Raw genomic sequence first — 57671 nt, forward strand, 5'->3', positions numbered from 1 at the left:
GGCGCCGGCCTTGTGGAGTCAATCCCGCGGCACACGGGACGGGTTGAGGGACTTTTCCGGCCTCCGGTCGGCGGCCGCCAGGGGCTACCCGCCGGTAGTAATTGCTGACAAGCTGTCTACGCCGTCCGTCAGCGTGTCCGCGCGTGTCCCAGACGAGGAGCACCCATGTCCGCCACCGTCTCCTTCAAGGTCCCCTCTCCCCACGGCCCGCAGAGTGTGACCGTCGACTACGCGCGCGTGGGGAGCGGCGAGCCGCTGCTCCTGTTGCACGGCATAGGTCACCACCGGCAGGTCTGGAACCCGGTGGTGGACATCCTGGCGGCCGAGCGGGAGGTGGTCTCCGTGGACCTGCCCGGGTTCGGCACGTCTCCGGGCCTGCCGGACGGCCTCGACTACGACCTGGCCACGACCACGGCCGTGTTCGCGGCCTTCTGCGCGGCCATGGAACTCGACCGGCCGCATGTCGTGGGCAACTCGCTGGGCGGGCTCATCGCGCTGGAGCTCGGCCGCGAGAAGCTCGTGCGGTCCGTCACCGCCCTGTCCCCCGCGGGGTTCTGGTCCGAGGCCGAGCGACGCTATGCCTTCGGTGTACTGCTGGCGATGCGGCACATCTCCCGGCGGCTGCCGATGCCCCTGGTGGAGCAGCTGTCCCGGTCGGCGGCCGGTCGTACGGTCCTGACGAGCACGATCTACGCCCGCCCCGGCCGCCGTTCACCCGAGGCCGTGGTGGCCGAGACCCTCGCGCTGGCGCGGGCCACGGGATTCGACCAGACTCTCCGGGCCGGCCGGGCCGTCCGGTTCGCCGACGACATCCCCGGGATCCCGGTCACCGTGGCGTGGGGCACCAGGGACCGGCTGCTCGTGCGCCGGCAAGGGGTGCGCGCCAAGCAGATCATCCCCCGGGCGCGTCTCGTCCGGCTGCCCGGCTGCGGCCACTGCCCGATGAACGACGACCCGGCCCTGGTCGCGCGGGTCATCCTCGACGGCAGCCGCTGACCCGCGCGGGGCGCGCGTCAACGCGCCGGAACCCAGGGCGACTCCGGCGCCGACGAGGGCGCTGCCCAGGGCTTGGGCGGTGCCGTAGGAGCCGGTTCCGACGAGCGGGGCGGTGCAGGCGGCGGCGACCGGGATGAGGCCGGAGAAGAGCGTGGCGCGCTCGGCGCCGATCCGTTGCATGCCCATGTACCAGCACACGAAGCCGACGACGGTCACGACCACCGCCTGCCACAGCAGCGCGACGCTCTCCGTGCCGTCGGGACGCCGCAGCCACGCGGTGCCGTCCAGCAGCAGCCCGGCCACCGCGGACTCGACGGCGGCGACCCCGCACACGGTGGCGGACAGCAGCCGCGGGCCCAGGGGACGCAGCACGGGCACGGCGAGGACCGCGAAGCCGACCTCGCCCACCAGCGCGCACGCGGAGAAGGCGATGCCCGCGCCGTCCGTGCGGCCCCAGCCCTGGACCGCGAACGCGCCCGCGGCGACGGTCAACGCCCCGTACAGGACGGCCCGTTGGGGCCGGCGTCCGTCCAGCAGGGGGACGACGACGGCCACGACCACGGGCGCACAGCCGACGAGGACACCGGGAACCGCGGGTTCGGCGGTGCGCTCGGCGGCGATGACGGCGAGGTTGAAGCCGACCATGCCGACGGCCGCGAGCACCGCGAGGCGGACCCACTGACCGGCGGCCAGTGCCCGCAGCCGGGCCGTGGCGTCCCGGCCGGCCAGCGGGACGAGCAGGAGACAGGCGAGGCCGTAGCGCAGGAACTGGCCGCCCGCGTAGGGGTAGTCGCCCAGGAGGCTGTTGGCGGTGAAGGACCCTCCGACGAGGACACAGGCGAGCGCGGCGAGAAGGGCACCGCGCGTGGTGGTGGCGTTCATGGCAGCGACGCTAGGAACCGCCGCGGTCCGGATTAAGGTCCACTTTCATGACTCCATCGGAGACCAATTCCGCCGGCCGGCCGCCGCGGTCCACCACGACGCCGTGCGCCGCCGAGCCGAGCAGGCCGACGCCCTCGGCGGGCAGCGCGGAGCGTCACGTGCCGTCGCCCGCCTGGGAGTTGCTTCTTCCCGCCGCGTCGGCGCCCGCACGCGCGCGTGGGCGTTCGCTGCAGGCGGCGCTGCGTGAGGCGGTGCGGTCGGGGCGGCTCGCGCCGGGTACACGGCTGCCGTCGAGCAGGGATCTCGCCGCCGACCTCGGAGTGTCGCGCGGGCTGGTCACCGAGGCGTACGAGCAGTTGACGGCGGAGGGCTATCTGCGCAGCGGCCGGGGTGCCGGAACGTGGGTGGGCGACGCGGTACGGGCCGCCGGGCCACGCGCGCGTGACCTCGCGCCGCGCTCCACCGACGCCAGGGCCGACTTCGTGCCCGGGACGCCGGACATGTCGCTGTTCCCCCGTGCCGCGTGGGCGGCGGCCCAGCGCGGGGTGCTGGCCGAGCTGCCGCACCACGAGCTCGGCTATCCCGACCCGCGCGGGCTGCCCCGGCTGCGTACGGCGCTCGCCGAACTCCTCGCTCGCCGCCGGGGCGTGGTCGCGGACCCCGAGCGCATCGTGGTCGTCTCCGGGGTGGCGCAGGCGACGACGCTGCTCGGCTTCGTGCTGCACGCGCGCGGGATGCGCGAAGTCGGCGTCGAGGACCCGGGAAGCCCGCAGCACGACGCCCTGTATGCCGCCGCCGGCGTCACGACCCTGCCGCTGCCGCTGGACGAGGAGGGGCTGGCCATGGGCCCGCTGCGGGAGTCGGGCGTACGGTCCGTCGTCACGACACCGGCCCACCAGTTCCCCACCGGCATCGCCTACTCCGCCCGCCGACGCACCGAGCTGCTCGACTGGGCGCGGTCCGTCGAGGGCGTCGTCCTCGAGGACGACTACGACGGGGACTTCCGGTACGATCGCGCCCCCGTCGGCGCGCTCCAGGGGCTCGACCCCGAGCGCGTCGCCTACACGGGCTCGGTCAGCAAGTCCCTCGCTCCGGGTCTGCGGCTGGGCTGGCTGCTCGTACCGGAGTCGCTGGCCGAGGACGTCGTCGAGCGCAAACGGACCATGGACCTCGGGCATCCGGCCCTGGACCAGGCGCTGTTCGCCCGGTTCCTGGAGCGTGGTGACTACGACCGCCAGCTGCGCCGCTGCCAGCGGGCGTACCGGGAGCGTCGTGACACGCTCGTCGCGGCTCTGGAGGAGCATTTTCCGGGCGCGGAGGTGACCGGGATCGCCGCGGGGCTGCACGTCATCGCGGCCGTGCCGGAACGGTTCGGACCTCAGGAGCGGTTCCTCGCGCGCGTGGCCGCCGCCGGGGTCGCGGTGCGTCCACTGACGGACTACGCACACGCGCGTGCCGGTGACGGGAGCCGGCCGGGCGTGCGGCTCGTCCTGGGATACGCGCACCTGTCGCCCGCGCGGATCCGGGCGGGGGTACGGCTGATGGCCGAGGCGGTCGCCGGCCGCCGGGACACCGCGCCCACCGGCGGGTGACCGGAACCGTACGTCCGCCTGTCTCCCGCGTGACTCCCCGGTTTCCTTGCGGAAGCGGTCAGTTGTTCACTTGTGGTTTCCGTGTGCGCTGCGGCGCACCAGTAGTTGTGGCACTGCACACTGGCCGGATCCCGCCCCTGGAGGCCTCCATGTCACACCGTCCGTTCCCGGGTCGTCGCAGCGTCCTGCGCGGCTCGCTCGCCGCCTCGGCGGCACTCACCCTGCCCACGGCGCTCGGCTCGGCACCGGCGTTCGCCCTGTCGGGACGCCCCAAGGCGGGCTGGGGCGTGCAGACGGGAGACGTGACCTGCGACTCCGGGCTGGTGTGGGTGCGTTCGGACCGTCCGGCTCGGATGGTCGTCGAGACGTCCGCGACGGAGTCGTTCCGCAACCCGCGCAGATGGCAGGGCCCGCTGCTCGGCGCCGACACCGACTTCACCGGCACGACCCGGCTGCGCGGTCTGCCGTCCGGCGAGCAGATCCACTACCGCGTGCTGCTCGCCGACCCGGACGACCCGCGCCGCACCGGGGAGCCGGTCACCGGCACGTTCCGTACGGCCTCCGCGCGGCGGCGTGACGGCGTGCGCTTCGTGTGGTCGGGCGACCTGGCCGGGCAGGGCTGGGGCATCAACCCGGACTTCGGCGGCTACCGGATCTACAACGCGATGGCCGCGCTGGACCCGGACCTCTTCCTCTGCAGCGGCGACAACATCTACGCCGACGGCCCGATCTCGGCCTCGGTCGCCCTGCCCGACGGCAGCACCTGGCGGAACATCACCACCGAGGAGAAGTCCAAGGTCGCCGAGACGCTGGCCGAGTTCCGCGGCAACTTCCGCTACAACCTGCTCGACGAGAACCTCAAGCGGTTCAACGCCCAGGTCCCGTCCATCATCCAGTGGGACGACCACGAGGTGACCAACAACTGGTACCCCGGTGAGATCCTCGGCGACGCCCGCTACACGGAGAAGAACGTCGACGTCCTGGCCGCTCGCGCCCGGCAGGCGTTCTCGGAGTACTTCCCCATCTCGACGCTGCGCCGCCCCGACGGCCGGGTCTACCGGGTGGTCAACCACGGTCCGCTGCTGGACGTGTTCGTGCTGGACATGCGGACCTACCGCAACGCCAACTCGACGGACGACCAGGCCACCGACGCGCAGGGCATCCTCGGCGCCGAGCAGCTGGACTGGCTCAAGCGCGAGCTGTCCCGCTCCCGGGCGGTGTGGAAGGTGATCGCCTCCGACATGCCGCTCGGTCTGGTGGTACCGGACACCGGCGACGGCAAGCCGAACATCGAGGCCGTCGCCCAGGGCGACCCGGGGGCCCCGCTGGGCCGTGAGCTGCAGATCGCCGAGCTGCTGCGGTTCATCAAGCACCGCAGGATCACGGGCACGGTGTGGCTGACCGCGGACGTGCACTACACCTCGGCCCAGCACTACCAGCCCTCGCGGGCGGCCTTCACCGACTTCGAGCCGTTCTGGGAGTTCGTCTCCGGCCCGCTCAACGCGGGCGCGTTCCCGGCGAACACCCTGGACAACACCTTCGGCCCGGAGCGGGTGTTCCTTAAAGCGCCGACGACCGCGAACGTCTCGCCCGCCGGGGGCTACCAGTTCTTCGGCGAGGTCGACATCGACGGCGGCAGCGGCGAGCTGACGGTGCGCCTGCGCGAGTCGGACGGCACCGTGCTGTTCACGCAGGTGCTGCAGCCGGGCCGGGTCGGTCAGTAGATCCCGTAGCCTGAAACCCGTGCCGCGCACCGGTGTCATCCCCCGGGGCGCGGCACGGTCGCACCGGTCGGGCCCGCAACGTAATTGAAAAACCTACAAATTAGACATAAGCGTTCTTTACCGCCCCGTCACAAGGCGTTCGTGATCACGCAACACCGTTCCTTCACAGTGGGTGCATGAGTCGAGACATGTCTGATGTGACGCGTGCGAAGCACGGACGTCCTGTACACCACTGGCGGCGTGACGTCATCGAACTCGCCGCGCTCTTCACCGCGGTGGCGGCGGCCGACGCCGTGGCGAACCTGATCGGGCACGGGCCCGACGGACCGACGCTACTGCTGGTCTCGGCGGCCGTGCTGGTCGCCACGGCGGGGTTCCACACATGGTGGGCACGCCGCCACGGTCACGCACCGCCGACAGGCGATACCGGTGCCCGGCCGCGCTCCGAGAAGCGGGCCGGGCAGTCGGACACCGGACCGTCGGACCAGGCACGGGACACGGCCGAGACGGCGCCCGGGGACAGCGCGCTGTGGCGGATGCGGACGACGGTGAAGGACGAACCGGGATCGCTGGCCGCGCTGTGCACGGCCCTCGCCGAGCTGCGGGTGGACATCCTGAGCCTGCAGACGCATCCGCTGGCCGAGGGCACGGTGGACGAGTTCCTGCTGCGTACGCCCGGCGGGCTCGCGGCGGCCGAGATCACCCGGACGGTCTCGGTGGCCGGCGGCGCCGGGACCTGGATCGAGCGGGCCGACGCCCATGACCTGGTGGACGCGCCGACCCGGGTGCTCGGCCTCGCCACCCGTACCGCCCTGGACGCGGCCGAACTTCCGCTGGCGCTACGGCAGTTGCTGGGCCGGTGCACCATCCGGTCGCTGCCCGCCGGGCCGGCCGGGGGCGGCCGGGGGCCGGAGCCGGTACCGACGGAAGGGGCCCTGGAGGAGACCGTGATGCGGCTGCGGGCGCCGGAAGGCGGAGTGATCACCGTGGAGCGGCCGTATCTGCCGTTCACGCCGACCGAGTTCGCGCGGGCGCGGGCGCTGGTGGAGCTGGACGCGCGGCTCGGCCCGCGCGTGCCGCGCAGCCAGGACGTGCTGACGTTGCCCGAGGGCAACGACATCACCGTGCGCCGGGCGGACACCGGTGATCTCCGGGCCGCCAGGGAGATGCACGAGCGGTGCTCGGCGCGGACGCTCGGGATGCGGTACCACGGGCCGGTCGGTGACGCGGACCGCTATCTCAAGCATCTGCTCAGTCCGCGGTTCGGGCGGACGCTCGCCGTGCAGACCGCGTCGGGACGTGTCGTCGGGCTCGGTCATCTGCTGTGGGACGGTGACGAGACGGAGGTCGCGCTGCTCGTCGAGGACGCGTGGCAGCGGCGGGGCATCGGCAGCGAGTTGCTGCGCAGGCTGGTGGGGATGGCCCTCGACGCGGGCTGCGAGAGTGTGTACGCCGTGACGCAGTCGGCCAACACCGGGATGGTCGCGGCGATGCGGGGGCTGGGGCTCCCCCTCGACTATCAGATCGAGGAGGGGACCCTCGTCATCACGGCGCGGTTGGCTCCGCCGGTTGAGCCGGAGGACGGCGTGGTTGAGGTTGCGGAGCGAGTGTCGAGTGCGGGTGAGTTGGGTAAGGCCTGAGCGCCGTAGGGGTTAGTGAAGGCCGGCGGCTGCGGGTTCGATGTGGCTTGTCGCGCCCCGCGGCGGAGCCGCATGTCGATACGGTCCCGCGCCCCTTTGGGGGCGCGTCCGCGCCCCCAGTGCCTCATCAAGGTCCGCCCACAGATCGTCGGCATCCTCCAGACCCACCGACATCCGCAGCAACCGTTCGCTCACCCCGGCGTCCCGGCGGTCGTCCGCGTCCACGATGCGGTGGCTGATGGACGCCGGGTGCTGGATCAGGGTGTCGACGCTGCCGAGGCTGACGGCGGGGGTGATCAGGCGGACGCCGGCGATGACCTCGTGCGGGTCGCCGTGGACCTCGAAGGCGATCATCGCGCCGCCGATGCTGGGGTAGTGGACGCGGGCAACGCGCGGGTCGGCGGTGAGGCGGCGGGCGAGTTCGGCGGCGGTCGCGGAGGCGGCCCGGACGCGGACCGGCAGGGTGGACAGGCCGCGCAGCAGCAGATAGCCGGCCAGCGGATGCAGGACGCCGCCCGTGGCGAACCGTATCTGCCGCAGCCGTCCGGCGAACTCCTCGTCGCAGGCCACCACGCCCGCCATCACGTCCCCGTGTCCGCCGAGGTACTTGGTGGCGCTGTGCAGCACCAGCCGTGCGCCCTGTTCGGCGGGGCGCTGGAGGACCGGCGTGGCGAAGGTGTTGTCCGCGAGCAGCGGGACCGAGCCGCAGGCATGGGCCACCGCCCGCAGGTCCACCTCGGCGAGGGTCGGATTCGCCGGGGACTCCACCATCACCAGACCGGTGTCCGGGCGCAGCGCCTCCGCGATCCCGGCCGGGTCGGTCCAGGTCACCTCCGAGCCCAGCAGTCCGGCGGTCAGCAGGTGGTCGCTGCAGCCGTACAGCGGACGTACGGCGACGACGTGGCGCAGGCCCATCGAGGCCCGTACGAGAAGAACCGCGCTCAGCGCCGCCATCCCGCTGGCGAAGGCGACCGCCGCCTGCGTGCCCTCGAGGCGGGCCAGGGCGGTCTCGAAGCGGGCGACGGTCGGATTGCCCAGGCGGCCGTAGACGGGCGGGCCGTCCGGCTCCGCGCCGGTCGTGGCGAACGCGTCGATGCGGGCGGCCTCGCCGCGGCTGTCGTAGGACGGGTAGGTGGTCGACAGGTCGATCGGCGGGGCGTGCAGTCCCTGCCGGGCGAGGTCGTCGCGGCCGGCGTGCACGGCCTCGGTGGCGAGTGCTCTGGGGGCGGGGCGGCGTACGCCGTCGTACGCCTGCGTGTCCAGGGGCGTGTCCATGACCGAAGGGTGAACACCGACCGGGCGACAGTGGCGATGCTCCGTGTTACGTTCGGCCAATGGCCGAATCTGTCGTACTGGACCCGGTGGATCTCCAGCTGCTGAGACTTCTGCAGAACGACGCCCGGGCCACCTACCGCGACCTCGCCGCTCAGGTCGGGGTCGCGCCGTCGACGTGCCTGGACCGGGTGACGCGGCTGCGCCGGTCGGGCGTGATCCTCGGGCACCGGCTTCAGCTCGATCCGGCGAAGCTCGGGCGGGGGTTGCAAGCGCTGCTGTCCGTGCAGGTCAGGCCGCACCGACGGGAGTTGGTGGGGCCGTTCGTGGAGCGGATCCGCGCTCTGCCGGAGGCGCTGACCGTCTTCCACCTCACCGGTCCCGACGACTACCTCGTCCATGTCGCGGTGGCGGACATGGCGGATCTGCAGCGCCTGGTCCTGGACGAGTTCACCGCCCGCCGGGAGGTGGCCCGGGTGGAGACCCGGTTGATCTTCCAGCAGTGGGACTGCGGCCCCATGCTGCCGCCTTCGCCCTCAGCTCAATCCGAGTGACGTACCGCGGCCCTCGTATGAGGATGGACCGCATGTCTGAGACCAACAGCCCGCTGCCCCGTGAGGTCGCCGACGCCTACGTCGACGAACTCATCGCCCTCGACCCGGTCACTGGTACGTATCTCGGCGTGAAGGAGAGTTCGAGCAAGCTCCCCGACCTCTCGCCCGCGGGCCAGGAGGCGCTCGCGGACCTCGCGCGGGCCACGCTCGCGCGGCTCGACGAGGCCGAGCGCCGGCCCGGCGCGGACAGTGACATCGAGCGCCGGTGTGCGCGCCTGCTGCGTGAGCGGCTGACCGCCGAACTCGCCGTGCACGAGGCCGAGGAGGGCCTGCGCTCGGTCGGCAACATGGCCACCCCCGCGCACTCGGTGCGCGAGATCTTCACGGTCACACCGAGCCGGACCGACGAGGACTGGGCGGCGATCGCCGAGCGGCTGCGCGCGGTTCCGGCCGCGTACGCGGGGTACCGCGAGTCCCTCGCAATGGGTCTGGAGCGCAAGCTGTACGCGGCCCCGCGCCCGACCGCCACCTTCGTCGAGCAGCTCACCGAGTGGGCGGACACCGGCGAGGGCCGCGGCTGGTTCGAGGACTTCGCATCGGCCGGTCCCGAGTCGCTGCGCGCGGAGCTGGACGAGGCCGCCCGCGGGGCGACGGCCGCCGTGGTGGAGCTGCGCGACTGGATGCGCGATGTGTACGCGCCGGCGGTCGAGGGCGCGCCCAACACGGTGGGGCGCGAGCGGTACGCCCGCTGGGCCCGTTACTTCAACGGCATCGACCTCGACCTGGACGAGGCCTACGCGTACGGCTGGTCCGAGTTCCACCGGCTGCTCGGCGAGATGAGGAAGGAGGCCGAGAGGATCCTCCCGGGTGCCGCGACGCCGTGGGTGGCGCTGGCCCACCTCGACGAGCACGGCAAGCACATCGAGGGCGTCGACGAGGTCCGTGAGTGGCTCCAGGGCCTGATGGACGAGGCGATCGAGAAGCTCGACGGCACGCACTTCGAACTCGCCGAGCCGGTACGCAAGGTGGAGTCGTGCATCGCCCCGCCCGGCGGCGCCGCCGCTCCGTACTACACGGCCCCGTCCGAGGACTTCTCGCGGCCCGGCCGTACCTGGCTGCCGACGATGGGCCAGACCCGGTTCCCGGCCTACGACCTGGTCTCGACCTGGTACCACGAGGGCGTCCCGGGGCATCACCTCCAGCTCGCCCAGTGGGCGTACGTCGCGCAGGACCTCTCCCGCTACCAGGCCACCGTCGGCCACGTCAGCGCCAACTGCGAGGGCTGGGCGCTGTACGCGGAGCGGCTCATGGACGAGCTCGGCTTCCTCACGGACCCGGAGCACCGGCTCGGTTACCTCGACGCGCAGATGATGCGGGCCGCCCGGGTCATCGTCGACATCGGCATGCACCTGGAGCTGGAGATCCCGGCCGACTCGCCGTTCCACCCGGGCGAGCGCTGGACGCCGGAGCTGGCCCAGGAGTTCTTCGGCTCGCACAGCAGCCGTCCGGCGGACTTCGTGGAGAGCGAGCTGACCCGCTATCTGACGATCCCGGGCCAGGCGATCGGCTACAAGCTCGGCGAGCGGGCGTGGCTGCTGGGCCGCGACAAGGCGCGCCAGCGGCTCGGGGACGCCTTCGACCTCAAGGCCTGGCACATGGCGGCGCTGTCGCAGGGTTCCCTGGGCCTGGACGACCTGGTGGACGAGCTGGCCGCGCTCTGACGGTCACCTTGTGATCAGCGCCGGAATCCGCCCTCGGAGTCGATGACCTGACCGGTGATCCAGCCCGCCTCGTCCGTCGCCAGCCAGGCGATGAGGCGGGCCGGGTCGTCGGGGACGCCCCACCGGCCGGCGGGGAAGCGGGCCGCCACGGCTTCGTACGCCTCGCCGGTCAGGTAACCCGTGTCCACGGGGCCGGGGTTGACGGTGTTCACCGTGATCCCCCGCTCGGCGAGCGTGGTCGCCAGGGAGCGGGTGATCGAGGCGAGGGCGCCCTTCTGGAGGGCGTAGGCGATCTCGCCGGGCATTCCGTCCGCGATGTCCTGGCCGGAGGTCATCATCACGACGCGGCCGCCGGGGCCGGCCGGCCTCAGCCGGGCGTGTGCCTGGACGAGCAACAGCACCGAGCGGGTGTCGACCGCCCAGTGCGTGTCGAGCATCGCGGCGTCGATGTCGTCGAGGGTGCCGTCGGAGCCGCTCTGCGCGTGGTTGGCGATCAGGATGTCGAGCCGTCCGCCGAGCGCCGCGGCGGCCGTGGCGACCAGTTCGGCGGGCGCGGCCGGGTCGGAGAGGTCGCCGGGGCCCGCGAGGACCTGGGCATCCGGGTCGCCGAGCGCCTCGCGCACGGAGGCGACGACCTCCTCTGGCCGGTCCGCTCCCCACGGCATGGCGGCGTCATGCGGCACATGGTGGTGCAGATAGACGCTCGCCCCGTACGCCGCGAGCCGCCGGGCCACGGCATGACCGATACCGGCCCGTCTGCTGGCCCCGGTGACCAGGGCGGTCCGTCCCCGCAGGGGCAGAAGGTCGCGGCGCAGGGACTCGGGGGCGGGGTGCGGAAGTCGGGGCATGGCAGTTCATGATGGGGAACGGCCGGGTCCGGCGCACCTGGTTATTCGCGCGGGCCCCGCAGGGTCAGTGCGGCAGCCGTCGGAGCTGGACGAGACCCAGCCAGGTTTGCGGGCCGGGCTGCACCTGGGCGGCGCGGACCGCGTAGGCCCCGGGCTCCAGGGCCACCCTCAGATGCTCGGTCCGTTCCGTATCCGGTCCCGGCCAGGCCGAGTCGAACAGGACCACCGTTCCCGGCACGTTCCAGCGCACCTCGTGCCCCCAGACGGCCGTGGCGAGGGCGGCCGGAACCCGGGCCAGCAGGTCCTCCTCGGAATCGCCCGCGCACCAGCGTACGAAGGCGCCGTGGTCGGGCAGGTAGGAGGTCGAGGCGGGCTCGTCACCGAACACCAGCGCCGCGCTGTCCCCCACGGGCAGGAGTCCGACGGACCCGTCGACCTCGCAGGCCCGGTCGTAGTCCGAGGCCGTCTCGTCGCCGTCGGCGCCCGCCCAGAACGGCAGCACCGTCTCGGGTACGGCTATCAGAGGGCCGCCTCCCGACTCCACCCACTCCACCGCGCCCGGTTCCGCGTATCGCACCATGGCAGCAGAACCTACACGCACCGCGGGCCCGCCCTCTCACCGCGCCCAATCTCCCCCTCAGCAACCGCAGTTGTCGGCGTCCACCGGTGCCGTGAGCGGGTCGGGGGTGCGGCGCTCGCGGCCCTGCCAGGTCTCGAACTCGAACCCCTCGCGCGCCCAGTACTCGAAGCCGCCGAGCATCTCCTTGACCTGGTAGCCGAGTTCGGCGAGGGCGAGTGCCGCCCGGGTCGCGCCGTTGCAGCCGGGGCCCCAGCAGTACGTCACGACGGGCACGGACTTGTCGAGGAGCTGCTCGGCCTGCTCGGGGATGAGGGCGGTGGGCAGGTGGATCGCGCCCGGGATGTGGCCCTGGTCCCAGGACTCGGTGGAACGGGAGTCCAGGACCACGAACCCGGGGTCACCGTCGGCCGCGAGCGCGGCGGCGACGTCGGACACGTCGGCGTGGAAGACGAGGCTCGCCCGGAAGTAGGCGGCGGCCTCGGCCGGCGCGGCGGGCGCCACCCGCAGTACGGGGTTCACGGTGGTGGCGGTCATGATCTGGTTCCCTCCCGGCGGACTCGATCCCTGGCGGATATCGGTGACCAGAAATCTACGGCCGGTGATCCACTTCCTGAAGTGCCGTTCCACGGCGCGGACCTTGATCCGGCGGGGATTCCCCTGCTATTCCTCGGACATGACCGCGTATTCCCCGGACGCCACCGACTGGCGCATCCTCGACGTCCTCCAGCGCGAAGGCCGCGCCAGCTTCGCCGAACTGGCCCGGGCCGTCTCCATGTCCGCGAGCGCGGTCACGGAACGGGTGCGGCGGCTGGAGGAGGCGGGCGTCATCCAGGGGTACGCGGCGGTCGTCGACCCCGAGCGGCTGGGCCTGCCGATCCTGGCCTTCGTTCGCCTGCGCTATCCGAACGGCAACTACAAGCCGTTCCACGACCTGGTCGCCGCGACACCGGAGATCCTGGAGGCGCACCACGTGACGGGCGACGACTGCTTCGTCATCAAGGTCGCCGCGCGGTCGATGCAGCACCTGGAGGAGGTGTCCGGCAAGATCGGCACGCTGGGCTCGGTGACGACGAGCGTCGTCTACTCGTCCCCGCTGCCCCGTCGGCCGCTGGGGCACTGACGTTCCCCCGGCCGCCTCCAGCCCGCAGCCGCCTCCGGCGCCTGTTCAGCACCGGACCCGGCTCAGCACTGACCGAGTCCCCCCGCGGCCGGATCTTCCTGGAGCGCGGTGGCCGTGACCCAGCCGAACTCCCCCGACCTGAGGCTGAGCCGCACCCATAGGTCACTCGCGGAGCCGTGGGCGTCGACGGACTCGCCGTAGCCGTAGCACGTCGCCGGATACTGGCCTCCCGCTGCCACGTGGCTGACCTGGGCGCCGGCGGACGAGGGCGACTCGCGAACCGGTGCGTCCGCGAGGACGATCACCGTGGTCGTGCCGGTGTCCTCGGTGGGCGAGGGGGTCGGGGACGGCGACTCCGTCACCATGGGCGGGTCCGCGTCCGGTGCCACGGTGAGGGTCACGACGGTGCCTTCGGCGACTTGCTCGTCCGCGGCCGGGTCCTGCCCGAGGACGGTACCGGGGGCCGTGGCGGGGGCCGTGCCGGGGGCGGCGCTGCCGGAAGGCCCGTCCTGCGTCTGCACCTGGAGCCCCTGCGCCGAGAGGGTCTGCGTGGCCTCCTGGACGGACATGCCCGTCACCGTCGGAACGACGACTTCGGCGTCCTGGGTGCCGGGGTCGTCCGGAAGCGGTTCGTCCCGCGTGCCGTCGGTTCCGGGCAGACGTACGATTCCCGCGTCCTTCTCGTCGACGTCGACCAGTTGGTAGCGCTTCACCTCCTCCTTCACCTCCGGGCGCTCGACCTTGACGATCTTCTCGGGGTCGTACGACCGCCACTTCCTGCTCTTGCCCTTGAACTTCACGTCGGCGCTGTCGAGATCGTGCTCGAACGCGTCGAGCGGGTTGCCGCAGCTGCACTGCACGACGGGCTGTCCGTACAGGTCGACCAGGACAGCGATGCCCGCTTCGAGCAGGGCGTGGAAGGGTACTGCCTTGCCCTTCTTGTAGTCGTGGTTCTTCACCAGGGTGTCGTTGCGCAGCACCACGGGCGTGAGCTTCTTCACGAAGCCCTCGATCTCGTCGGTGCCTATGCCCTGCAGCCTGGCCCACTCCTCGGCCTTTGCGCGGTGAGCGGGGTCCAGGAGGAAGCGCACGAGTTTCTTCTTGGCGCAGCCCCTGTTGGTCCGCGAGCCGCCGTACAGGCCGGGCTGGTCGCCCTTCTTCGTACCGCCCTCAAGGGCGAGTTCCCCGCCGACCAGGGCGTCTGTCCCCAGACGGAGCGCCTCCTGGAAGAAGGGCGCGGCAGCCGGCGCTCCGCGGGCAACCGCCTTCACGGCCACCTTGGTCAACACCCTTGTGCAGGCGGTGGACGTCAGACCGAGAGAGAGCGTGATGAGGATCGCCGTCAAGGCGACGGACGCACGGGTCCCCCGTACAGGTTTCATGGTCATTCCTCTTCTTGTGAGGCTGTGGCCTCGCGTCAGCGGGTGCCGGCCGAGAGCGTCCAGCCCTGGCGGCACGTCGATCCGAAGGTGCCGTCGTCGCAGCCCTCGACGATGAAGCGGTAACTGCCCGTCGTGTGCTTCTGCACCCGCGCGCGGCCGGAGGTGCCGCCGCGCAGCTCGCGCTGTTCTCCGCGGGGCTCGTAGGAGCTGTAGTAGCGCAGGAGGAAACGGTCGTAGCTGTACGGCGCGGTCGTTCCCCAGTCGGCGAAGGCGTAGCCGCGCCATTCCCAGGCGGCGATGACCATCTGCGTGCCCTGACCCGGTGACCAGGTGATCTGGCCGTTCTCGAAGGTCTGGCGCTTGCCCTTCCACACCCCGCCGACGGTGACGTTCTTCGTGGTGTCGATCGGGCATCCGAGCCAGCCGTTCGTGCCGCCGAGGTCCTGCCAGCGGTCGGCGATGTACTCGTTGCGGCTGATGGGCCTGCACTCGTCCGCCGCCGACGAGTCCGCGGCGGCGGGAACGGTGCCGGTGAGCACGGCGGCGATCGTGACGGCGGCGGCTGCGAGAGAGCGGCGGGCGGTGACAGTGCGCATGGTGGTCTCCCAGGTGTGGTTCGTGGAGTTCCGGGTGGATGCCGGTCCCTGGACTGTCCCGGAGCAGCCGCTGTCACCGCATCGAAGCTGGCACGGGAGCAACTCTGCGTGTCAGCACGGATACTGAGGGCCCCGCTCCGCCTCTACCGTTGGGCCATGCCCTGGCCCCGTCGCCTCTCCCTGGCCATCGCCCTGCTCACCGCGGTGACGATCGTGGCGTGCTGCGTTCTGACGGCAGCCGTCCCGGGCGTCTCGGCCGGCCTCCTGTTCGGGCTGGTCTCGGCCGTGGTCGCGGGCTCGCTCTCCACCGGCCTCGGTGTGTTCGTCTCGCGCCGCCGTCCCACCAACCTGGTGGGAGTCCTGCTCACGCTCATCGGCTCGGTACCGCCGCTGGAAACCCTCCTCGACGTCTACGCCCACGTGAGCCTCACCAGCCCGCTACCGGGCGCCGAGACGGTCCATCAGGTGGCCGCGGGGATGTGGACCCTCTGGTACGTGCCGGTCCTGCTGCTGATGCTGTTCTTTCCCGCCGGCCGACTGCCCGCGGGCCGCTTCCCGCGGCTGGTTCTGTACGGCGTGCTGATCTTCACGCCCGTCTTCATCCTCGTGGCCGCTCTCGACCCGACGCCCTACGACCCGCCGTTCGAGGAGTTCGGCCATCCCCTGCCCACGCTGCCCGAGTCCGTGATCTGGTTCCTGCTGCTGCCGCTGCTCGGCGTGTTCATGGCCCTGCTGGTCTCGTCGGCGCTGGTGATGCGCCACCGCTACCGCGCGGGCGACCGGGTCGAGCGGGCCCAGCTGAAGTGGTTCGGGCTGGGCGTCGTCGCGCTGCCCGGCACGCTTCTGCTGTGCTGGGCCAACTACCTGCTGTTCGGCGAGCTCACCGCACTGATCTGGGTGGGCCTGGCAGCTCTGGCTCTCGGTGTGCCCTCGCTGACCGCGCTCGCGATCCTGCGCCACGACCTTTACGACGTGGACCGTGCCGCGAGCGCCGTCGTGACGTGGAGCCTGGTGACCGCCGGGCTTCTCGCGGTCTACAGCGCCGCGTCCTTCACCGGCGGCCTGGCGCTGGGGCGGGGCAGTGCGGTGGTGACGGCCGGTGTGACGGCGCTGGTCGCCGTCGTCCTGGTGCCGGTGAAGAACCGGGTGCGCCGGTGGGTGGACCGGCGGTTCTACCCCGTACGGCAGCGGGCGCTGGCGGCGGTGGCGGCGCTGGAGCGTGAGGTGCATGCCGGACGGGCACGGCCCGAGCAACTGGAGGAAGTGCTGCGGGACGCCCTGCGCGAGCCCCGGCTGCGGGTCGGTTTTCTGCTGCCGGGCGGCACGCGGTTCCACGACACGGCCGGCACCCTGGTGGCGCGCGGTACCGAGGTACGGCTCGCCGGGCGCCCCATCGGGATCATCGACGGACCCTGCCCACGCGAGGTGGCCACCGCCAGCGCGCTGCTCGTCGAGACCGTACGGTTGCGGCTCGAACTCCGCCAGGCGCTCAGCGAGGTGGAGGCCAGCCGCGGTCGGCTGCTACGGACCGGATACCGCGAACGGCGCCGCTTGGAGCGGGACCTGCACGACGGTGCGCAGTCGCGGCTGGTCAGCCTCGGCATGGCGCTACGGCTCGCGCAGCGCCATCTCGACGACGGCAGCGTCGACGTCGACGGACTCCTCGATCAGGCCGTGGCCGAACTGGGCACGGCGGTCGCGGAGTTGCGTGAACTGGCGCACGGGCTGCGGCCCAGCTCCCTCGACGACGGGCTGGGCCCCGCCCTGGAGTCCCTGGCGATACGCGCCCCGGTGCGGCTCGACTGGCGGCTCGACGGACGCGTGCTGCCCGACGACATCGCCACCACCGCGTACTACGTCGCGAGCGAGGCCGTCACCAACGCCGTCAAGCACGCCGAGGCCACGAGCATCGCGGTCGTCGTCGGCGAGAACGGCGACGGGGCGCTGCGTGTGATCATCCGCGACGACGGGCGCGGCGGGGCCGACGCCCGCGGGGGCTCGGGGCTCTCGGGGCTCAGGGACCGGGTCGCGGCGCTCGGCGGACTGCTGCACGTCAAGAGCAGCCCCGGCGGCGGGACGACCGTGGAGGCGGTGCTGCCATGCGTATCGTGATCGGTGAGGACTCCGCACTGTTCCGGGAGGGCCTGGCACGGCTGCTCGCGGACGCCGGCCACGACATCGTCGCCCGCGCCGCCGACGCGCCCGCGCTCGTCGCCGCCGTCACCGAGAACCGCCCCGACCTGGCCGTGATCGACATTCGTATGCCACCGGACCTCACCGACGACGGCGCCCGCGCCGCCCGGCGGATCCGGGAGGGCTTTCCCGAACTCGGCATCGTGCTGCTCTCGCAGCACATCGAGACGCGCAATGCCGTGGAACTGGTGGCCCAGGGCCGTTTCGGCTACCTCCTCAAGGACCGTGTCTTCGACGTGGACGACTTCCTGGACGCCCTGCTCCGCGTCGCCGGGGGTGGCTCGGCCCTGGACCCGGAAGTCGTCGCCCGCATGATCGGCGCCCACCGCGACCCCCTCGCCGCGCTCACCCCCCGCGAGCTGGAGGTCCTGGCCCTGATGGCCGAAGGCCACACCAACCTGGGCGTCGCACGACGCCTGTGGCTGACCGAGCGGACCGTGGAGACCCATGTCGCCTCGATCATGGCGAAGCTGGGCCTCGGCATCGGTGCGGAACACAACCGCCGCGTCCTGGCGGTCCTCGCCTACCTCACTGCCCGAGGCGGCCGGTAAGGAGCGGAGACCGACCGCAACGGGATCCTGCCGTTCACGAGCCTTCAGCGCCCCCTCGCTCAGTGCCCCCGCTGCCGCAGCACCGACCCCGATCTCCCCTTCACGACCTCCAACTGCGCGTGGATCCGCCGCCGCAGATCGGCGACATGGCTGACGATGCCGACGCTGCGGTCGCGTTCGCGCAGTGAGTCGAGGACGTCGAGGACCTCGTCGAGGGTCTGGTCGTCGAGGCTGCCGAAGCCCTCGTCGATGAAGAGGGTGTCGAGGCGGACTCCGCCGGCCTCGTCGGTGACGACGTCCGCGAGGCCGAGGGCCAGGGCGAGGGAGGCGAAGAACGTCTCGCCGCCCGACAGCGTCGCCGTGTCCCGCTCACGCCCGGTCCAGGCGTCGACGACGTGCAGCCCGAGCCCGCTGCGGCCGCGGCCGGCCCGGTCGTCGGAGTGGACGAGGGTGTAGCGGCCGGACGACATGCGCTGCAGCCGTACGGTCGCGGCGGCGGCGACCTGTTCGAGGCGGGCCGCGAGCACGTACGACTCCAGGCGCATCTTGCGTTCGTTGTCCGCCGAGGTGCCCGCGGTGAGGGAGGCGAGGCGGGCCACGCGGTCGTACTCCTCGCGCAGCGGGGCGAGTTGGCGTGCGGCGGTGGTCGCGCGCGCGGACAGCCGGTCGAGTTCGGTGCAGCGTCGGGCGGCCGCGTCACGCGCGGAGGCGGCGTCGCGGACGCGCTGTGCCGCCGCGGCGGCGGCACGCTCCGCGGTGACCAGGTCGGCGGGCGGTTGCTCGGCGGCGGCCGCGGTGTCGGCCTCGGCGAGGACGGCACGCACGGCGGCCTCCTCGGACTGCCAGGCGTCCAGCCGTCGTTGGAGCTCGCGGTGCGCGGCGTCGTCGAGGAGCGCGGCGGCCGCGGCCTGCGGGGTGTCGAAGCCCGCGCGGAAGGCGGCGTCGGCCAGGCGGGCGTCGGCGTCCTTGAGCCGCTGGGCGGTGTCCTCGGCGGCGCGGGCGGTGTCGGCGGCGTCGGTGAGCAGCGTGACCTGCCGCTCCAGCTGTGCGGCCCGCGCGGCCACGCTGTCGGCGGCGCCACGGGCTTGGGCCAACTCCGCTTCCAGGGCGCCCTTCTCGCGGTCCAGCCGCTCGCGGTGGCCGACCCGGGCGGCGGCGCGGACGGCGGCCTGCTGGTGGGCGGCGGTGCGCCGCTCGTGTTCCGCTTCGGCCCGCCGGAGCTCCTCGTGGACGGAGTGCAGCGCGGAGGCGTCCCTGCGGGCCTGGGTGAACAGCCGCTCCAACTTGTCGGCGGCTTCCGCGAGTTGGCTTGTCGGCAGGTCGCCGGCCTCGGCACTGGCGGCGGCGAGGGCTTCCCGTACGACGCCCAGGCGCCGTTCGTGCTCGGCGTGCCGCTCCTCTGCCTGCTGGTAGGCGGCCAGTGCCCGCTCCTCGGCTTCCCGGTCGACGTGTCCGACGTCCTTGCGGGCGGGTGCGGGGTGGTCGACGGCACCGCAGACGGCGCAGGGTTCGCCGTCTTCGAGCTGCGCGGCGAGTTCGGCGGCGATGCCGTTCAGGCGCTGCTCCTTGACGTCCAACCAGTGCGCCTTTGCCTTCAGCGCCGACTCCTGGGCGTGGGATGCCTGTCGGACGGCTGTTTCCGTGTCGCCGGCCAGCTCGTCACGCATCCGCGCGGCGGCGAGCCGCTGCCGCGCGGGCTCGCGCTGCACGGCCAGTTGTTCGGCGCGGCTCGCGGCCTCCTGCGCGGACTCGATACGGGCGTGCAGTGCGGTCCTGGTCTCCTCCCATCCGGCGAGCCAGGCCTCCGCCTCCACCCGGACGTCGTCGTCCGCCCGCTCCTGGTGGTCCAGATCCGCGCGCTCCGCGACGAGTTCGGCCAGCCGCCGCTCGCCGCGACGGGCCGACTCCAGGCCGCCCAGCTCCTCGGCGACCCGACGCGCGGCGGCGGCGAGCCCGGCGGCACCGGCGGCGGCGAGGGTGTCCGGCGGCCGGGCAGGCGTGTGCGCCTCAAGGGCCCCGCCCCGGCCGCCGGCCGTGACGTCCTCCGGCCGAAGAGCCACCTGCCCGGCTCCGGGATCGCCGCCGGGTCCGGTCCCCGCGCCCCCGTCCGGCCCAGCTCCGGCGTCTGTGTCGCCGAAGGCGCCTCGCAGCAGCGCACGCGCGCGTGCCTCCGCCACGGCCGCCCGCCGGTGTTCGGCTTCGGTGGCCTCCCGCAGCTCCAGCGCCGGTGCCACGGCCTCGGCCTTGCGGGCCCGCTCCATGCGCGCCTGCGCCTCGCGGTGCGCGTCGGCCCGCTCCTGAAGCAACCGGGCGCGCTCGCGCGCTTCGGCGAACCTCCGCTGCAGCCGGGCCACTTCGCGTACGTCGGCCAAGGCATGGTCGGCGGCGGCCTGGGCGGACTCGGCGGCCAGGAGGCGGCAGTGGGCGACGGTCAGCTGCTCACGGGCGGTGCTGCGGGCGACGGCGGCGGCACCGAGGACTGCGTCGGCCAGGCCCGGCTCGCCCGGTGCGAGGTCGGGCAACGGCATGGCCTCGCCCGCGGCCTGCTGCATCCGGTGGGCGTCGGCCAGCAGCGCGGCGTCGCCGTCCCGCACCTGAGCCTCGGCCGCCCGTCGCCGCTCGGCGAGGCGCTTTTCCACCTCGGCGAAGCGGTGGGTGTCGAAGAGGCGGCCCAGCAGCTTGCCGCGGGCCTCGGCATCGGCGCGCAGGAAGCGTGCGAAATCGCCCTGGGGCAACAGCACGACCTGGCAGAACTGCTCGCGGCTCATGCCGAGCAGCTGGGTGACCTCCTCGCCGATCTCCTGGTGCGAGCGGCTGAGGTCCTTCCAGGTCCCGGCCTGCGCGTCGTACTCGCGCAGCCAGCTCTGCGCCTTGTCGAGCGTCGTGCCCGTGCCGCGCTTCTTGGGGCGCTCCCAGGGCGGCTGCCGGGTGATCTCCAACCGGCGTCCGGCGACGGTGAGTTCGAGGCGCACTTCCGTGCGCGTGCCGGCCGCGGCGTGGTCGCTGCGCAGGGTCATGCCCTGGCCGCTCTGGCGTGCGCCCGGGACGGAGCCGTAGAGCGCGTAGCAGACGGCGTCCAGGACGGAGGTCTTGCCGGCGCCGGTGGGTCCGTGCAGCAGGAAGAGCCCGGCCGCCGACAGCGCGTCGAAGTCGACGCTCTGGGAGCCGCCGAAGGGCCCGAAAGCCGTCACATCGAGCCGATGCAGCCTCATCGCGCGACCTCCCGCACGGCCTCGTCGGCCCGCACCGCGTCGAAGGCGTCCCGCAGCACGCCCTGTTCGTCCTCGTCGGGCCCGGCCCCGCGCACATGGGCCACGAAGTCCTCCGCGATCTCCTGCTCGCTGCGGCCCGCGAGCCGCCGCGCATAGGACACCTCGGGGTCGTCCGGCGCCCGCTCGGGGGCGAAGACCAGGCTGAGCGTGTGCGGGAAGCGTTCGGCGAGGCGGGCCATGGGGTCCGCGGGGCGCACCGCGTCCGTGAGCGTCGCCTCGACCCACGCCTCCTCGTGCCGCGCGAGCTCGGGATCGGCGAGCAGTTCCTCCAGTGTGCCGCGGATGCGGGCCAGCGCTCGCGGCACCGGGCAGTCGACGCGCTCGGCGGTGACCGCGCCGTCGGCGTCCAGGTCGACGAGCCACATGCTCTTGCGGTGGTCGGCCTCCGAGAAGGAGTACGGCAGCGGCGAGCCCGAGTAGCGGACGCGCTCGGTGATGGTCTGGCAGCCGTGCAGATGCCCCAGTGCCGCGTAGTCGACGCCGTCGAAGACGCCGGCCGGTACCGCGGCCACCCCGCCGACGGTGATGTCCCGCTCGCTGTCGCTGGCCTCGCCCCCGGTGACGAAGGCGTGCGCGAGGACGACCGACCGCGTGCCGCGCGCGCGTGTGGCGAGGTCGGCGCGCACCCGGTCCATGGCTGCGGCGAGCACGGCCTCGTGGCCGGGCTTGCCGACGCCGAACTCGTCCTTCACCAGGGCGGGTTCGAGATACGGCAGGCCGTAGAAGGCCACGTCGCCGAAGTCGTCCTGGAGCACGACCGGTGTGCCGCACGCCGACGGGTCGGTCCGCAGATGGATGCCCGCGCGCCCGATCAGCCCCGCGCCCACACCGAGCCGGCGGGCCGAGTCGTGGTTCCCGGAGATCATCACCGTCGGCACGCCGAGGTCGGCGAGCCGGTGCAGGGCGTCGTCGAACAGCTCGACCGCGGCGAGCGGCGGCACCGCCCGGTCGTACACGTCTCCCGACACGACCACCGCGTCCACGCCGCGCTCGCGCACGGTCGTGACGAGATGGCCGATGAACGCGGACTGGGCGCCGAGCATGGTGACCCGGTGGAACGCCCGGCCGAGATGCCAGTCGGAAGTGTGCAGAATTCTCAAGGCGCCGCTCCGACCTGCATGTTTCCCCCTAATCCGCCCCCGGACCCAGCACGGTCCTCGTTGTCAGCACCGACCACGCTAGCGCCGGTCAGTACCTGATCCATCACGGACCTCAGTCTGCCACCGGCATCCGGCGTCAGATGACCATAGATGTCTGCGGTGATCTGGATGGGGGCGCGGCCAAGCCACCTCGACACTGTGGGGTGCGCTCTCGCATAGTCCACGAAGGCGTACAGATCGGCCGAGGCCACCGTCGGCGCACGATGCGACGAGGTCGCCGTATCTCTCCTAACGGCGGCTGCGCACAAGCAGACAGAGGAAGTACGGCGTGCCGATCACCGCCGTCATAAGGCCGGCGCCGAGCTGGGCCGGTGCGATGACGGTTCGGCCGACGAGGTCGGCGGTGCAGACGAGGACGGCGCCGAGGAGTACCGCGACCGGCACGACCCGGGCGTGCTGACGACCCACGAGGGCGCGGGCCGCGTGAGGTGCCACGAGCCCCACGAAGCCGATGGTGCCGGCGGCGGCCACGGCGGTGGCGCTGAGCAGGACGGCAAGGGCGAGGAAGGCGAGGCGTCCTCGTGCGAGGTTGAGCCCGAGGAGCCGCGGGGTGTCCTCGTCGAGCGACACGAGGTCGAGCTCGGTCCGCCGCAGGGCCGTGGCGGTCACACCGATGGCGAGGACGGCCGCGAGGGGCGCCACATCGGGCAGGGTCCGCCCGTAGGTGGAGCCCGACAGCCAAGTGAGCGCCTTCGTCGCGTTGAACGGGTCGGTGAGGATGATGAGAAGGCTGATCAGGGCGGCCGCACCGGTGGCGACACCGAACCCGACGAGGACGAGCCGGTTCTGCTGGAACCCTCCCCGAGCCGCGAGCCCGAAGACGAGGACGGAGCTGAGCGCGGCGCCCGCGAACGCCGCTCCGGCCACGCCCCACGATCCGACGGACGGCACGGTCGTCACGAGGAGGACGGCGCCGAGCGCGGCGCCGCCCGAGACGCCGAGGATGCCCGGCTCGGCGAGAGGGTTGCGGGTGACGGCCTGGACGAGCGTTCCCGCCAAGGCGAGTGCCGCGCCCGCGAGAAGGGCGGCCAGCACGCGGGGCACCCGTGTGTCGAGGACGAAGGTGACGGTCTGACCGGCCTGTCCCTGCGCCCAGTTCGCCACGTCGCCCAGCAGGAGCTTGCTGTCGCCCAGCAGTACGGCGGCAATGGTCACGCCGACGAGTACGGCCACCAGGACCGCCGTGGTGATGAGGAAGACGGCCCTGCTCCTGATGCGCAGCCGGTCGGGCGCGGCCCCCGCCGTGTCGCGGACCCGCGTGGCCATGACGATCAGGAATACGGCGCCGACGAGGCTGGTGACGACGCCGGTCGGCACGGCGACCGCGGTGTCCGCGGGCACCACGGCGCGCAGCAGCACGTCGGAGCCGAGCACCAGGGCCGCACCGGTGAGAGCGACGACCGGCAGGCTCGAACGCGTCCGGGTGAACGCGCGGAACCTGCGGGCGAGGGGGCGGACAAGGGCGGGGGCGCACAGGCCGACGAAGCCGATGGGCCCGGCGAGGGTGACGGCGGCCGTGGAGAGCAGGGCGGCGAGGACGACCGCGGTGATGCGGGTGGCACGGACCGGGACGCCGAGGCCGCGGGCCGCGTCGTCACCGAGGCCCAGGACGTCGACGCGGCGGGCGATCAGCAGCAGTCCGGCGAGGCCGGCGAGCCCGATGGGGGCCATCTGCAGCACGCCGCCGAACCCGTTCTGGGCGATGCTGCCCTGGTTCCACTGGTAGAGGCCCTCGGTCTGCTGGGGGAACAGCAGGAGCAGGCCCTCGGTGACGGCGGTGAGGCCGAGGGTGAGGGCGCTGCCCGCGAGGACCAGCCGTACGGTGCCGGCGCCCAGGCCCGACAGCCCGAGCACGACGGCCGCTGCCGCGAGGCCGCCGGCGAACGCGACGCCGGAGGAGGCCAGGAGCGGCAGCGAGACGCCGGTGGCGGCGACCAGGCCGAGGGAGAGGTAGGAACCCGCGTTGACGGCGAGGGTGTCGGGCGAGGCGAGGACGTTGCGGCTGACCGACTGCAGGGCGGCGCCGGCCATGCCGAGGACGGCGCCGACGAGGAGCCCGGCGGTCATTCTCGGCAGCCGGGAGGCGATGACGACGGAGGCGTCGTCGGGGTCGGCCCGGCCGGTGAGCGCCTTGAAGACCTCGGGGGCGCCGACCGCGGCCGTGCCCTGCGTGATGTCGACGACCGCGAGGGCCGTGACGAGAAGGAGTAGAGCGGCCGTCACCGCGGCCGCGCCCGTCCGGGACGTGGCCGCCGACGGACGGGTGGCGGGAGGTGTCGCGGTGACGGCCATGGTGTTACTTCGTCAGCGCGGCGACGAGGGCGTCGATGTACTGGTTCATCGACTCGGGACCGCCGAACATCCAGATGCCGTCGGGCATCCGGTGGACGTTGCCCTTCTTCACGAACGGCAGCGACGTCCACACCTTGTCCTTGGCCAGGGCGCCCTTCTCGGTGAACGGCGTGCTGCTCTTGTCGCCGTCGTTGGCGATGTAGGCGAACTGCACGTCGCCGAGCTTGGTGAGGCCCTCGACGTCGGTGGAGCCGAGGCCGTAGTCCTTGTCGCCCTCGACCGTCCAGGCGTTCTTCAGACCGAGCTCCTCGCTGACCGCGCCGATGAGCGAGCCGTTGGTGAAGGGCCGGATCGAGACCTGGTTGGAGACGACGTAGCCGTCGGCGAAGGCGTACTTCGCGCCGCCGAGACCGGCGTCGGCGAGGGCCTTCTTGCCCTCGGCGACCTTCGCGTCGAACCCGTCCTTGAGCTTCTCCGCCTGCTCGGTGGTGCCGGTGGCCCGGGCGATGAGGTCGACGTTCTTCTTCATCTGCCCGATGGGGTCGGCGGCGTCGGCGGAACGCACCTCGATGACCGGGGCGACCTTGCGCATCTGCTTCACGGCGGCCGGCGGCAGGTCGGTGCTGGCGACGATGAGGTCCGGCTTCAGGGAGGCGATGGTGTCCATGCTCGGCTCGCCACGGGTGCCGATGTCCTTGGGCTCGTTCTTCAACGGGACCGCGGTGTCCCAGGTCTTGTAGCCCTTGACGTCGGCGACGCCGACCGGGTCGACACCCAGCGATATCAGGAGCTCGACCTCGTGCCACTCGGTTCCGACGACCTTCTTGGCGGGCCCGTCGAGTTCGACCTTGTTGCCGGTGGCGTCGGTGAGGGTGATGCGCTCGGTGCTCTTGCCGGCCGCGGCGTCGTCCTTGGCAGGCTCGGTGGTTCCGCAGGCGGACAGGGCGAGGGCCGCGGCGGTGGCGGCCGCCGCGGTCGTGAGGAGGCGTCTCATGAGGGTGTGCTGAGCCTTTCGGTCCGCGAGTGGTGTCGGCCGATCGCGCGGGTGCGCAGCCGGCCCGTGAGGGGGTCGGTGTCGACGTCGATGCGGATGCCGTACGTGTCGGTCAGCCGCTGTGGCGTCAGTACGTCCTCGGGGCCGCCGTCGGCGATGACCCGCCCCTCGTGGAGCAGGACGATCCGGTCGGCCACGGCCGCGGCCTGGTCGAGGTCGTGCAGGACGGCGCCCACGGCGATCCCGTGGTCGTCCGCCAGATCGCGCATGAGGTCGAGGAGTTCGACCTGGTAACGCAGATCGAGGTAGGTGGTCGGCTCGTCGAGCAGGAGTACGCCCGTCTCCTGGGCGAGACAGCCGGCCAGCCACACGCGTTGAAGCTGTCCACCGGAGAGATGCTCCGCACCGCGTTCGGCGAATTCCGCGACGCCCGTCATCGCGAGCGCGCGGTCCACCGCCGCCCGGCCACCCGGGTCCGCCCTGCCCCAGCGGCCCCGGTACGGGTACCGGCCGAACTCGACGACGTCCCGTACCGTCAGCCCGCTGGGCGTGGGGCGGCCCTGCGTCAACAGGGCCACTCGGCGCGAGAACTCACGCGGAGTCAGCGCGAGGCCGTCGGTGTCGCCGTCGATGGTGAGCGTGGCGGTCCTGGGCCGCTGCAGCCGCGCGATGGTACGCAGCAGCGTCGACTTGCCGCTGCCGTTCGGCCCCACCAGGACGGTCACTTCGCCGGGCCGCAGCGTCATCGAGGCGTCGTGTACGACATCGACGCCGTCGTACGCCACGGTGACACCCGTGGCCGACAGTTCATGGCCGTTGTGACGTGTGACCGCGGCACTCTCTTCACCTGCATGCACCCGGCGAGGTTAGCCTAACCTTATCGCATAGCGGAAGGTGCCCCGAAGGGACGCCACAAGAGGAAAACCGGCCAAGAGATCGGGGCGGCCGAGGAGAGGTGTTGTGTGCGCGGACAGCGTCGCGCTCGGAACGGGGCCGAGCACGCCGTATCGCCCGCGCCGGCGTCCGACAGTGTCGTGCCGCGCGAGGTGGAGGGGCGACTGCGGTTGCGCGGCGTGTCGTACGCCAGTACGAGCCTCCAACGCCTCATGAACATCAGGCCGGCGAGCTGCGCTTCGCTCTGGCGTCGCCTCGCCCGCCGAGCGGAATCAGTGTCTCCAGATGGGCTCCCTTGACCCAGGCCTCCGGCCGGTCCCGGTGCAGGGCCACGATGTTCTGCCGCAGCGCCTGCCTTGCGCGGCTTTGGTGAACGTACGGCAGGTGGTGACGAACACAGCGACATCCGCGCCGTGCTCAAGGCAGGCGGTGCCCACACGCCAGCACCAAACCAGCACCGGCACCGGCGACGAGCGCATCGACGACGAGGCTAACGGCGGCCTGACACGCTCGCCGTACGCCCGTTACGGATATTTCACCCCTGCCGCCGCTGCCTGACCAGGCGCGGCTGCCGTCGGCCGGTCACGCGTCCCCGTACGCCTCTCCCCCGAGCTCGAATCCCGCCGTCCCCGCCGTCGCATCCGCGAGCCACGCCCGGAACGCGTCCACGTCGGCGTCCGGCAGACCGATCTCGATCGTGACCGCCTCCCCGTACCGCACGTCCCGCACCTCGCGCCCGGTCGACCTCAGGTCGTTCTGCACCTTGCCCGCGCGCTGGTGGTCGACGGTCACCGTGGCCAGCCGGAAGCGGCGCCGGGTGAGCGTTCCGAGGGTGTCCAGCGCCTCGCCCACGGCACCGCCGTACGCCCGGATCAGCCCGCCCGCGCCGAGCTTGACGCCGCCGTAGTAGCGGGTGACGACGGCGACGACGTACCGCATGTCGCGGCGCAGCAGCATCTGGAGCATGGGTACGCCGGCCGTGCCGCCCGGTTCGCCGTCGTCGCTGGCCTTCTGGATCGCGGCGTCGGCGCCGATGACGTACGCCCAGCAGTTGTGGGTGGCGTCCGCGTGCTCCTTGCGCCGGGCGGCGACGAAGTCCTGGGCCTCCTGTTCGGTGGCCGCCGGGGCGAGCGCACAGATGAAGCGTGAGCGGTTGACCTCGGTCTCGTGCACGCCCGCGTGGGCGACTGTGCGGTACTCGTCCTGCATCCGGCCAGCCTATGCGGCGCCCCTCCGGCCGCCCGCGCGGGAGGCGCTCACTTCTTCTTGCCCCGTGCCACCATCACGCCCGTCAGCAGCGCCATGCCGGGCGCGAGGGCCCGCCAGGTGGTGCCGTGCCAGGCCAGTACGGCGATCGCCGATGTGGGGAACTTCGTACGGACCTGGTCCAGGGCGTCGTCGAGACCGTCCCCGGCGAGTTCGAGGACGAGCTCCTCCAGGCCGGGGTTGTGCCCGACCAGCAGCAGCGTCTCGACCTCGGAGGGCGTCTCCCGCACGACCTCCAGCAGGTCGGGGACGTCCGCCGCGTACAGCCGCGGCTCGTGGCGCACCGGCGGCGGCGTGCCCCACTGGGCGGCGGCCAGTTCCCAGGTCTCACGCGCGCGTACGGCGGTCGAGCACAGGGCGAGGTCCGGCAGGCAGTCGGCCTCGGCCAGCGTCCGGCCCGCGACCGGGGCGTCCCGGCGGCCGCGCGGGGCGAGGGGGCGTTCGTGATCGGCGACTCCGTCCGGCCAGGCGGACTTGGCGTGCCGCAGAACGACCAGACGGCGCAGCGGGCCGGCTCCGATACGGGCGCTCATGCCGGGGTCCCGATGTCACGGGCGAGGTCGAGGCCGAGGAGACGGTCGGCGTAGGCGTACGTCTCGAAGCGGGCGCCGTCCGGCAGGTCCGGCGAGGTCTCCACCCAGCGCAGGACTCCCAGCACCCCGGGCACGTCGAGGTCGTCCTCCCAGGCGGTGCGGAGGTCGGCCCGCACCCCGTCGGGGATGGGCCGCGACGGCCGCTGCGCCCAGGCGGCGACGGCAGCGCGCCAGCGTACGAGCGTGTCGTGGGCGTCGGTGAGTGCGGCCCTGTCGAGCCGTACGGGCACGCCGGTGCGCCGCGAGAGCAGCGCGAGACGCAGGGCGGCGGGGTCGGCCTCCTCGGGGGGCGCCTGCGCGTGCACGGGCGCGACGGCGACCCGTACTCCGTCGGGCTCCGCGCCTGCCTCCCGCACGACGTGGATGACCTGTGCCTCGCCCAGTCCAGACGCGGCGTCCCGGCCGTCCTCGAAGGGCCGGATGCCGAGCGCCGCGGCCCCGGCCCGCAACTCCGCCTGCTGCCGCTCCTCGTCGAGCAGCGCCCAGACCGGCGTACCGCCGAGTTCCAGGGCACGGACGAGGAGATCGGCGACCAGCAGGATCCGCAGGGCGGTGATGTCGAAGCCTTCCGTATGCGCCTCGATCCGGGTCAGGCCGCGGCGGGCGGGGGCGGCGTCGACAGGCTCGCCGGTTCGGGCGTCGGTGATGCGCAGCACGGAGCGAGCGTAGGCGGACGGACCGCCGTGCGCAGCCATCCGGCCCGCTTTCCGGACATCGTGGCGGACCTCTCGGCTGCCGGGAGTTCGCTGGTCATCCATGGTTGTACGGCCCACTCACGCGCGTGTACGGGCCGCTCACGCGCGCGTGGCACCCACTCACGCGCCCGGCGCGCATGTCGTACCCGGGCATCGCCACCCCCTGCCGTGCGGACTGCCCGCACGGTACTGCGCGGCAGCCCGCCCGGACAGGAGTTCGGGCCGCGGCTACGGGAGTTGTCCCTCGCCGACCGCGCGGGAATCGCGGCCTCGCCGCAGCAGGGCCGCCGTGTAGACGTCCGCCGTCGCCGTCGCGGCCGTGGCCCAGCCGAAGGACCGGGCGTGCCGGACCGCGGCCTCGCTCATCCGGACCGAGCGGGCCGGGTCGTCGGCGAAGCCGTGGAGCGCACGCGCGTAGTCCGCCGGGTCGTGCCCGGGTACGAGAACGCCGCTCACCCCGTCCCGTACGGCCACCGGCAGCCCGCCGACCTCGGCGGCGATCACCGGGGTGCCGCAGGCCTGTGCCTCGACGGCCACCAGTCCGAAGGACTCGCTGTGGGACGGCATGACCAGGACGGAGGCCGCCCGGTACCAGTCGGCGAGCCGGTCCTGCCCGACCGGCGGCCGGAACAGCACGACGTCACCGATGCCGAGCCGGGCCGCCAGCTTCTGCAGTCCCTCCGGCTTGGCCAGGCCGCTGCCGCTGGGCCCGCCCACGACCGGCACCACGATCCGCTCCCGCAGCCACGGCCGCTCCGCCAGCAGCCGGGCCACCGCGCGCAGCAGGACGTCGGGCGCCTTCAGCGGCTGTATGCGCCCTACGAACAGCGGGATCAGCGCATCCTGCGGGAGGCCGAGGCGGGACCGGGCGGCGGCACGTCCGGCCTCGACACCCCGGGCGTCGGGGCGGAAGCACTCGAGGTTGACACCGGGATGGACGACGGCGACCCGGGCGGTGTCGGCGTCGTAGTGACGGAGAAGTTCGTCCGCCTCCTTCTCGGTGTTGGCTATCAACCGGTCGGCGGCCCGTACGACTTGGGTCTCGCCGAGCACGCGGGCGGCGGGCTCGGGAGTGTCGCCGTCGGCCAGGTTGGCGTTCTTGACCTTGGCCATCGTGTGCATGGCGTGGACGAGCGGTACGCCCCAGCGCTCGGCGGCGAGCCGGCCGACGTGGCCGGAGAGCCAGTAGTGGGAATGGACGAGGTCGTAGTGGCCTGGACGGTGGTCGGCCCAGGCCTGCGTGACGCCGTGCGTGAAGGCGCAGAGCTGGGCCGGGAGGTCCTCCTTGGCCAGGCCTTCGTAGGGTCCGGCGGCCACGTGCCGTACGAGGACCCCGGGCGCGAGTTCGACGGTGGGCGGGAGTGCGGCGGAGGTGGCCCGGGTGAAGATCTCCACCTCGATGTCGATGGCGGCGAGGCGCTTGGCCAGTTCGACGATGTAGACGTTCATGCCGCCCGCGTCGCCGGTTCCGGGCTGGTGCAGCGGCGAGGTGTGCACGCTGAGCATGGCGACGCGACGGGGGCGGTCGTGGGTGCCGGGTGGTCGCGGACGGGGCGGGGCGACGAGGGTGCTGCCGTGGGTGCGGCTGCGCCGGATCCCTTCGAGCCGGGTCACGTGACGGCCCCTGCCGTTGCCCCCACACGCAGGTCGAGGCGCTGCTCGCCCGCGTACACGTTCATGGAACTGCCACGCAGGAAGCCGATGAGGGTGAGCCCCGTCTCCGCCGCCAGGTCCACGGCGAGGGAGGACGGCGCCGAGACCGCCGCCAGCACCGGGATGCCCGCCATGACCGCCTTCTGCACCAGCTCGAAGGACGCCCGCCCGGACACGAGCAGGATGGCGCGGGACAGCGGCAGTTCGCCGTTGCGCAGCGCGCGGCCGATCAGCTTGTCGACGGCGTTGTGCCGGCCGACGTCCTCGCGCAGGTCGAGGAGCTCGCCCTCGGGCGAGAACAGCGCGGCGGCGTGCAGACCGCCCGTGCGGTCGAACACCCGCTGCGCCGCCCGGAGTTGATCGGGCAGGTCGGCCAGCATTGCCGGGGTGACCCGGACCGGGGGTGTGTCGGCGATCGGCCAGCGTGCCGTGGTGCGTACGGCGTCCAGGCCGGCCTTACCGCACAGGCCGCACGACGATGTGGTGTACACGTTGCGTTCGAGCGTGATGTCGGGCAGCGGTACGCCGGGGGCGAGTTGCACGTCGACGACGTTGTACGTGTTCGAGCCGTCCTGGGTGGCGCCCGCGCAGTACACGATGTTCGCCACGTCCTCGGCGCGGCTCACGACGCCCTCGCTGACCAGGAAGCCGGCGGCGAGCGCGAAGTCGTCCCCGGGGGTGCGCATGGTGATCGCCAGGGGCTTGCCGCCGAGCCGGATTTCCAGCGGCTCCTCCGCCACCAGCGTGTCCGGGCGCGTGCTCAGCGCGCCGTCGCGGATGCGCACCACGCGCCGTCGCTCGGTGACCCGTCCCATGGCCTCACTCCCAGTTCTGTCGGTGGACGTCGTTCCCGCTGCGGGCTCGGGCGTCAGCCCCCGATGGCCGACATCGGCCGGTCGGGCTGCCGGAAGGAGTCGATGAGCATGGCTGCGGCCCTTTCCCCGTTCCGTCCGTCTCTCTCCTCAGCACTCGATGACGTTGACGGCGAGGCCGCCGCGGGCGGTCTCCTTGTACTTGACCTTCATGTCGGCGCCGGTCTCCTTCATGGTCTTGATGACCTTGTCGAGGGAGACGTGGTGGCGGCCGTCGCCGCGCAGGGCCATGCGGGCGGCGGTGACGGCCTTGACCGCGGCCATGCCGTTGCGCTCGATGCAGGGGATCTGGACGAGGCCGCCGACCGGGTCGCAGGTGAGGCCGAGGTTGTGTTCCATGCCGATCTCGGCGGCGTTCTCGACCTGTTCGGGGCTGCCGCCGAGGACCTCGGCGAGAGCACCGGCGGCCATCGAGCAGGCCGAGCCGACCTCGCCCTGGCAGCCGACCTCGGCGCCGGAGATGGACGCGTTCTCCTTGAAGAGCAGGCCGATGGCGCCCGCCGCGAGGAGGAAGCGCACGATGCCGTCCTCGTCGGCACCCGGCACGAAGTCGAGGAAGTACTGCAGGACGGCGGGAATGATGCCGGCCGCACCGTTCGTCGGGGCGGTGACGACCCGGCCCCCGGCCGCGTTCTCCTCGTTCACGGCCATCGCGTAAAGGGTCACCCACTCCATGGCGCGGCCCGCCGGGTCACCCTCGCTGCGCAGTGCCCGGGCGGCCGCCGCGGCCCGCCGACGGACCTTCAGACCGCCGGGGAGGATGCCCTCGCGGCCCAGCCCGCGTGCGACACAGGCCTCCATGACCCGCCAGATCTCCAGCAGGCCCGCGCGGATCTCCTCCTCGGTGCGCCAGGCCTTCTCGTTCTCCAGCATCAGCGCGGAGATCGACAGACCGGTGTCCCTCGTCAGACGCAGCAGTTCGTCGCCGCTGCTGAACGAGTGGGTCAGCACCGTGTCGTCGGGCTTGATCCGGTCCGCGCCGACCGCCTCCTCGTCGACCACGAAGCCGCCGCCGACCGAGTAGTACGTCTTCTCCAGCAGCGGTACGCCGTCGCCGTCGTAAGCGAAGAGGATCATGCCGTTGGCGTGGTACGGCAGCGACCGTCGGCGGTGCAGGACCAGCTGCGTCGAGGCGTCGAAGTCGATCTCGTGGGCCGGGCCGATCTCGGCACCGAGGAGGCGGATGCGTCCGGTCCCGCGGATCCGCTCCACGTCCAGGTCGGCCTGGGCGACGTCGACCGTGTGCGGCTCGTAGCCCTCCAGGCCGAGCAGCACCGCCTTCGGGGTGCCGTGGCCGTGGCCGGTCGCGCCGAGGGAGCCGAACAACTCGGCCCGTACGGCGGCGGTCTGGGCGAGCACGCCGTCCTGCTTCAGCCGGGCCACGAACATCCCGGCGGCGCGCATCGGACCGACGGTGTGCGAACTGGACGGGCCGATGCCTATGGAGAACAGGTCGAAGACGCTGATTGCCACGCCATACTCCGTGGGAGGGGAGGGGCGCACCGAGCTGTCACGGCACGCCACTGCGGGAGGGTGTCGGTTACAGGCCGGGGTAGAGCGGGTGCTTGTCGGCCAGCGCCTTGACCCGGGCCTTGAGGGCGACCGAGTCGTGCGACGGCTTGAGCGCTTCGGCGATGACGTCCGCGACCTCGGCGAAGTCCTCGGCCGTGAAGCCACGGGTGGCCAGGGCCGGGGTGCCGATGCGCAGGCCCGAGGTCACCATCGGCGGGCGCGGGTCGTTCGGGACGGCGTTGCGGTTGACCGTGATGCCGACCTCGTGCAGGCGGTCCTCGGCCTGCTGACCGTCCAGCTCGGACTCGCGCAGGTCGACCAGGATCAGGTGCACGTCCGTGCCGCCGGAGAGCACGTTCACCCCGGCCGCGCGGGCGTCGTCGGCCGTCAGCCGCTCGGCGAGGATCTTCGCGCCCTCGACCGTACGACGCTGACGCTCCTTGAACTCCTCGCTCGCGGCGACCTTGAAGGACACCGCCTTGGCCGCGATCACATGCTCCAGCGGACCGCCCTGGAAGCCCGGGAAGACCGAGGAGTTCAGCTTCTTCGCGAAGGACTGCTTGGCGAGGATGATGCCGCCGCGCGGCCCGCCCAGCGTCTTGTGCGTCGTGGACGTGACGACATCCGCGTACTCGACGGGGTTCGGGTGCAGGCCCGCCGCGACCAGACCGGCGAAGTGCGCCATGTCCACCCACAGGTACGCCTCGACCTCGTCCGCGATCCGCCGGAACTCGGCGAAGTCCAGCTGCCGCGGGTACGCCGACCACCCGGCGATGATCACCTTCGGCCGGTGCTCCTTGGCCAGCCGCTCCAGCTCCGCCATGTCCACGAGACCGGACTCGGAGTCCACGTGGTACGGGACGACGTTGAACTGCTTGCCCGAGAAGTTGATCTTCATGCCGTGGGTGAGGTGGCCACCGTGCGCCAGGTCCAGACCCAGGATCGTGTCGCCGGGCTGGGCCAGCGCGAACAGGGCGGCCTGGTTGGCCGAAGCACCGGAATGGGGCTGCACGTTGGCGTACTCGGCGCCGAACAGCTCCTTGATCCGGTCGATGGCGATCTGCTCGGTGACGTCGACGTGCTCACAGCCGCCGTAGTAGCGACGGCCCGGATAGCCCTCGGCGTACTTGTTGGTCAGGACCGAACCCTGCGCCTCCAGCACTGCGACGGGCGCGAAGTTCTCGGAGGCGATCATCTCCAGGGTCGACTGCTGGCGCTCCAGCTCGGCGTCGACCGCGGCGGCTACCTCCGGGTCGAGCTCGTGAAGGGGCTGGTTGAACAGGGTCATCGGCGGTCTCCTTGGGTGTGGGCGCAGTGGGCGGCGTAGGCGTCGGCGGACAGCGCGCCGGCGATGTTCTCGACGCGCAGCCGGAACAGCCAGCCGCCGGTGTAAGGGGCGGCGTTGACGACGCCGGGGTCGTCGGCCAGCGCGGTGTTGACTTCCAGGACCCGGCCCGAGGCGGGGGCGTACAGGCCGCTGACGGCGGTCAGTGACTCGATCCGCCCGCAACTCTCCCCCGCCTCGACCCAGGCACCGACCGCGGGCAGCCGGAGGTCGACCACGTCACCGAGGGCCTTCGCCGCGAACGCGGTGATGCCGACGGTGGCGTTGCCCTCGTCCACGACCAGCCACTCGTGGTCCCAGGTGTAACGCAGGTGCCGCGGAATGCTCGGGGCGGTCTCCCCTTCGGATTCCCGGGAGAGGTGGGGTACGGAGGTCATGACACTACGGCCGCGGCGGCGGGGACGAGAGTGCGGCGGAGCCGGTTGAAGAACTTCGGCTGGTTGAGGGAGAGCACGGCGACGGGGGCGCCCTCGCGCCGGTAGACGGCCGTGAAGGTACGGCTGTCGAGGTCGCCCTCGACGACCTCGGGCTCGGCGCCGGGGGCGACGTATCCCGCGACCTGGATGCGCGACTGGTACTGGTCGGACCAGAAGTACGGCGCGGTGAGCGGGGCCTCGGCCGAAACACCGGTCAGCAGCGTGCGGGCGGCGGTCTTCGCCTGCTCGGTGGCGTTGCTCCAGTGCTCGATGCGGGCGTGCCGTCCGGTGAACGGGTGGGGGCAGCGGGCGACGTCACCGACGGCGACCACGCCCGGGACGCCGGTCGAGCAGCCGGAGTCGCACACCACGCCGTCGTCCACCTGCACACCGGAGCCGGCGAGCCAGTCGGTGTTGGGCCGCACGCCCACGCCGGCCACGACGATGTCGGCGGGCAGCACCCGCCCGTCCGCCAGCCGTACGCCCGTGACCCGGCCCTCGCCGATCAGTTCCGCCACGCCGGTTCCGCACAGCAGCTGAACCCCGTGATCACTGTGGAGAGAGGAGACCACCAGCCCCATCTCACGGCCGAGTTGGCGCTCCAGGGGTACGGGAAGTGCCTCGACGACGGTGACGTGGAGCCCGAGCCGGTGCGCGGTGGAGGCCACCTCGGCACCGATGAACCCGGCGCCGATGACGACGACCCTGGGCATGCCGTCGAGCAGTTCGGTACGCAGGGCCTGGGCGTCGTCCAGGGTGCGCAGGGTGTGGACGCCGGCCAGCCCGTCGGTGCCGGGGAGGGTGCGGGGGGCGGCGCCGGTCGCGATGACGATGCCGTCGGTGCGCACATGGCGTCCTCCGGCCAGGGTCACGGTGCGGGCGACGGGGTCGAGCCGCACGGCGCGCTCGCCGAGCAGCCACTGCGCGTCCAGGACCTCGTACTCGTCGGCGTCGCCGAGCGCGAGCCCCTCGGCGTCGATGTCTCCCTTGAGGAAGTCCTTGGACAGCGGGGGTCGGTCGTAGGGGGTGTGCCGCTCCTCCCCCACGACGACGATCTCGCCGTCATAGCCCTCTGCGCGCAGCGCGCGGACCGTGCTCAGTCCTGCCAGCGACGCTCCGACGACGGTGATGCTCCTCATGCCGGCTCCAGACGGGGAGTTGTCTCACATAACACAACGACATTCGCTATACGCAACATGCTTTCCGCGCGGTGCGGGCGTTGTCAAGGGAGGCGTCGCATATCAATTTCCGATGATGCTCTACGTTGCGCGATTCGCAACCCATACCGCGGGGCAGCACAATGGCCCGCCCACCTGCCGGAGGGGCCGCAACAGCAGGTGGGCGGGCGTTCTGGGGTGGGTTCAGTGCGTGGGACGCACCTCGAGCTTGTTCTGCAGCCAGGTGTGGAACTCGCCGATGTGGTGCTCGCTGGGCACCAGGACGCCGCCCTTGGCGTACGCCTTCGAGCTCATCGCCGGCTGAGTGCGCTCACAGGCGTCGAAGTCCTGCTGGTTGACCCGGTGGAACAGCTCCACCGACCGGTCCACGTCCTTGCCGCTCTCCACGACGTGCGGCAGGTACAGCCAGTCGCACTCGACGACCGTGCGGTCGGGTGCCATCGGGTACATCCGGTGGAAGATCACGTGGTCGGGCACGAGGTTGATGAAGACCTGCGGCCGGACGGTGATGGCGTAGTAGCGGCGGTCCTGGTCCTCGGCGACGCCCGGGATGCGGTCCAGGCCCTCGGAGCCGTCCACCGTGAAGCCCTGGACGTCCTCGCCGAACTCGGCTCCGTGGCCCACGTAGTACTGGGCGGCGTAACCGTCCGCGAACTCCGGGAGCACCTCGGTGAGTTCGGGGTGGATCGTGGCGCAGTGGTAGCACTCCATGAAGTTCTCGATGATGAGCTTCCAGTTGGCCTTCACGTCGTAGGTGATACGGCGGCCCACCTTCAGGTCGTCGATGCCGTAGCGCTCGATCGACTCGACGTCGCCGAGCCGCTCGACGATCGCGCCCATCACCTCGGCCTCGAAGGACGGCGGCTCGTCGGCGAGGCACACCCACACATAGCCGAGCCACTCCCGCACATGGACGTTGATCAGGCCGTACTCGGTCCGGTCGATGTCCGGCATGGACGTCAGGTTGGGGGCGGCGACCAGCTTGCCGTCCAGGCCGTAGGTCCAGGCGTGGTAAGGACACTGGAAGGCGCGTTTGACCTCGCCGGACTCCTCGGTGCACAGCTTGGCGCCGCGGTGCCGGCAGATGTTGAGGAACGCCTTGATCGAGCCGTCCCGCGAGCGGGAGACGAGCACGCTCTCACGTCCGACCTGGTAGGTGCGGAAGGCGCCGGGCTTGGCCAGCTCGGGGGCCCGGGCCACGCAGAACCACATGGCCTCGAAAACCCGCTCCTGCTCCTGGGCGAAGACCTCGGGGTCGGTGTAGTACTCGCCGGACAGCGTGGGGATCAGGCTGGGCGGCAGGTTCGTGATGGTCATCGTGTCACCTTCGGAAGATCCAGATTCGGAAGATTCAGATTCGGGAGACGCGGTTTCGGGAGACGCAGACGCGCACGCGGCCGGGGGATCACGGGCACGCACTTCGCTGAGGTGGCGTTCGGTCCGCGCTCGTCCCAGGTTCAGCGCCGGATGCGGGACATGCCGGGGTCGAAGAGCGGCTCGGCGGCGGTGACGGCCGGGACCTTGGCGCCGAAGTACTCGATCTCCAACGGAGTTCCGGGTGCGGCGTGTTCGGCGGGCAGCCAGGCGTACGCGACAGGGGCGCCGATGGTGTAGCCGTAGGCGGCGCTGGTCACGTAGCCGACCGGGCGACCGGCCACGTACACCGGTTCGTGCCCCATGACCACGGACTGCTCGTCCTGGACGACCAGCGGGGTGAGCCGACGAGTGACCGTCTCGTCGCTGATGCCCTCCAGGGCGGCCTTGCCGGTGAAGTGGTCCTTGTCGCGGCGGACGGCGAAGCCGAGTCCGGCCTCGTAGGGGTTGTGCTCGGTGGTCATGTCATGACCCCAGGAGCGGTAACCCTTCTCCAGGCGCAGGCTGTTGAAGGCGCTGCGGCCGGCGGCGACGATGCCCAGCTCCTGCCCGGCCTCCCACAGGGTGTCCCACAGTCTGACGCCCAGGTCGGCGGTGGTGTAGATCTCCCAGCCCAGCTCACCGACATAGCTCAGCCGCATCGCCGTGACCGGGACGTCGTCGAGGTAGGCCTGCTTGGCCTTGAAGTAGCCGAAGCCCTTGTGCGAGAAGTCGGTGTCGGTCAGCGGCTGCACGAGGTCGCGGGCGCGCGGCCCCCATACGCCGAGACAGCAGGTGCCGGAGGTGATGTCCCGTACCTGCACGGAGCCGTCACCGGGCAGGCGTCGGCGCAGCCAGTCCAGGTCGAGGTTGCCGTTGGCGCCGATCTGGAAGCGTTCCGTCTCCAGGCGGGCGATGGTCAGGTCGCTGCGGACACCGCCGGCGGCGTCGAGCAGCAGGGTGTAGGTGACCGAGCCGACCGGCTTGTCCAGCTGATTGGTGGTCAGTCTCTGGAGGAAGGCGAGCGCTTCGGGGCCCGTGACCTCCAGCCGCTTCAACGGGGTCATGTCGTACAGGGCCACGCGCTCACGCGTGACCAGGGCCTCGGCACCGGCGATCGGCGACCAGTAGCGGGACGCCCAGTCGTCACGGCCGGGGACACGGGCGACTTCGGGCAGGTCGGCGTTGGCCTCGTACCAGTGCGGGCGTTCCCAGCCGCCGCCCTCCAGGAAGACCGCGCCGAGGGCCTCCTGACGGGCGTGGAAGGGACTGGTCCGCAGCGGGCGCGGGCGCTGCGCGGGCTGCAGCGGGTGCAGGATGTCGTACACCTCGGCGAAGCTCTGGCAGCTGCGCTCCATGACGTACGACGGGGCCAGTTGGACCTCCTCGAAGCGGTTGACGTCGCACTCGTGGACGTCGGTGCCGGGGCGCCCGTCGACCAGCCACTCGGCCATCGCCTTGGCCACGCCGGCCGAGTGGGTGACCCAGACGGCCTCCGCGAGCCAGAAACCCTGCACGTTCGGCGACTCGCCCATCAGCGGCATGCCGTCGGAGGTGAAGGAGAAGATGCCGTTGAAGCCCTCCTCGATCTTCGTGTCGGTGAGGGAGGGCAGCAGCGCGAGGGAGTCGGCCCAGGCGCCCTCGAAGTCGGCCTCGGTGAAATCCAGCGAGGACGGCATCGCGGACTGGCTGGGGTGCGCGACGCCGTCGAGGGAGACGGGAATGGGGCGGTGGGCGTAGGAGCCGATGCCGATGCGGTCGACGAGTTCGCGGTAGTACAGGCCGGCGTCCTGGTTGCGCAGGATCGGCAGGGACGCCTCGGTGCGCTCGTCATTGCGGCCGGTGAGCAGCGGGAGTTCGGTGGTGCGGGCGTACTGGTGGGCCATGGGCACCAGCGGCACCGGCTGCCCGACCATCCGGCCTATCCTCGGGCCCCAGAACCCGGCGCAGGAGACCACGATGTCCGCCGGGAAGGTGCCCTGGTCGGTGACGACCGCGCTGACCCGGTCGCCGGTCGTCTCGATGCCGGTCACCGTGTGGTGGGGGTGGAAGCGGGCGCCGCGGGCCGTGGCCAGGCGGGCCTGGGCCTCGCTCGCCCGCAGCGCCTTGGCCAGGCCGTCGCTGGGGATGTGGAAGCCGCCGAGGACTCGCTCGGGGTCCAGCAAGGGGTGCAGTGCGGCGGACTCCTCGGGCGTGAGCAGGCGGCTGTCGACGCCCCAGGAGCTCAGCCAGCCGTGCCTGCGCTGGATCTCCGCGAGGCGCTCGGGGCTGGTGGCCACCTCCAGGCCGCCGACCTGGTTGACACACCACTGCCCGTCCAGGGTCAGCGCGCTGTACTTCTCGACCGTGTACCGGGCGAACTCGGTCATCGTCTTGGACCCGTTGGTCTGGAACACCAGACCGGGGGCGTGTGAGGTGGAGCCGCCCGTGGCGAAGAGCGGGCCCTGCTCCACAACGGTGACGTCCGTCCAGCCGCGTGCGGTCAGTTCATCGCTGAGGGCGCACCCGACGATGCCGGCGCCGATGATGACCACCTTCGGCTGTGCCGCCATGGTCTTCCTCCAGGTTCGTAGTGCGGTGACAGGCCTTGGTACTGAGGCGACGGGCGGGATCAGTGGCCGCGGGCGATCCACTCGTCGAGGTGAGGTGCTTCGGCCCCGATCGTGGTGGTGGGGCCGTGGCCGGTATGGACGGTCGTGTCGGCGGGGAGCGTGAGCAGCCGGTCGTGGATGGAGGCGATGATCGTGTCGAAGTCGGAGAAGGAGCGGCCGGTGGCTCCGGGGCCGCCCTGGAAGAGGGTGTCGCCGGAGAACAGGGCGCCCAGTTCCGGCGCGTACAGACAGACGGAGCCGGGCGAGTGACCTGGGGTGTGCAGCACCTGGAGCACGGTGCCGGCGACGGTCAGCTCCTCGCCGTCGATCAGCTCCCAGAAGTCGGGCACCCGCATGCCGTGCACCGTCTTCCACAGCACCGCGTCGGCCGGGTGCAGCAGGATGGGCGCGCCGTAGCGGGCGGCCAGGGCGGGAGCGGCGCCCACGTGGTCGTTGTGCGAGTGGGTGCACACGACGGCGACCAGGCGCCGGTCGCCGACGGCGGCGGCGATCACGTCGGCGTCGTGTGCGGCGTCGACGACGAGGATTTCGTCGTCGTTGCCGATCAGCCAGACGTTGTTGTCCACCTCCCAGCTGCCGCCGTCCAGTTCGAAGGTGCCGGAGGTGACGAGTCGTTCGATGCGCGCGGTCACAGGACCACCACCGAGCGCAGGACGTCGCCGTGGTGCATCCTGGCGAACGCGGCCTCCACGTCGTCCAGGGCGATGGTCTCGGTGACGAACTCGCCCAGGTCGAAGCGGCCCTGGAGGTAGAGGTCGATCAGGGCGGGGAAGTCCCGGGAGGGCAGGCAGTCGCCGTACCAGGAGGACTTCAGCGCCCCGCCGCGGCCGAAGACGTCCAGCAGGGGCAGGTCGAGGGTCAGTTCCGGGGTGGGGACGCCGACCAGGACGGCGGTGCCGGCCAGGTCGCGGGCGTAGAAGGCCTGCTTGAAGGTCTCGGGGCGGCCCACCGCGTCCACCACGACGTCGGCGCCGAAGCCACCGGTCAGCTCACGGATCGCCTCGACGGCGTCGGTCCGGGAGGAGTCGACGGTGTCGGTGGCGCCGAACTGCTCGGCCCACTTCAGCTTCCGCTCGTCGACGTCCACTGCGATGATCCGGCTCGCACCGGCCACCTTGGCGCCCGCGATCGCGGCCATGCCCACGCCGCCGCAGCCGATCACCGCGATCGAGTCGCCGCGGCCCACGCCGCCGGTGTTGACCGCGGCGCCGAACCCGGCCATCACCCCACAGCCGAGCAGGCCGGCCGCGGCGGGCCGGGCGGCCGGGTCGACCTTGGTGCACTGGCCGGCGGCAACCAGGGTCTTCTCGGCGAAGGCGCCGATGCCGAGGGCCGGGGAGAGCGGGGTGCCGTCGGCCAGGGTCATCGGTTGGGTGGCGTTGTGGGTGGCGAAGCAGTACCACGGCTCACCCTTGCCGCACGCCCGGCAAGTGCCGCAGACGGCACGCCAGTTGAGGACGACGAAGTCGCCGGGCGCGACGTCGGTGACACCGTCGCCGACCGACTCGACGACACCGGCCGCCTCGTGGCCGAGCAGGAACGGGAACTCGTCGTTGATCCCGCCCTCCCGGTAGTGCAGATCGGTGTGGCAGACGCCGCAGGCCTGCACCCGCACCAGGGCCTCACCGGGGCCGGGGTCCGGCACCAGGATGGTCTCCACCGAGACCGGTGCGCCCTTCTGCCGGGCGACGACGGCGCGTACCTCGTGTGTCACGGTCGATCTCCTCGTCGGGGACGGCCGAATGCGATCTGTCGGGATCTTCGGCCTGATGTTCTGGATGGCGGGAGGACATCGATCGCTCCCCGGAGCGATCGACGAGGGAGGGAGCAAGGGAACTTCACCCCAGCCCGGGCGGGATCCAGGGGGCCAAGCCGGCGCTCGGGTTGCGCATTACGCAACTCTCTTCGCTATAAGCAACGACCGACCAAACTGTCTCCCTGCGCACACCCACTGTCAAGAGGCTGGTCGCGCGAACTTGCCATCCCGTCGGAAAACGGACTCCGGGCACCCGGTCAGGACCGCCCGAGACCGCTCCTCCGCAGACTGTCGCGCCGCTCCCCGCCTGCCGTCGCGGGCCGCGTGGAGCCGGACAGGGCGCCGGCCTCCGCCAAGCGCGTTGCCGTCAAGACGGGGCACCGGACCCCTTACGACTTCCACGCGCGGCGCCCCACACCCTCACCGCGCGGGCACCCCCGCCCCCTTGACGATGCCTCATCTCGCCCACAGATGTTGCAAATTGCAATGAAGGTTCCACATGAAGAAACGCCACACCGCCGCAGACCAGGGTCGAGATCTCGGAGCACCTGAACCACTTCCGCCGGACCACCCCTTGACCGCTTGGTCATCCGCACTCAATCATGTTGCGCATAGCTCACCGTGTTGCGTAATCCGCACCACTCGACGACGGAGGAAGGCAATGTCTCCTCGACCGCAGCCCGGCCGTGAGTTCATCCTCACCCTTTCGTGCCCTGACCAGGCCGGTCTCGTCCACGCCGTGACCACCTTTCTCATCAGCCACTCCGGCAACATCCTGGAGAGCCGGCAGTTCGACGACCGGCTGCAGGACCGCTTCTTCATGCGGGTCCACTTCGACGTCACGGACCCCGGCATCTCCCTGGAGGACCTGCGCACCGGCTTCGGCTCCGTAGGCCAGGCGTACGGGATCACTTGGCAGCTGCATGACGCCTCGACCCCGACGCGCGCGCTGATCATGGTGTCGAAGTTCGGCCACTGCCTGAACGACCTGCTCTTCCGCAAGTCCACCGGCGCGCTCAACATCGAGATCCCGGCGATCGTCTCCAACCACCGCGACTTCGAGCCCCTGGCGCAGAGCTACGGCATCCCCTTCCACCATGTCCCGGTGACCAAGGAGACCAAGGCCCAGGCCGAGGCACGGCTGCTGGAGCTCGTGCGCGAGCTGGACATCGACCTGGTCGTGCTGGCCCGCTACATGCAGATCCTCTCCGACGACCTGTGCAAGCAGCTCGACGGCAAGGCCATCAACATCCACCACTCCTTCCTGCCGAGCTTCAAGGGGGCCCGCCCGTACGTCCAGGCGCACCAGCGCGGCGTGAAGCTCGTCGGGGCCACGGCCCACTACGTCACGCCCGACCTCGACGAAGGCCCGATCATCGAGCAGGACGTCGTCCGCGTGGACCACTCGCGCGACCCCGACGAGCTGGTCACCATCGGCCGCGACGTCGAGGCCCAGGTGCTCGCCCGCGCCGTGGAGTGGCACAGCGAGAGCCGGGTGCTGGTGAACGGGAACTGCACCGTGGTCTTCCGTTGACGAGGCGGGCCGTGCAACCATGCGGGCGGCCGGATCCGGCCATTCCCGCCGTCTTCCACGGCCTCTGCGGGATGCATCAAGGCCCATGGAACCCGTGAAGACCCATACGTATAGTTGCGCCATGAGCAACTACACCGCAGATAGCGAAACGGCGGGTACCGCGGTGAACGGGGTGCAGTCCGTCGACCGCGCCGTCAGCGTCCTGGAGATCCTCGCCCAGCGCGGCGAGGCGGGCGTCAGCGAGGTGGCCGCCGAGATCGACGTGCACAAGTCCACCGCGTTCCGTCTGCTCGGGGCCCTGGAAGCGCGCGGCCTGGTCGAGCAGACGGCCGAGCGGGGCAAGTACCGGCTGGGCTTCGGGATCGTACGCCTGGCCGGCGCCGTCACGGGCCGCCTCGACATCACCCAGCAAGGCCGCACGGTGTGCGAGCGGCTCAGCGAGGAGATCGGCGAGACGGTCAACATCGCCGTCCTCCAGGAGCACTACGCGGTCAACCTCTATCAGGTACGCGGCCCGGGCGCGGTCGGCACCCACAACTGGGTCGGCCAGCTCACCCCGGTGCACGCCACGTCGAGCGGCAAGATCCTGCTGGCCCACCTGACGGAGAAGGAGCGCGCCGGCGTGCTCGCCGCGTCGGGGACGCAGAAGCTGACGCCGCACACCCTGACCTCGCGGGCCAAGCTGGAGAAGAACCTGGCCGAGGCGCGCGAGCGCGGATACGCGGTGGCGCTGGAGGAACTCGAGATCGGGCTGCACGCCATGGCGGCCCCGATCCGCTCCCGCGACGGCGAGGTGATCGCCGCCCTCAGCGCCTCCGGCCCCACATACCGCTTCACCGAGGAACGCATCCACGAGCTCGCACCCGCGCTGATCAGCGGCGCGGACGAGATCAGCCGCCGCATGGGCCATCTCGGCTGAGGCCTCACAGGGCGCCCGGGGCGATGGCCTTTCGGCCGCTGCGGCGCCGGCCCGACGGCGTTCGGCCGCCGCGGCGCTCAGTCCAGCGGCGACCGTGCCGACGCCGCCGCCTCGACGCCCCAGCGGGCCGTCACGCGCACCGCGTCCGCAGTCGACGCGACGTCGTGGACGCGTAGACACCAGACGCCCTGTGCGGCGGCGAGCACGGACACGGCGGTGGTCGCGGCATCGCGCAGCCGCGCGGGACGGGGCTGTCCCGTCGTCCGGTCCGCCAGCAGGCTGCCCAGGAACGACTTGCGTGACGCGCCCACGAGGACGGGATGTCCCAGGGCCATGACGTCTCCGAGGCGGCCCAGCAGCTCCCAGTTGTGGTCGGGCGTCTTGGCGAAGCCCAGCCCGGGGTCGACGACCAGGCGATCGGGCGCCACCCCCGCCTCCAGCGCGGCATCGATCCTCAGCCGCAGCTCGTCGAGCACATCGGTGACGACGTCGTCGTAGACGGCGTTCGCCTGCATGCCGGCGGAGTGTCCACGCCAGTGCATCAGCAGGTACGGCATGCCCGCGCGGGCCATCAGCGGCAGCATCCCGGGGTCGGCGAGACCCCCCGAGACGTCGTTGACCAGCCGCGCACCCGCGTCCAGCGCACGTGCGGCGACCTCCGCCCGCATGGTGTCGACGCTCACGACCGCGCCCGCCGCGGAGAGTTCCCGGACGACGGGCAGGACGCGTCGCAGCTCCTCCTCGACCGTCGGGCGTGCCGCGCCGGGGCGGGTCGACTCGCCGCCCACGTCCACGATGTCCGCGCCCTGTTCGAGCAGCGCGAGCCCGTGTGCGACGGCCGCGTCGGCGGCGAACGCCAGCCCGCCGTCGGAGAACGAGTCCGGCGTCACGTTCACGACACCCATGACCAGCGTCCGGCCGGGGCATGGCAGGCCGTGCGGGTGGAGTACCGGTGTTCCCGGCTGCCGTACCGGTGTTCCGGGGTCGAGTGGTGTGGTGGCGTGGGCGGTGGCGGTGGCGGTCACGGGCGTCCGACTTTCGATACGTATGGCGGAACATGCTGCGCAAAGCCCTGTGGGAGCTCCTGAGCGGAGCTCCCACAGGGGCCGGCGGGGTGCGGGCCCGCCGGGCTTTCTCAGAGGTACCCGTCGGGTCTTCTCAGCGGTACTCGGTCGCCGCGTCGAGCAGCCAGTCCGCCAGATAGCCGGCGAACGTCGAGCGCACCAGGACCCAGAATCCGGCCCTGGGTTCGTCCCGGGCGACCAGGACGACCTGGGTGCGGCCCAGGGTCGTCTGGGCACAGCGGCCGGAGCCGAAGACCCTCGGATGCAGGTCCAGCGGACAGCCGTGGGCCAGCAGCTCCTGGGCGCGCGGGCCCGTGACCAGGAGCGTGGTGCGCTGTGCGGAGACGTCGGTGACGGAGAGGTGCTCGTCGCCGGCGGCCTCCCGGATCCGGCTCTCCAGCTCCCGCTCGCTCCCCGGCGGTCCCACCAGTAGCCACTCGTCCGGGCCGAGCCACAGCGCGGTCAACTCCCCGGCGCGGACTACGGTGTTCGGCTGGAGCGGCAGTTGCAGGTCCAGTGCGAGCCCGACGGCTGCCGCCGCCGCTCCCTTGGCGTCCAGGCGCACGTTGAGCTGGGCCAGGAAGGGGAGTTCGGCCAGCCGGATCGCGCCCCCGGACGAGCGGGTCGCGGCGGCCAGGCGGTCCGCGACCTGCGACAGCGGGCTGCGGAGCGGGACGGTAAGGGCGGTGTCAGCCATCGCGGCGAGCTCCCTCGGGGTCGTAGAGGACAGGACCGGCGACGGTCACCGGCACCAGTTGGTCGCCGACTGGGGCGTACAGCCGCTCACCGATGCGGTCCCGGCCGCCCTTGATCAGGGCGAGCGCGAACGTCCGGCCGAGGGCGGCGCTGCGATAGCTGGAGGTGACATGGCCGAGCATGGGGACGGGCGGGGCCGGCAGCACACCGTCGGCGACGAGGTGGGTGCCCTCCGGGAGGAAGGTGCCCGGGTCCTCGGGGAGCAGGCCGACCAGGTGCTTGCGGTCGGGGCGGGACGTGTCCGCGCGGGCGTAGGACCGCTTGCCGACGAAGTCCGGCTTCTTCTTCGACACCACCCAGCTCATGCCGAGGTCCTGCGGGGTGACGGTGCCGTCGGTGTCCTGGCCGATGATCGGGTAGCCCTTCTCGGCGCGCAGGACGTGCATGGTCTCCGTGCCGTACGGGGTGATGCCGTACGGGGCTCCGGCCTCGTACACGGCTTCCCACAGGGCGAGGCCCTGCCACGGGGACACGTTGATCTCGAAGGCGAGTTCGCCGGAGAAGCTGATCCGGCAGACCCGGGCCTCGATGCCCGCGACGGTCGTCTCCCGCCACGCCATGAACGGGAAGTCGTCGTTGGCCACGGCCAGTTGGGGCGCGAGGGAAGCGAGGACCTCACGGGACTTCGGACCGACGAGCGCGACCGTCGACCACTGCTCGGTCACGGAGGTGCAGTGCACCTTCAGCTCGGGCCACTCGGTCTGGTGCCACTCCTCCATCCAGTCGAGTACGGCGGCGGCGTTGCCCGTCGTCGTGGTGACCAGGAAGCGCTCGGGGGCGACGCGGATCACCGTGCCGTCGTCGAAGACCATGCCGTCCGGGCGGCACATGACGCCGTAGCGGATCATGCCGACCTTCAGGGTGCTCATCATGTTGGTGTAGAGCCGGTCGAGGAAGACGCCGGCGTCCGGGCCCTGCACGTCGATCTTGCCGAGGGTGGAGGCGTCCATGAAGCCGACGCTCTCGCGGGTGGCGGCGCACTCGCGCAGTACGGCGGCCTCCATGTCCTCGCCGCCTCGCGGGTAGTACCAGGGGCGCTTCCACTGGCCGACGTTCTCGAACAGGGCGCCGTGCGCGACATGCCACTCGTGGATGGCGGTCGTGCGCACCGGGTCGCTCAGCACGCCCCGGTCGCGGCCCGCGAGGGCGGCGAAGGAGACCGGCGTGTACGGCGGGCGGAACGTGGTCGTGCCGAGCGCCGAGATGTCCACGCCGAGCAGTTCGGCGACGACGCCGCTGGCCAGCACGCCGGAGGTCTTGCCCTGGTCGTTGGCGGTGCCGGCCGTGGTGTAGCGCTTGGTGTGCTCGACCGAGCGCAGACCGGCGCCGGTCGCGCGGGCCAGGTCGTCGACGGTGACGTCGCGTTGGAGGTCGACGAAACGGGGGGCTTCGTCCGTGCCACCCGGGACGACGTAGACGTGCATGGGGGGCGTCTGCCGTGGCTGTGCGGCCACCTGCGGGAGGCGGGGCGCCTCGGGTGTGTAGCCCTCGGCCTCGACGGCACGGGCACCGGCGGCCGCGCCCTGTGCCAGGACCGTGGCAGGGTCGAGGACACCGCTCGCGCTGCCCGCGACCTCGACCTGCTGTCGGCAGGTGTCGGGGACGAACGAGCCCAGCGTCTCGTCGTGGCACAGCTTGCCGCCGGACTGGCTGAACAGGTGCGCCACCGGGTTCCAGCCGCCGGAGACCAGCAGCAGGTCGGCGGCGAACTCCCGCCGCCCCGCGGACTCTCCGTACGGCGCGACGGTCACGGCGGTGAGGCGGGCCCCGCCCTCCGTGCCGGTGACGGCGTGCCCGGCCAGCACCTCGATGCCGGCCGCCCTCGCGCGCTCGGCCCACTCCCCCGGTTCGGGGCGGGTGTCGACGATCGCCGCGATGGCGAGTCCCGCCGCGGCGAGGTCCACGGCCGCCTCGTACGCGCTGTCGTTGGTGGTGAAGACGACCGCGTGGCGTCCGGGCAGGGCGCCGTGGCGGTTGACGTGGGTGCGGGCCGAGGAGGCCAGCATCACGCCGGGGCGGTCGTTGTTCGCGAAAGCCAGCGAGCGCTCGTGGGCACCGGTGGCGAGGACGACCCGGCGGGCGCGGATACGCCAGACGCGTTCGCGGGAGACGTTCTCGGGGGCGGCGCCGCCGAGGTGGTTGGTGCGGCGTTCGACGGCCAGGAGGTGGTTGTCGTCGTAGTAGCCGAAGACGGTGGTCCGGGGCAGGACGCGGACCTCGGGGGCGGCGTCGAGCTGCTCCGTCACCTCCCGTACCCAGTCGAGGTGTTGGGCCGTGCCGAGGAGGCTGCCGCCCGGCTCCGGCTGGTCGTCGGCGAGGATGACGCGGGCGCCGCTCTTCGCTGCCGCCGCGGCTGCCGCGAGGCCGGCCGGGCCGGCGCCGACGATCAGCAGATCGCAGTGGGCGTGTACGGCGTCGTAGCGGGCGGGGTCCGGGTCGGTGGCGAGGCGGCCCTGGCCGGGGAGGCTGGTCGCGACCAGGCCGTCGTACAGCTCGACGGTCGTGGCGGGGAGCATGGGCTCCGGGAAGGGTTCCTCGATCTGGATGACCGCGTTGGGTTCTTCGACGCCGGCGGAGAAGATGCCTCGGGGGCGGCCGAGCTTGATGCTGGTGCCGGCCTGGATGACGCCGTTGGCGAGGAGGGCGGAGGCGAGGGTGTCGCCTCGGTAGCCCTGGTATTCGGTGCCGTCGAAGGTGAAGGTGAGGGGGGTGTCGCGGTCGATTCGGCCGCGGGTCGCGTGGCGGAACGGCTGACCCGCGGCGGAGCCGCTGATGGATGCAGCGCCCCCGCCGCCCCTACCCGTCCCATCCTGAAGGGGCTCCGCCCCTTCGACCCCGCTGGGGGCTGCGCCCCCAGACCCCGCTTCGGCCTGAACGGCCTCGTCCTCAAACTCCCCCAGAGGGGGCACCCCCAGACGGGCTGGAAGCACTGGCCTTGGCTCTGGAGTCGCCGGACGCTCCTCTCCCGTCCTGTACACCGTCAGGATCTCGTTCGTCGACGTGTCCCGTACCGCGTTGAACCAGCGGCGGCAGCCCGCCGCGTGGCTCCAGCGTTCGGCGAAGGGGCCCTTGGGGTTGTCGCGGAAGAAGAGGTAGCGGGCCCAGTCCTCGTCGGAGAGGGACGCCGGGGCCTCCGGGTACGGCACGTGGGCCTGGCCGCCGTAGTGGAACTCGGACTCGTCGCGGGGCCCGCACCACGGGCAGGGGATGAGCAGCATGGTTCGGCTCCCTAGTGGGCCACCGCGGCAGCGCCGTGCTCGTCGACGAGCGCGCCGGTGGTGAAACGGTCGAGCGAGAAGGGGGCGTTGAGAGCGTGCGGGGTGTCGTGGGCGATGGTGTGGGCGTAGACCCAGCCGACGCCCGGGGTGGCCTTGAAGCCGCCCGTTCCCCAGCCGCAGTTGAGATAGAGGTTGTCGACGGGGCTGAGCCCGATGATCGGTGAGGCGTCGGGGCTGGTGTCGACGATGCCGCCCCAGGTGCGCAGTACGTGGGCGCGGGCGAAGACGGGGAACAGCTCCAGGGCCGCCGCCATCTGCTCCTCGATGATGTGGAAGGCGCCGCGCTGGGTGTAGGAGTTGTACGCGTCGATGCCCGCGCCCATCACCAGCTCGCCCTTGTGCGCCTGGCTGACGTACACGTGGACGGCGTTGGACATGACGACCGTGGGGTGCACCGGCTCCAGTAGCTCGGAGACCAAGGCCTGCAACGGGTGGCTCTGGATGGGGAGTTCGATGCCCGCCATCGCCGCGAGGACCGAGGTGTGGCCCGCCGAGCAGAGCGCCACCTTGCCGGCCGCGATGGGGCCCAGGTTCGTCTGGACGCCGACCACCCGGCCGCCGATCACGTCGAGGCCGGTGACCTCGCAGTTCTGGATGATGTCGATGCCGGCGGCGTCGGCCGAGCGGGCCAGGCCCCAGGCGACGTAGTCGTGTTTGGCGATGCCCGCGCGCGGCTGGTAGGTGGCGCCCAGGACCGGGTAGCGCACGTCCTGCGAGATGTTGACGATCGGGCAGACTTCTTTGACGCCGTCCGCGTCGAGCCACTCCGCGTCCACGCCGTTGAGGCGGTTGGCCTCGACGCGGCGGACGCTGTCGCGGACGTCCTGGAGGCTGTGGGCCAGGTTCAGCACACCGCGCTGGGAGAAGAGGATGGGGTAGTCGAGCTCCTCCGCCATGCCCTCCCAGAGCTTGAGCGCGTGCTCGTAGATGCCGGCGCTCTCGTCCCACAGGTAGTTGGAGCGGATGATCGTGGTGTTGCGGGCCATGTTGCCGCCCGCGAGCCAGCCCTTCTCCAGCACCGCGACATTGGTGATGCCGTGGTTCCTGGCGAGGTAGTGCGCGGTGGCCAGGCCATGTCCGCCGCCACCGACGATCACCACGTCGTACGACTTCTTGGGCTCGGGATTGCGCCACAGGAAGTCGGGGTGGTCGGGGAGGTCGGCGCCTGGGGTACGGGAGTTCATCGGACGTCTCCGTCTTCTGAAAGGGCTGCTGCGAGGTGCGGATCCTGCGGGTACTCGGGGACGTGCGCGTTCATAGGGCGGTGGCGTTCCTCTCGGCGGCCTCGACGACGTTGGCCAGCAACATCGCTCGGGTCATGGGGCCCACACCGCCGGGCATCGGCGCGATCCAGCCGGCGACCTGGGCGGCGTCCGGGTGGATGTCGCCGACCAGGCCCTGGTCGGTGCGGGTGATGCCGACGTCCAGGACCGCGGCGCCGGGGCGCAGCATGTCCTTGGTGACCAGTCCGGGCGAGCCGGCGGCGGCGATGACGATGTCGGCCTCTCGGGTGTGCCAGGCCAGACCCTTGGTTCCGGTGTGGCACAGGGTGACGGTGGCGTTCTCGGAGCGGCGGGTGAGGAGGAGGCCGATCGGGCGGCCGACCGTGATGCCCCGGCCGATGACGCAGACGCGCGCTCCGGCGAGCGGTACCTCGTGGCGGCGGAGCAGTTCCACGATGCCGCGCGGGGTGCACGGCAGTGGTGCCTCGACGCCCAGGGTGAGCCGGCCGAGGTTGACGGGGTGCAGGCCGTCGGCGTCCTTGGCCGGGTCCATGCGCTCCAGTACGGCGTTGGCGTCCAGGTGGCGCGGCAGCGGGAGCTGGACGATGTAGCCGGTGCAGGCCGGGTCGGCGTTGAGCTCGTCGATCGTCTCCTCGACCTGCTCCTGTGAGGCGTCGGCGGGCAGGTCCCGGCGGATGGAGGCGATGCCGACCTGGGCGCAGTCGCGGTGCTTTCCGCCGACGTAGGCACGGCTGCCCGGGTCGTCGCCGACCAGGACCGTGCCGAGGCCCGGCGGACGGCCGTTCGTGGCCGTCAACTTCGCCACGCGCTCCGCCAGTTCGCGGCGGATGTCGGCGGCGGTCGCCTTGCCGTCGAGCAGCTGTGCGTTCACCGGCGGTGTTCCTTCCATCGGGGTCGACGCGGGGTGTCAGCCACGGAGGCGGGACATGGTGGGGTCGAACAGGGGCTCCTCGGCGACGACCGCCTCGACGCGCTGGTCGAAGTAGCCGATCTGTACGGGCGTGCCGGGGGTGGTGAGCTCGGCCGGGAGCCAGGCGTAGGCGATGCCCTTGCCGATGGTGTAGCCGTAGGCGGCGCTGGTGACGTAGCCGACCGGGCGGTCGCCGTCGTACACCGGCTCCTTGCCGAGGACGACCGACTGCGGGTCGTCGATGGTGAGGCAGGTCAGCTTGCGCCGGACGTCGGACTTACGGCGCTCCAGCGCCGCCTTGCCGATGAAGTCGCCCTTGTCGAGCTTGACGGCGAAGCCGACGCCCGCCTCGTAGGGGTCGTGCTCGTAGGTCATGTCGGTGCCGAAGGAGCGGTAGCCCTTCTCCAGGCGGAGGCTGTTGAAGGCGCCGCGGCCGGCGATGACGCCACCGAGGGGCCTCGCCGCCTGCCACAGGGTGTCCCACAGCTTCTGGCCCTGGTCGGCGGTGGTGTACAGCTCCCAGCCGAGTTCGCCGACGTACGACAGCCGCATCGCGGTCACCGGGACGCTGCCGATGTAGGCGCGCTTGGCGCGGAAGTACTTGAGGCCGTCGTTGGTGAAGTCCTCGTCGGTGAGCGGCTGGAGGACCTTGCGGGCCAGCGGGCCCCACAGGCCGATGCAGCAGGTGCCGGCGGTGATGTCGCGGACCTGGACGGTGCCGTCGGCGGGGAGGTGGCGGCTGAGCCAGTCGAGGTCCAGGTTGCCGTTGGCGCCGATCTGGAAGAGGTCGCGGGCGAGGCGGGCGACGGTGACGTCGCTGCGGATGCCGCCGTCGTGGTCGAGGAACAGGGTGTACGTGACCGAGCCGACCGACTTGGCGACCTTGCCGGTGCACAGCCGCTCCAGGAACTCGGCGGAGCCGGGGCCGCTCACCTCCAGGCGCTTGAGGGCCGTCATGTCGTACATCGCGACGGTCTCGCGGGTGGCCTGTGCCTCGGCGCCGACGATGGGCGACCAGAACTGCGCGGCCCAGTCGTTGGGGGTGGGGATGTTGCGGCCCTCGACCAGCTTCGCGTTGGCCTCGTACCAGTGCGGGCGCTCCCAGCCGCTCGCTTCCAGGAAGAAGGCGCCGTGCTCCTGCTGGCGGGCGTGGAAGGGGCTGGTGCGGATCGGGCGCGGGTCGCCGGACGGCTGGAGGGGGTGGAGGATGTCGTAGACCTCGACGAAGTTCTGGCAGTCGCGGGCGAGGACGTACTCCGGGGACAGCTGGTGCGGCTCGAAGCGGTTGACGTCGCACTCGTGCAGGTCGAAGGACGAGCAGTGGCCGTCGACCAGCCATTCGGCCATGGCCCGGCCGACGCCCGCGGAGTGGGTGACCCAGACGGCCTCGGCGACCCAGAAGCCCTTGACGTCCCTCGACTCGCCGAGGAGCGGGAAGTTGTCGGTGGTGAAGGAGAACAGGCCGTTGATGCCCTCCTCGACCTTCGCCTCGCGGGTCGAGGGGAGCAGGGACTGGGTCTCCGTCCAGGCCGGCTCGAAGTCCTCCTCGGTGAACTTCAGGACCGAGGGCATCTCGGCGTTCTCGTCGAAGGCGCGGATGTCGTCCGCGGAGATCGGCATCGGGCGGTGGCCGTAGTAGCCGATGCCGATGCCGTCGAAGCGGTCGCGGTAGTAGAGGTCCGCGTCCTGGTGACGCAGGATCGGGCGGACCGCCTCCTCCGTCTGGCCGGCGAGGGCCGGGACGGGGCCGGTCCAGGCGAGCTGGTGGGCGAGCGGGGTCAGCGGCAGGTTCATGCCGACCATGCGGGCGATCTTCGGGCCCCAGATGCCGGCGCAGCACACGACGATGTCGGCGGGGATCTCGCCCTGGTCGGTCAGGACGCCGGTCACCTCGCCGTCGGTCTTCAGTACGTCGAGGACCTCGTGGCGGGCCAGGAAGCGCACGCCGCGCTCGGTGGCCCGGCGGATCTGCGCCTCGACGGCGAGGACGGCCTTGGCGAGGCCGTCGGTCGGGACGAGGAGGCCGCCGAGGACCTTGTCGCGGTCGAGAAGCGGGTGCTTGTCGACGCACTCGTCGGCGGTCAGGATCCGGGACTCGATGCCCCAGGCGGTGATCCAGCCGTGCCGGCGGTGCAGTTCCGCGAGGCGCTCCGGCGTGGTCGCCACTTCGAGGCCGCCGACCTGGAGGAAGCAGGGCTTGCCGTCGACGTCGAGGGAGCAGAACTTCTCGACGGTGTAGCGGGCCAGCTCCGTCATGGTCTTCGAGGAGTTCGTCTGGAAGACCAGGCCGGGGGCGTGCGAGGTCGAGCCTCCGGTGGCCGGGAGCGGCCCCTGGTCGACCACGGTCACCTCGGTCCAGCCCCGCGCCGAGATCTCGTCCGCGAGCGCCGCGCCGACGACTCCCGCTCCGATGATGACCACACGCGGTCCCGCCATCGCCGCACCTCCGGTTGAGTTGCTTTCTGCGCAACATGATTCAGGTTGCGCAACTCAATGTGCCTGCCGTCCAGGTGGGTGTCAAGAGGTCCGGTGACGTCGGAGAACGGCCTGGAAAAACAGGAATGCCCGGTGGGCGGTGCGCGTCCGTACGCACCGCCCACCGGGCATCCGTGAAGGGCCTACTTGATCCAGGCCTCCACCTTGTCGCGGTTGGCCTCGACCCACTTCTTGGCCGCCGCCTCCGGGGTCATCTTGTCCACCGCGATGTACTTCGCCACGACGTTCTGGTCGTCGTTGGTCCAGCTGAAGTTCTTCACCAGGTCATAGGCGGGGCTGCCCGACTTGGCGAACTTCGCGCTGACGATCTTGTCCAGCTTGTACACGGGGTAGTCGCAGTCGACCTTCTCGGGGTCGGCGTCGCAACCCGTCTTGTACTCGGGCAGCTTGACCTTCTTCAGCTGCACCTCGGACATGAACCACTGCGGCTCGTAGAAGTAGCCGATCACCCACTCCTTGTCCTTCTCCGCCTTGCGGAAGGCCTGGATGAGCGCGGTCTCGCTGCCCGCGTACACGACCTTGAAGTCCAGCTTCAGGTTCTTCACCAGCGCCTCGTCGTTGGTGACGAACGACGGGTCGCCGTCGAGGAGCTGGCCCTTGCCGCCGGACTCGGAGGTCTTGAACTTCGCCGCGTACTTGTCGAGGTTGTTCCAGTCGAGGATGTCCGGGTGCGCCTTGGCCAGCCACGGCGGCACGTACCAGCCGATGAGGCCTTCGTTGCCGGTCGGGCCGGCGTCGACCGCGGTCTTCTGGTCGGTGATGTACTTCTTCTTCAGGTCGTCGTGGCCCCAGTTCTCCACGACGGCGTCGACCTCGCCCGTCCCGAAGCCCTGCCAGGCGATCTCCTCCTTCAGATCCTTCTGGGTGACCTTGCAGCCGAGGTCGTGCTCCGCGACGTACGCGATGACCGCCGCGTTGGCCTCGTAGCCCACCCACGGGTTGACCGCGAGGTTGAAGGTGCCGCACTTGCCGGAGCCGCCCGAGCCGCCGGCGTCCGAGGAACTGTCACCGACCTTCGCGCCACCGCAGGCGGAGAGGGTCAGTCCGATAACAGCTGCGCCCGCTATGCCGGCCGCGCCGACTCTCCACTGTCTTGCTTGCCTTGCCATGGTCCGTTGCTCCTTACGCGCTGGTACGCCGCGCCGCTGCCTGAGTGATCCGGTCGAACATGACTCCGAGAAGGACGATGGCGAGCCCTGCGGCGAGCCCCTTCCCGAACAGTTGTCCCTGCGAGAAGCCGGCCACGACGTCGTAGCCGAGGGCGCCGGCGCCTACCAGGCCGCCGACCACAACCATCGACAGCACATAGATCAGGCCCTGGTTGGTCGCGAGAGTCAGGGCGCCGCGTGCCATCGGCAGTTGAACCTTGGTGATGATCTGCCAGGTGTTGCACCCGGCGGAGGTGGCCGCCTCCACGGTCGTCGCGGGCACGTTCCGTACGCCGTCCGCGATGATCTTCATGGCGACGGGAGCCGCGTAGACGACGGCGGCGACGATCGCCGTGAAGCGGGTCGCGCCGAACAGTGCGAGGAACGGCACGAGGTAGACGAACGGCGGCATGACCTGGGCCGCGTCCAGGGTGGGCCGGATCAGCCGGTCCACCAGCGCGCTGCGTCCCATCCAGACGCCGAAGACGACGCCGAGCAGCATCACGAGCACCGTGGCGACGAGGGTGGACGCCAGCGTCGTCATGCCGTCCGACCACACGCCGGTGCCGACCAGCAGACCCACGCAGACGGCCGTGGTGATACCGGCGCGCCAGCCGCCGAGGACGACGGCGAGCGCGATGAGTGCCGCGCCGACGAGCCACCACGGGGAGTCCGTGAGCAGCGCCTGGAACGGGTTGAGCAGACTGTTGGTGAGGGCGTCCCGGAAGGCGTTGGTGACGCCCGAGAGGTTGTCCTGCACCCAGGTGGTCACGCTGTCCGCCGTGCTCCTGATGGTGCTGCCGGTGCTCCCCTCGCCGGGGAACTCCGCGGCCCACAGATAGGTGTGGGACAGATAGGCCAGGACCGCCGTGACCGCCGCACCTGCCGCCAGCAGCGGGCGTCGCCAGGTGCTGAAGCGGTTCTTCGAGAGGCGGGCGGCCTCCTCGCGTGCGCTCGCCGCGGTGGTGACCCGGTCCAGCACGATGGCCATGACGACGATGGCCAGCCCCGCGTTGAAGGCCGTGCCGACGTCGAGCGTCTGGAGCGCCTGGACGACGGTCTTGCCGAGGCCGGGTGCGTCGATCAGGGCGGCGATGGTCACCATGGCCAGGGCGGCCATGATGGTCTGGTTGACGCCCATCACCACGGTCCGCTTGGACATCGGCAGCAGGACCTTCATGAGGGACTGCCGTCGCGTGGCACCCAGCGAGTCGGCCGCCTCCACCGTCGTCTCCGGGACGGAGCGGATGGCGTGCGCGGTGATGCGGATCGTCGGCGGCGCCGCGTAGATCAGCGTGGCGATCGTGGCGGAGGCCGGGCCGATCTGGAAGAACAGCGTCAGTGGGGCCAGGTAGACGAAGGTCGGCATGGTCTGCATGAGGTCCAGGAAGGGCGTCACGAACCGGTTGAACCGGTCGGACAGCCCCGCCCACACACCCAGCGGGATCGCGAACACCAGCGCCACGAAGACGGCGGAGACGGTGAGCGCCAGGGTGTCCATGCTCTCCTGCCACAGGCCCTGCAGGCCGAGGAAGGTGAAGCCGGCCACGGCCAGCAGAGCGACCCGCCAGTTGCCCACGGCCCAGGAGACATAGCCGGTGATGCCGATGACACCGAGCCAGCCGATCTGCGGGACGGGCCGGCCGACGGACGGCTGTGAGATCAGCTCCTGGACGAAGGTCACCAGGGTGTCGATGACCAGGCGGATCTCGTTGAAGAAGTAGAGAAAGAGCGGGTTGGAGTTGCGGTTCGCGCCGATCGAGTCGTTGACGTCGTTGAACCAACGGTGCAGGTCGGTCAGGTCGGCCGCCCCCAGGGAGAGGGTCTGCTTGCCGCGCAGGACGACGAACAGCACCAGCCAGACGACCAGGATCGCGCCGACCACCATGGACCGGCTGACCTTGCGCACGCTCTTGGCGGGAGCGGGCGGCTCGACAGTCCCGGTCTGCTGCGGTTTCTCGGTCTTCTCCACGGCGACGGTCATCACGCGCCGCCTTCCTGCCCGGCGACCACCGCGAGGATCTCCTCGTCGCCGACGATGCCGAGCAGCTTGCCGTTCTCGACGACCTTGACCGGCTTGTCGGCCGCGAGCACCGCCCGGGTGGCCTCCTTCACCACGACGTCGGGGCCCAGCTCGGGACCGTCCAGGGCGTCGCCGTCCGCCGGCGGGCGCATGATCCAGCGCAGGGTGAGCACGTCGCCGCGCGGCACGTCCTTGACGAACTCGCGGACGTAGTCGTCCGCCGGGGCGCCGACGAGCTCGTCGCCGGTGCCGCACTGGACCATCTTGCCGTCGCGCATGATGAGGATGCGGTCGCCCAGCTTGAGGGCCTCGGAGAGGTCGTGGGTGATGAACACCATCGTCTTGCCGACCTCGTGGTGCAGGCGGATGACCTCGTTCTGCATGTCACGGCGGATCAGCGGGTCGAGGGCGGAGAACGGTTCGTCGAAGAAGAGCACGTCCGGGTCGCCTGCCAGCGCGCGGGCCAGGCCGACGCGCTGCTGCATACCGCCGGACAGCTGGTCGGGGTAGGAGTTCTCGTAGCCCGCGAGGCCGACCAGCTCGACGACTTCCTGGGCGCGCCTGGTGCGCTCGGCCCTGCCCATACCGCGGATCTCCAGACCGAACGCCACGTTGTCGACGACGCGGCGGTGGGGCAGCAGACCGAAGTGCTGGAAGACCATGGAGAACTTGCGGCGCCGCAGATCGCGCAGGCGCTTGTCGTCGGCCTGGCGGATGTCCTCGCCCTCGAAGACGATCTCTCCCGCGGTGGGTTCGATCAGCCGGGTCAGACATCGCACCAGCGT

At 71.7% G+C, this 57671-nt stretch carries 44 protein-coding genes and 1 pseudogene (1 of these 45 cut by a window edge); 11 read left to right on the forward strand and 34 right to left on the reverse strand.

Annotation, left to right across the window (positions count from 1 at the left end):
* The first annotated feature begins 165 nt into the window (after window positions 1-165).
* On the forward strand, window positions 166-996 hold the full coding sequence (locus ACIREI_RS32245; protein WP_403340300.1) for an alpha/beta fold hydrolase: 831 nt from the start codon (window positions 166-168) through the stop codon (window positions 994-996).
* 93 nt (window positions 997-1089) lie between these two features.
* On the opposite strand, the pseudogene ACIREI_RS32250 reads toward ACIREI_RS32245, so the two are convergent.
* Window positions 1090-1878 (reverse strand): annotated as a pseudogene (locus ACIREI_RS32250) (EamA family transporter); the annotation flags it as partial.
* A 47-nt stretch (window positions 1879-1925) separates the two neighbouring features.
* Between ACIREI_RS32250 and ACIREI_RS32255 the strand changes: the two are divergent.
* The 3 genes from ACIREI_RS32255 to ACIREI_RS32265 all read left to right on the forward strand — a co-directional run bounded on the left by ACIREI_RS32255 (window position 1926) and on the right by ACIREI_RS32265 (window position 6834).
* Window positions 1926-3470, forward strand: coding sequence for a PLP-dependent aminotransferase family protein (locus tag ACIREI_RS32255; RefSeq protein ID WP_403340302.1), 1545 nt, complete (start codon window positions 1926-1928; stop codon window positions 3468-3470).
* A gap of 149 nt (window positions 3471-3619) precedes the next feature.
* The gene (locus ACIREI_RS32260; protein ID WP_403340305.1) at window positions 3620-5194 is read left to right on the forward strand and encodes an alkaline phosphatase D family protein; all 1575 of its coding nucleotides are present in this window, start codon (window positions 3620-3622) and stop codon (window positions 5192-5194) included.
* A gap of 188 nt (window positions 5195-5382) precedes the next feature.
* On the forward strand, window positions 5383-6834 hold the full coding sequence (locus tag ACIREI_RS32265; RefSeq protein ID WP_403340307.1) for a GNAT family N-acetyltransferase: 1452 nt from the start codon (window positions 5383-5385) through the stop codon (window positions 6832-6834).
* A 12-nt stretch (window positions 6835-6846) separates the two neighbouring features.
* On the opposite strand, the gene ACIREI_RS32270 is transcribed toward ACIREI_RS32265, so the two are convergent.
* On the reverse strand, window positions 6847-8109 hold the full coding sequence (locus ACIREI_RS32270; RefSeq protein ID WP_403340310.1) for a trans-sulfuration enzyme family protein: 1263 nt from the start codon (window positions 8107-8109) through the stop codon (window positions 6847-6849).
* A 59-nt stretch (window positions 8110-8168) separates the two neighbouring features.
* Between ACIREI_RS32270 and ACIREI_RS32275 the strand changes: the two genes are divergently transcribed.
* Window positions 8169-8660, forward strand: coding sequence for an Lrp/AsnC family transcriptional regulator (locus ACIREI_RS32275; RefSeq protein ID WP_403340312.1), 492 nt, complete (start codon window positions 8169-8171; stop codon window positions 8658-8660).
* Between the two features lie 32 nt (window positions 8661-8692).
* Window positions 8693-10381 carry a DUF885 domain-containing protein gene (locus ACIREI_RS32280; protein WP_403340315.1) on the forward strand — a complete coding sequence of 563 codons (1689 nt, stop codon included), beginning with the start codon at window positions 8693-8695 and terminating at the stop codon, window positions 10379-10381.
* A gap of 14 nt (window positions 10382-10395) precedes the next feature.
* Here the strand turns inward: ACIREI_RS32280 and ACIREI_RS32285 are convergent, their stop codons facing one another.
* From ACIREI_RS32285 to ACIREI_RS32295, 3 genes are all read right to left on the reverse strand, one after another.
* Window positions 10396-11229, reverse strand: a complete 834-nt coding sequence (locus ACIREI_RS32285; RefSeq protein WP_403340317.1) for an SDR family oxidoreductase — start codon at window positions 11227-11229, stop codon at window positions 10396-10398.
* Between the two features lie 64 nt (window positions 11230-11293).
* Window positions 11294-11809, reverse strand: coding sequence for an immunity 21 family protein (locus ACIREI_RS32290; protein ID WP_403340319.1), 516 nt, complete (start codon window positions 11807-11809; stop codon window positions 11294-11296).
* Between the two features lie 57 nt (window positions 11810-11866).
* Window positions 11867-12343: a rhodanese-like domain-containing protein gene (locus ACIREI_RS32295; RefSeq protein WP_403340322.1), complete on the reverse strand. Its 477-nt coding sequence runs from the start codon at window positions 12341-12343 to the stop codon at window positions 11867-11869.
* Window positions 12344-12482: 139 nt separating this feature from the next.
* On the opposite strand from ACIREI_RS32295, the gene ACIREI_RS32300 reads away from it, so the two are divergent.
* Window positions 12483-12929, forward strand: a complete 447-nt coding sequence (locus ACIREI_RS32300; protein WP_403340325.1) for an Lrp/AsnC family transcriptional regulator — start codon at window positions 12483-12485, stop codon at window positions 12927-12929.
* A 62-nt stretch (window positions 12930-12991) separates the two neighbouring features.
* Here the strand turns inward: ACIREI_RS32300 and ACIREI_RS32305 are convergent, their stop codons facing one another.
* Entirely contained in the window at window positions 12992-14311 is a 1320-nt protein-coding gene (locus ACIREI_RS32305; protein WP_403340328.1) for a DUF6777 domain-containing protein, read from the reverse strand.
* Window positions 14312-14346: 35 nt separating this feature from the next.
* Window positions 14347-14907 (reverse strand): LGFP repeat-containing protein, encoded by a 561-nt coding sequence (locus tag ACIREI_RS32310; protein ID WP_403340331.1) that lies wholly within the window; start codon window positions 14905-14907, stop codon window positions 14347-14349.
* A 156-nt stretch (window positions 14908-15063) separates the two neighbouring features.
* Here ACIREI_RS32310 and ACIREI_RS32315 point away from each other — a divergent pair, with 156 nt between their 5' ends.
* On the forward strand, window positions 15064-17019 hold the full coding sequence (locus tag ACIREI_RS32315; RefSeq protein WP_403340333.1) for a histidine kinase: 1956 nt from the start codon (window positions 15064-15066) through the stop codon (window positions 17017-17019).
* Window positions 17007-17651, forward strand: a complete 645-nt coding sequence (locus ACIREI_RS32320; protein ID WP_403340336.1) for a response regulator — start codon at window positions 17007-17009, stop codon at window positions 17649-17651. Before ACIREI_RS32315 ends, ACIREI_RS32320 begins: the two co-directional genes overlap by 13 nt.
* Window positions 17652-17710: 59 nt before the next feature.
* On the opposite strand, the gene ACIREI_RS32325 is transcribed toward ACIREI_RS32320, so the two are convergent.
* The 18 genes from ACIREI_RS32325 to ACIREI_RS32410 form a co-directional block, all read right to left on the reverse strand.
* Entirely contained in the window at window positions 17711-20863 is a 3153-nt protein-coding gene (locus ACIREI_RS32325) for an AAA family ATPase (RefSeq protein WP_403340339.1), read from the reverse strand.
* Window positions 20860-22023, reverse strand: a complete 1164-nt coding sequence (locus ACIREI_RS32330) for an exonuclease SbcCD subunit D (RefSeq protein WP_403340340.1) — start codon at window positions 22021-22023, stop codon at window positions 20860-20862. Before ACIREI_RS32330 ends, ACIREI_RS32325 begins: the two co-directional genes overlap by 4 nt.
* Window positions 22024-22311: 288 nt before the next feature.
* Complete coding sequence (locus ACIREI_RS32335; RefSeq protein WP_403340343.1) at window positions 22312-24375, reverse strand: iron ABC transporter permease; 2064 nt, start codon at window positions 24373-24375, stop codon at window positions 22312-22314.
* A gap of 4 nt (window positions 24376-24379) precedes the next feature.
* Entirely contained in the window at window positions 24380-25369 is a 990-nt protein-coding gene (locus ACIREI_RS32340) for an iron-siderophore ABC transporter substrate-binding protein (protein WP_403340346.1), read from the reverse strand.
* Entirely contained in the window at window positions 25366-26226 is an 861-nt protein-coding gene (locus tag ACIREI_RS32345) for an ABC transporter ATP-binding protein (protein WP_403340348.1), read from the reverse strand. Before ACIREI_RS32345 ends, ACIREI_RS32340 begins: the two co-directional genes overlap by 4 nt.
* 619 nt (window positions 26227-26845) lie before the next feature.
* Window positions 26846-27472, reverse strand: coding sequence for a YigZ family protein (locus tag ACIREI_RS32350; protein WP_403340350.1), 627 nt, complete (start codon window positions 27470-27472; stop codon window positions 26846-26848).
* A 47-nt stretch (window positions 27473-27519) separates the two neighbouring features.
* Complete coding sequence (locus ACIREI_RS32355; RefSeq protein ID WP_403340353.1) at window positions 27520-28062, reverse strand: SixA phosphatase family protein; 543 nt, start codon at window positions 28060-28062, stop codon at window positions 27520-27522.
* Window positions 28059-28817, reverse strand: coding sequence for a hypothetical protein (locus ACIREI_RS32360; RefSeq protein WP_403340355.1), 759 nt, complete (start codon window positions 28815-28817; stop codon window positions 28059-28061). The genes ACIREI_RS32355 and ACIREI_RS32360 overlap by 4 nt, the downstream gene beginning before the upstream one ends.
* A gap of 228 nt (window positions 28818-29045) precedes the next feature.
* Window positions 29046-30431: a D-inositol-3-phosphate glycosyltransferase gene (gene mshA, locus ACIREI_RS32365; protein ID WP_403340357.1), complete on the reverse strand. Its 1386-nt coding sequence runs from the start codon at window positions 30429-30431 to the stop codon at window positions 29046-29048.
* Window positions 30428-31285, reverse strand: a complete 858-nt coding sequence (gene fdhD / locus ACIREI_RS32370; RefSeq protein WP_403340360.1) for a formate dehydrogenase accessory sulfurtransferase FdhD — start codon at window positions 31283-31285, stop codon at window positions 30428-30430. The genes mshA and fdhD overlap by 4 nt, the downstream gene beginning before the upstream one ends.
* Before the next feature lie 147 nt (window positions 31286-31432).
* On the reverse strand, window positions 31433-32815 hold the full coding sequence (locus ACIREI_RS32375) for an L-serine ammonia-lyase (protein WP_403340363.1): 1383 nt from the start codon (window positions 32813-32815) through the stop codon (window positions 31433-31435).
* A 67-nt stretch (window positions 32816-32882) separates the two neighbouring features.
* Window positions 32883-34142, reverse strand: coding sequence for a serine hydroxymethyltransferase (glyA, locus tag ACIREI_RS32380; RefSeq protein WP_403340366.1), 1260 nt, complete (start codon window positions 34140-34142; stop codon window positions 32883-32885).
* A complete protein-coding gene (gcvH, locus tag ACIREI_RS32385) occupies window positions 34139-34576 on the reverse strand; it encodes a glycine cleavage system protein GcvH (RefSeq protein ID WP_403340369.1) in 438 nt (145 codons plus the stop codon). The genes glyA and gcvH overlap by 4 nt, the downstream gene beginning before the upstream one ends.
* Entirely contained in the window at window positions 34573-35754 is a 1182-nt protein-coding gene (locus tag ACIREI_RS32390; RefSeq protein ID WP_403340371.1) for an NAD(P)/FAD-dependent oxidoreductase, read from the reverse strand. Before ACIREI_RS32390 ends, gcvH begins: the two co-directional genes overlap by 4 nt.
* A gap of 222 nt (window positions 35755-35976) precedes the next feature.
* Complete coding sequence (locus ACIREI_RS32395; RefSeq protein WP_403340374.1) at window positions 35977-37110, reverse strand: aromatic ring-hydroxylating dioxygenase subunit alpha; 1134 nt, start codon at window positions 37108-37110, stop codon at window positions 35977-35979.
* A 140-nt stretch (window positions 37111-37250) separates the two neighbouring features.
* Window positions 37251-39698 carry an FAD-dependent oxidoreductase gene (locus ACIREI_RS32400; RefSeq protein ID WP_403340377.1) on the reverse strand — a complete coding sequence of 816 codons (2448 nt, stop codon included), beginning with the start codon at window positions 39696-39698 and terminating at the stop codon, window positions 37251-37253.
* Window positions 39699-39757: 59 nt separating this feature from the next.
* The gene (locus ACIREI_RS32405) at window positions 39758-40390 is read right to left on the reverse strand and encodes an MBL fold metallo-hydrolase (RefSeq protein ID WP_403340380.1); all 633 of its coding nucleotides are present in this window, start codon (window positions 40388-40390) and stop codon (window positions 39758-39760) included.
* The gene (locus ACIREI_RS32410) at window positions 40387-41472 is read right to left on the reverse strand and encodes an S-(hydroxymethyl)mycothiol dehydrogenase (RefSeq protein ID WP_403340383.1); all 1086 of its coding nucleotides are present in this window, start codon (window positions 41470-41472) and stop codon (window positions 40387-40389) included. Before ACIREI_RS32410 ends, ACIREI_RS32405 begins: the two co-directional genes overlap by 4 nt.
* A 703-nt stretch (window positions 41473-42175) precedes the next feature.
* Here ACIREI_RS32410 and purU point away from each other — a divergent pair.
* Together purU and ACIREI_RS32420 are read left to right on the forward strand one after the other, a co-directional pair.
* Window positions 42176-43048, forward strand: coding sequence for a formyltetrahydrofolate deformylase (gene purU / locus ACIREI_RS32415; protein ID WP_403340386.1), 873 nt, complete (start codon window positions 42176-42178; stop codon window positions 43046-43048).
* A 121-nt stretch (window positions 43049-43169) separates the two neighbouring features.
* On the forward strand, window positions 43170-43967 hold the full coding sequence (locus tag ACIREI_RS32420; protein WP_403340389.1) for an IclR family transcriptional regulator: 798 nt from the start codon (window positions 43170-43172) through the stop codon (window positions 43965-43967).
* Window positions 43968-44044: 77 nt separating this feature from the next.
* Here ACIREI_RS32420 and folP read toward each other — a convergent pair whose 3' ends face one another.
* From folP to ACIREI_RS32465, 9 genes are all read right to left on the reverse strand, one after another.
* On the reverse strand, window positions 44045-44872 hold the full coding sequence (gene folP, locus ACIREI_RS32425; RefSeq protein WP_403340688.1) for a dihydropteroate synthase: 828 nt from the start codon (window positions 44870-44872) through the stop codon (window positions 44045-44047).
* A gap of 253 nt (window positions 44873-45125) precedes the next feature.
* Complete coding sequence (locus tag ACIREI_RS32430; protein WP_403340392.1) at window positions 45126-45728, reverse strand: sarcosine oxidase subunit gamma; 603 nt, start codon at window positions 45726-45728, stop codon at window positions 45126-45128.
* Window positions 45721-49005, reverse strand: a complete 3285-nt coding sequence (locus ACIREI_RS32435; protein WP_403340395.1) for a sarcosine oxidase subunit alpha family protein — start codon at window positions 49003-49005, stop codon at window positions 45721-45723. Before ACIREI_RS32435 ends, ACIREI_RS32430 begins: the two co-directional genes overlap by 8 nt.
* A gap of 11 nt (window positions 49006-49016) precedes the next feature.
* Window positions 49017-50249: a sarcosine oxidase subunit beta family protein gene (locus tag ACIREI_RS32440; RefSeq protein WP_403340396.1), complete on the reverse strand. Its 1233-nt coding sequence runs from the start codon at window positions 50247-50249 to the stop codon at window positions 49017-49019.
* A 70-nt stretch (window positions 50250-50319) separates the two neighbouring features.
* Entirely contained in the window at window positions 50320-51180 is an 861-nt protein-coding gene (locus tag ACIREI_RS32445; protein ID WP_403340399.1) for a bifunctional methylenetetrahydrofolate dehydrogenase/methenyltetrahydrofolate cyclohydrolase, read from the reverse strand.
* Between the two features lie 36 nt (window positions 51181-51216).
* Window positions 51217-53655, reverse strand: coding sequence for an FAD-dependent oxidoreductase (locus tag ACIREI_RS32450; protein ID WP_403340402.1), 2439 nt, complete (start codon window positions 53653-53655; stop codon window positions 51217-51219).
* Between the two features lie 182 nt (window positions 53656-53837).
* Window positions 53838-54824 (reverse strand): ABC transporter substrate-binding protein, encoded by a 987-nt coding sequence (locus ACIREI_RS32455; RefSeq protein ID WP_403340404.1) that lies wholly within the window; start codon window positions 54822-54824, stop codon window positions 53838-53840.
* A gap of 13 nt (window positions 54825-54837) precedes the next feature.
* Window positions 54838-56847, reverse strand: a complete 2010-nt coding sequence (locus ACIREI_RS32460) for an ABC transporter permease (RefSeq protein ID WP_403340407.1) — start codon at window positions 56845-56847, stop codon at window positions 54838-54840.
* A protein-coding gene (locus tag ACIREI_RS32465) for a glycine betaine/L-proline ABC transporter ATP-binding protein (protein ID WP_403340410.1) crosses the window boundary here: on the reverse strand, window positions 56847-57671 show its 3' portion. It continues 261 nt past the right edge of the window; only the last 825 of its 1086 coding nucleotides appear in the window; its start codon lies beyond the right edge, outside the window; its stop codon occupies window positions 56847-56849. Before ACIREI_RS32465 ends, ACIREI_RS32460 begins: the two co-directional genes overlap by 1 nt.

It is taken from the genome of Streptomyces sp. NPDC093591 (assembly GCF_044764885.1).
In the GTDB taxonomy this organism is placed as follows: Bacteria; Actinomycetota; Actinomycetes; order Streptomycetales; family Streptomycetaceae; genus Streptomyces.

What these genes read in the sequence shown, in the direction of transcription:
- ACIREI_RS32245 (WP_403340300.1), top strand. Translation starts at nt 166, where the DNA reads ATGTCCGCCACCGTCTCCTTCAAGGTCCCCTCTCCCCACGGCCCGCAG.
- ACIREI_RS32255 (WP_403340302.1), top strand. Translation starts at nt 1,926, where the DNA reads ATGACTCCATCGGAGACCAATTCCGCCGGCCGGCCGCCGCGGTCCACC.
- ACIREI_RS32260 (WP_403340305.1), top strand. Translation starts at nt 3,620, where the DNA reads ATGTCACACCGTCCGTTCCCGGGTCGTCGCAGCGTCCTGCGCGGCTCG.
- ACIREI_RS32265 (WP_403340307.1), top strand. Translation starts at nt 5,383, where the DNA reads ATGTCTGATGTGACGCGTGCGAAGCACGGACGTCCTGTACACCACTGG.
- ACIREI_RS32270 (WP_403340310.1), bottom strand. Translation starts at nt 8,109, where the DNA reads ATGGACACGCCCCTGGACACGCAGGCGTACGACGGCGTACGCCGCCCC.
- ACIREI_RS32275 (WP_403340312.1), top strand. Translation starts at nt 8,169, where the DNA reads ATGGCCGAATCTGTCGTACTGGACCCGGTGGATCTCCAGCTGCTGAGA.
- ACIREI_RS32280 (WP_403340315.1), top strand. Translation starts at nt 8,693, where the DNA reads ATGTCTGAGACCAACAGCCCGCTGCCCCGTGAGGTCGCCGACGCCTAC.
- ACIREI_RS32285 (WP_403340317.1), bottom strand. Translation starts at nt 11,229, where the DNA reads ATGCCCCGACTTCCGCACCCCGCCCCCGAGTCCCTGCGCCGCGACCTT.
- ACIREI_RS32290 (WP_403340319.1), bottom strand. Translation starts at nt 11,809, where the DNA reads ATGGTGCGATACGCGGAACCGGGCGCGGTGGAGTGGGTGGAGTCGGGA.
- ACIREI_RS32295 (WP_403340322.1), bottom strand. Translation starts at nt 12,343, where the DNA reads ATGACCGCCACCACCGTGAACCCCGTACTGCGGGTGGCGCCCGCCGCG.
- ACIREI_RS32300 (WP_403340325.1), top strand. Translation starts at nt 12,483, where the DNA reads ATGACCGCGTATTCCCCGGACGCCACCGACTGGCGCATCCTCGACGTC.
- ACIREI_RS32305 (WP_403340328.1), bottom strand. Translation starts at nt 14,311, where the DNA reads ATGAAACCTGTACGGGGGACCCGTGCGTCCGTCGCCTTGACGGCGATC.
- ACIREI_RS32310 (WP_403340331.1), bottom strand. Translation starts at nt 14,907, where the DNA reads ATGCGCACTGTCACCGCCCGCCGCTCTCTCGCAGCCGCCGCCGTCACG.
- ACIREI_RS32315 (WP_403340333.1), top strand. Translation starts at nt 15,064, where the DNA reads ATGCCCTGGCCCCGTCGCCTCTCCCTGGCCATCGCCCTGCTCACCGCG.
- ACIREI_RS32320 (WP_403340336.1), top strand. Translation starts at nt 17,007, where the DNA reads ATGCGTATCGTGATCGGTGAGGACTCCGCACTGTTCCGGGAGGGCCTG.
- ACIREI_RS32325 (WP_403340339.1), bottom strand. Translation starts at nt 20,863, where the DNA reads ATGAGGCTGCATCGGCTCGATGTGACGGCTTTCGGGCCCTTCGGCGGC.
- ACIREI_RS32335 (WP_403340343.1), bottom strand. Translation starts at nt 24,375, where the DNA reads ATGGCCGTCACCGCGACACCTCCCGCCACCCGTCCGTCGGCGGCCACG.
- ACIREI_RS32340 (WP_403340346.1), bottom strand. Translation starts at nt 25,369, where the DNA reads ATGAGACGCCTCCTCACGACCGCGGCGGCCGCCACCGCCGCGGCCCTC.
- ACIREI_RS32350 (WP_403340350.1), bottom strand. Translation starts at nt 27,472, where the DNA reads ATGCAGGACGAGTACCGCACAGTCGCCCACGCGGGCGTGCACGAGACC.
- ACIREI_RS32355 (WP_403340353.1), bottom strand. Translation starts at nt 28,062, where the DNA reads ATGAGCGCCCGTATCGGAGCCGGCCCGCTGCGCCGTCTGGTCGTTCTG.
- ACIREI_RS32360 (WP_403340355.1), bottom strand. Translation starts at nt 28,817, where the DNA reads ATGGCTGCGCACGGCGGTCCGTCCGCCTACGCTCGCTCCGTGCTGCGC.
- fdhD (WP_403340360.1), bottom strand. Translation starts at nt 31,285, where the DNA reads ATGGGACGGGTCACCGAGCGACGGCGCGTGGTGCGCATCCGCGACGGC.
- glyA (WP_403340366.1), bottom strand. Translation starts at nt 34,142, where the DNA reads ATGACCCTGTTCAACCAGCCCCTTCACGAGCTCGACCCGGAGGTAGCC.
- gcvH (WP_403340369.1), bottom strand. Translation starts at nt 34,576, where the DNA reads ATGACCTCCGTACCCCACCTCTCCCGGGAATCCGAAGGGGAGACCGCC.
- ACIREI_RS32390 (WP_403340371.1), bottom strand. Translation starts at nt 35,754, where the DNA reads ATGAGGAGCATCACCGTCGTCGGAGCGTCGCTGGCAGGACTGAGCACG.
- ACIREI_RS32395 (WP_403340374.1), bottom strand. Translation starts at nt 37,110, where the DNA reads ATGACCATCACGAACCTGCCGCCCAGCCTGATCCCCACGCTGTCCGGC.
- ACIREI_RS32400 (WP_403340377.1), bottom strand. Translation starts at nt 39,698, where the DNA reads ATGGCGGCACAGCCGAAGGTGGTCATCATCGGCGCCGGCATCGTCGGG.
- purU (WP_403340386.1), top strand. Translation starts at nt 42,176, where the DNA reads ATGTCTCCTCGACCGCAGCCCGGCCGTGAGTTCATCCTCACCCTTTCG.
- ACIREI_RS32420 (WP_403340389.1), top strand. Translation starts at nt 43,170, where the DNA reads ATGAGCAACTACACCGCAGATAGCGAAACGGCGGGTACCGCGGTGAAC.
- folP (WP_403340688.1), bottom strand. Translation starts at nt 44,872, where the DNA reads ATGGGTGTCGTGAACGTGACGCCGGACTCGTTCTCCGACGGCGGGCTG.
- ACIREI_RS32430 (WP_403340392.1), bottom strand. Translation starts at nt 45,728, where the DNA reads ATGGCTGACACCGCCCTTACCGTCCCGCTCCGCAGCCCGCTGTCGCAG.
- ACIREI_RS32435 (WP_403340395.1), bottom strand. Translation starts at nt 49,005, where the DNA reads ATGCTGCTCATCCCCTGCCCGTGGTGCGGGCCCCGCGACGAGTCCGAG.
- ACIREI_RS32440 (WP_403340396.1), bottom strand. Translation starts at nt 50,249, where the DNA reads ATGAACTCCCGTACCCCAGGCGCCGACCTCCCCGACCACCCCGACTTC.
- ACIREI_RS32450 (WP_403340402.1), bottom strand. Translation starts at nt 53,655, where the DNA reads ATGGCGGGACCGCGTGTGGTCATCATCGGAGCGGGAGTCGTCGGCGCG.
- ACIREI_RS32455 (WP_403340404.1), bottom strand. Translation starts at nt 54,824, where the DNA reads ATGGCAAGGCAAGCAAGACAGTGGAGAGTCGGCGCGGCCGGCATAGCG.
- ACIREI_RS32460 (WP_403340407.1), bottom strand. Translation starts at nt 56,847, where the DNA reads ATGACCGTCGCCGTGGAGAAGACCGAGAAACCGCAGCAGACCGGGACT.